Genomic DNA, 56,795 nt, shown 5'->3' on the forward strand with positions numbered 1-56,795 from the left:
TGCATCACTTACTGAAAATGTACGAAGAAGATGAAGACTTGCTGGAAGATGTTATTATTGAAAACAAGCAGGCGATTGAAATGGTAGAAATGTATTCCAATATTCTCATGAACATGTCCGATACGTTTGCTTCCATTATTTCCAACAATTTGAATATTGTCATGAAATTTTTGGCTTCCATTACCATTATTTTAGCCGTCCCGACTATTATCTTCAGTTTTTGGGGAATCAACGTGCCTCTCCCCTTTGCGCACAGTCCGCTCGGCTATCTGTATGTGATCGGCATTGCCTGTGTATTTGCCGTCTTGGCGTTTCTCATGCTCTGGCGCAAAGATTTATTTTAAAAATCGACTTAACTGTATAAAAAAAGCGACCTCTATAAAGGTCGCTTTTTTGGTATTCCTCGCCCGGATTGCCGCAAGTTGCAGGCAATACCGTCCCTTATGCCTGTAATTTTTCCGCAGTTTTACGAAAACCGTTTTCTTCCAACCAGGAAAAATCCTTTGTTTCCACTGCCGTTTTTAAATCTTTTACGCAAAGATTTTCCATTTGAACCGAAGCCTTGGTAGCCGTTAAATATTTCGTTTCTTCAAAAATATAATCATCCATTTCCTGCTTATCCACTACCGTGGCCAATAAGAAAATAATATCTTCCGATTCTTGTTGTTGGGTCACAATATCCCGCCAATACGAAAATTCCTCTTCAGTCATACAAAAAGCACCGTATTCATCGGTTTCCAAGCGTTCTTGAGCACACACAATTAATTTGGCATACTCTTTTCCCGTCAACCGATCATATACCGCCAACTCTCGCGCTTCACCATTTACATATACCCGCATACAGCCTCTCCTCCCTGTGTATAGAAAAAAAATCCCGCAGAAAAACTCTGCAGGATCCTCTTACGTTCCTATGCTTCCGCTTCCAACGGATATACGCTTACTTTACGATTGCTGCGACCGGCGCGTTCAAACGCAACTTTTCCTGCTACCATGGCAAATAACGTATCATCTTTACCGATGCCTACGTTAGTGCCCGGATGGAAATGCGTGCCGCGCTGGCGAACGAGTATGTTACCCGCTTTTACGATGACACCGTCATGGCGTTTTACACCTAACCGTTTCGATTCGCTGTCGCGACCGTTACGTGTCGAACCTGTCCCTTTTTTATGAGCGAATAACTGCAAATCAAAGTTAAACATTACGTCCACCTCCCGACGTTTCTAATGCAAGTACGACATAATCTCCGTACCGTGTTGTAATCTCCCGTAATCCTAAAATCATCGTATCCATGATAACTTGTGTCCGTTCATCGGTTTTCTGCAGAGACACGGATAACGCGCCCGCTTTCACCGTATACGTCACTTGCTTCGCCGCATATTTCAACAGCCCCAATAAAGCGGTCTGTCCCAATGCCGATACGGCGGCACATACAATGTCCTGCCCCGCCTCGCCGTATTCGGCGTGTCCGGCAATAGAAAAAGCGGTATAGTTTCCGTTTACGTCCGCCTTTACATGAATCGTAATCATCAGCCTTCAATCTTTTCAATAACAACCTTGGTAAACGGTTGACGATGACCTTGACGACGACGATAATTGGATTTCGCCTTATACTTGAACACCAGGATTTTCTTTTCTTTTCCTTGTTTCAGTACCTTGGCGGTAACTTTGGCACCTTCTACAACAGGCGTACCGATCTTGACATCACCGTCTTTTACAACGGCCAGCACTTGGTCAAAAACGACTTGAGAGTCTACTTCTCCGGCAACTTTTTCAATAAAAATATTATCGCCTTCCTGCACACGATACTGTTTGCCGCCGGTTTTAATAATAGCGTACATGAGTGACACCTCCTCTTAATATACTCGCTGAATACGGCGCCTTACGGACTTATGAGCCTCTTCATGCGGCTTATCACAGCCACTTATGCTACGACTATTTCAGTTTAACAAAATTTCCGCATAATAGCAAGAAAAAATTTAAATTATTTACCCCGCCTTTTCCCGGCTTCTCCGGTCAGCGTAAAGCAGGACTTTTCAACTTCTTTTCACTCCATTGTTCCACATAACTGTATAGTAAATCTTCCAAAAATTGCAGCCCTTTTTCCTGCAAATGAATAATCTGCCGTTGTCCCCACCGATATGTCAACAGTGTTTGCCACATCTGTCGTACCGACTCCGGTACGTCGACTTCCGCCTGTTCCGCAGACAACGTTTCGCCGACATAATACAGCCCGCGATTTTCCCGTCTGCCCGTGCAAGTAACCCGAAGTCGCTGCGTATCCGGATAAAACCCGGCCAGACCGACCAATTGCCAACCGGCAATAATCGTAACAATGCGCGGATCTTTATAAGCAAAGGCCGCCGTATATTGCAATAACAACCGATACACGGCGCGGTCCGCTACCGTCGGCGGCACTAATACCGACAGCATTTCCAAAAATATTTGCGAGTAAATAAATCGTTCCCACGTCAACTCCCGTATAGCGGCATTCGAGCGACACTCAAATTCTCCCATAAGCAAAATATCCCCCTGCGCCGCCGCCGAAAAAGAAATTTTCCCCAACGGCGTAATCGCCGCCGTCGTCTGTTTGTGCCGACGATACAGCACCCGCACCAATCCCTTTTCCACGGTATAAATCGTCACCACCTGCGATTGTCCCGTACGCCGCAGTTTAATAACAATCCCTTCATAATTTTCACTTTTTTGTGTCCACCGCTTGTATGCTTTCATTCTCTTCGGCCCGCTTTTCCTGTTCCTTCTTTTTATCCGGTACGGCCTGCAACCGTGCAATGCGGAAACGCCGTACTTCCGATACGGAAAATCGATACTCGCCGATCCGTACCCGATCGCCTACCGACGGCGTATGCCCCAACAAATTAAATACATAGCCGCCTATGGTATCCGTATCTACATCTTCTTCCACCGGAATATGCAATAATTCCGCCACATCTTCCAATAAGACGGTACCGTCAAATTCATAGGCGCCGTCGGCTAACGGCTGAATTTCTTCTTTTTCCGCCGTATGTTCATTCCGAATGTTACCGACCAATTCTTCCAAAATATCTTCCAGCCCGATAAGCCCCACCGTACTGCCGTATTCATCTACGACAATCGCCAAATACGTGCGCCTTGTACGCATGAGCTGTAACAACTTGGATACGGGCATAATTTCGGGAATCATCAAAATCGGTCGTTTAATTAACCGCAAATTGCTGCGTTTATGAATATATACTTCCATGACATCTTTAATATGAACCAAGCCTAAAATGTGATCCTTATCTTCCGCACACAACGGATACCGCGTATGCCGCGATTGCCGAATAATCTCCAAATGTCGCGCCATTGTATCTTCCGTATACAGGCATACCATATCTTGCCGCGGCACCATAATTTCTTTGGCCAGCCGATCGGCAAAATCGAACACATTATCAATTAATTCGCTTTCCACTTGATCAATTTTTCCCTCTTTATGACTGGCCGTCACTAAGAGTCGAATCTCGTCTTCCGAATGTGCCATATCCGTTTCATTCGTCATCCGTAAATGCCACCGCCGAAAAATACCGTGACTCACGGCCAGCCCTGTATACAACAAAGGGTATAGCAGCCATTGCAACCCTGTAATAAACGGACTGACCATTTTCAGCGTAGCCGCCGCCCGTTCCAGGCCGACGGATTTGGGCATCAATTCGCCGAATACCCATAAAAACGAAACGGCAACCACCAACACGGCACACACCCCGAAAACGCCGATTGCCGGACTCGGACCATACGCACACAGCGGGCCGTACATCTGTCGCAACACTTGCACCAACAACGCGCCGGCCGCCAGTATGCTGCCGACCATCCCGAACTGTGCCGCCCCTAAAAATAATTCCGGCTTTTCATACAACGCCATCATCCGCGCGGCCTTTTCGTCCCCTTCTCGTGCCGCGTCTTCCCAGTATTCCCGCCGTAATTGCACAAAAGAAAATTTTCCCATCACGCACCAGGCACTGACCGATACACACAACAAAAAGCCGAGCACGTACGGCCATACGATTTGTCCTTCCATGTACGCGTACTCCTATTCCTCGTGATAGCCGAATTCCCGCAGAGCCGACGCTTTATTCCGCCAGTCGGCCTTGATTTTTACCCAAATATCCAAAAATACGGACGAGCCCAACAAATTTTCAATTTCCTGTCGCGCCGCCTGTCCCACCTCTTTTAAAACACTGCCGTTTTTACCGATAACAATCCGTTTTTGCGAATTTCGTTCCACATACACGGTGGCCCGAATATAGACCTTATTTTTTCCCGTTTTTTCATTTCGTCTACATACACGGCAATAGCATGCGGAATTTCCTCCCGTAACGACAGCAGTAATTTTTCTCGAATAATTTCCGCCGCCAACACCCGTTCCGGCTGATCCGTAACCATGTCTTCCGGAAAATATTGCGGTCCCGGCGGCAATATCTTTTTCAATTCGCCCATCACGGTCGCCACATTATCACCCGTACGTGCAGAAACGGGAATAATCCCGGCAAACGGATACACCGAACGGTACTCCGTTATTTTTTGTAAAATCTCCGCTTTCGTCAACAAATCCACTTTATTAATGAGTAAAAAAACCGGCACCTTACAAGCGTTTAATTTTTCCGCCACAAACAGATCGCCGGGCCCTTTTTTCTCATTTCCCGCCACTAAAAACAAGACGGCATCAATATCCCGCAACGATTGATACGCCGCCGCATCCATATATTCGCCCAATTTGTGTTTCGGCTTGTGGATCCCCGGCGTATCCAAAAAAACAATTTGACCGGCCGCATCCGTATAAATACAAAGAATCCGATTGCGTGTGGTTTGTGCCTTGTCCGATACAATCGACACTTTTTGTCGCACTATATAATTAATTAACGTAGATTTTCCTACATTCGGGCGCCCTACAACCGCCACAAACCCGGACAAAAACTGATTTTCTTCCATGCCTGCTCCTCTTCCTTACAACAAATTAAACCCGAACGGCAATAATTCCGCCAAAGGCACAATCGTATACGCCGTCTCATTTTTTCCCAAAATCACCAGCGGCACATTAAACTCCGCCAATACTTGCCGACACGCGCCGCACGGCGGCGTATAGTGCTCTTCATTGCCCACAATCGCCACGGCCGTAAATTCCCGACAACCGGCCGCCACGGCATGCGTCATCGCGTTGCGTTCCGCACAAATCGTAAGACCGTAAGACGCATTTTCCACATTGCACCCCGTATATACCATGCCGTCCGTTCCCAATACGGCCGCTCCGACAGAAAAGCGGGAATACGGAGCGTACGAACGAACGCGTACGGCGCGGGCGGCCGCCAACAAACGCCGACAAATCACATCATCAATCATAACGTTTCTCCTTCGCGCACATAGCCCAAGCGGCGCAAAATAAACTCTTCTTCGCCGCGCATTTCCGCCTTATCTTCTGGTTCCATATGATCATATCCTAAAATATGCAGCATGCCGTGAATCGTTAAATACGCCAACTCCCGTTCAAAAGAATGACCGTATTCCGCCGCCTGCTCCGCCACCTTTTCCAAGGAAATAATAATATCTCCCAACAACGCCGTATCCGGTCCGTCGTAGCCGTCGTCCTCCCCCTCATTTAACGCAAAAGACAACACATCCGTCGGCCGATCGATATGCCGATATTGTTTATTCAACGCATGAATATATTCATTATGACACAATAAAATACTGATTTCCGCCTTCGGTCCCAGCCCGTATACCAACGCCGCTTCACTGCAAACCCGTGTAATAATTTTTTCATAAGCGTCCTGCTGAAAAGACGCTTCTTCATAAGTAATCGTAATATTCATCCTCTGCGTTCCTCCTCGCGATTTTCATTAAACGTTTCATAGGCCCGAATAATGCGGGAAACCATATCATGGCGCACAACATCTGCGGCGGAAAAATGAACCATCCCGATGCCCGCGACTTGTGCCAACACCCGTTCCGCCTCGACCAATCCCGACTTGCCGGCGTCCGGCAAGTCAATTTGCGACGTATCGCCGTTAATAACAAAACGGGAATGATTGCCCATACGCGTTAAAAACATTTTCATCTGTTCCCGGGTCGTATTCTGCGCTTCATCCAAAATCACAAAGGCATGTTCCAAGGTTCGCCCGCGCATATACGCCAACGGCGCTACTTCTATAATCGTCCGGGAGGCTAATTTCCGATACTGCTCCGCACCGAACACATCCGTCAGCGCATCGTACAGCGGTCGTAAATACGGATCTATCTTTTCTTGTAAATCTCCCGGCAAAAATCCCAGTTTTTCTCCCGCTTCCACGGCCGGACGGGTCAGTACAATACGCTCGACCTCATGATTTTTTAAATAAAAGGCGCCCAGCGCCACTGCCAAATACGTTTTTCCCGTACCTGCCGGCCCGATGCCGAAAGTCACGGCATGCCGACGAACGGCATCGGCATACGCCTTTTGCCCCAGGGTCTTCGGCTTAATCCGCCGCCCCCGCGCCGAAATACTGATCGTATCACTATACAGCGCCTGCAACTGCGCGCCCGCGCCGCGCCGCAACATCGACACGATATACCGCACATGTTGCCCCGTAATATACGTATGTTCCCGATACAAATACTGCAACATCGCCAACGTTTCCGCCGCTAACGCCGTCTCCGCCGCCTCGCCCTGCAGCAGAATGTCCATCCCCCGCACGACCATATGACAAGCCGGCAACAAGTGCTGCAACAGCCGCAAAAACTCGTCGTTTCGGCCCAAAATCTCCCGTAATTCCTCTACTTCCGCACAGTTAATCCGGTTCTCCATCCTTTTTACTCGACTCCTCTTCTGTCGCTACCCATTTGCGCACCGCTTTTCCATGTAAATACGTGCATAACTTCCCCTGCCACGTGTGTCGCTGTACCAGCGCTTCGTCAATCATATCGCGCACCTTCCACCAACCCATGCCCCAATTCGCCGTTTCCGCCGCTTCCTTGGGAACGCGGCCGACCAACCGCTGAAACACGATATCCGGGCGCGTATATTCTAAAAAAGACACGGCGCGTCGCACATATTCCTCGCAGGGCCACAAGCGAATCCGCCCTTCTTTGTACCACGTCGCCATGGGCGTCCCCTTGACAATATACAAGGCGTGCAACTTTACTTCCTGATTCGGCAACGCGGAAATAATTTTGGCCGTCTCTATCGTATCCGCCTCCGTGTCCCACGGCAAATCCAAAATCACATGCGTACACACCCGAAAGCCATAAGGGCGCACCATAAGCAGCGCATCAATATATTCCGCTACCGTATGCCCCCTATTGATGCGCTCCAACGTCTTATAATTCGCCGTTTGCAACCCGAATTCCAAACAAATATCCACCCCGTATTGCTGTTGAATCTCCGCCAAAATATCCAAATACGCCGGATGAATACAATCCGGCCGGGTCGCAACGGCCAGGCCCACAATAGAATCCGTACACGCCGCCTGCAAAAACGTGCGAAACGCCGCCGGAGAAAGATAGGTATTCGTAAAATTCTGAAAATACGCAATAAACTTCTTCGCCTTATACTTCGGCTGAATATGGGCAATGTTCGCCGCAATTTGTCGGGCCACCGAAACCGATGCCGGTAAATTTTCATAGCCCGCCCCGATGGAGCCGCAAAATACACACCCCTTATACCCTAACGTACCGTCCCGATTCGGACAAGTGTCGGGAATACTGATCGGCAATTTATATACCTTTTCCCCATATTTTTCTTTTAAATACGTGGAATACACTCTATATCGTTCGTTCATACCGCTCCTGAAACTATTACGCCCTCTACTGCCGAGTGCGTAAAAATTAATTTTTTTACTTCATTATACTACATCACGCCTACTGTAGCCAACGTATAAAAAAACAGGAGCCGCCGGCCGGGCCGCAGCTCCTGAAAAAACGCTCTTTTTTTTACAACTTTCCTACACGTACACGGGTAATCGCCGCTTCACCGTTCTCCTTACGGGAAATAACCGCCACATGAACCCGTTCCAATTCCGGCGCAAACGTCCGCAACAAGGTGCCGTCTATTTCCTTGCCCTGTTGTACGGCCGCATATAACATCGTCGCAATTTCATACCGGGTTTTCACCTTATTACCTTGCGCATACGCCGGTAATACGCCTTTGGCCACCAACGCTTGTACCGCCTGATAGGCCGCATGGTTTTCCGGCGTATCTAAAAATAACGCCGACGCCAACGGCGACACATCATGCCCTTCATGCAAAGAAATGACCGCTTGTCGCAAAGCTTCCACTTCCGCCCGCAAATCCTGAATTTCTTTTGCCATGGCCACACGTGACGTGCTGATATGATTCAAATTGCCCTTACCGACTTTAAAACTCAGCCCTACATTCATCGCATCGGCACCGGAACCGATCGTGCCGCCGACACTGACCATGGAACTTTCACTCGGACGATAATACGCTCCCAACGCATACGCCTGATAATGCCCGTACGTGCCGTACGAAGCGGCTACATTCCATTTCGTATCGGGGTCAAAATCCAGCGGATGCAAAGCTGCCAAAGCGGCCGAACCTGCTGCCGCCGCTCCGACTTTTCCATCCGTTGCGGCCGCCGCTTCCTGCATCATCCGATACACTTGCCCGCCGTTAACCGCATCCCGACTTTGGGCGGCAATACGTCCGTCAGCCACACCTAAAATCTTATGATCACCATTATGCAAGCCGTCATTTTTCAAGGATACCGTATTTTCGCCCGCAGTAATCGTGATGCCGGCAGCTGTGGTGACGGTCTTATTGCCGTCTTTGTCCGTAACCGTCGTTCCCGAATCATTGATGACAGTGCTTGTGGTTTCTTCTTTATTACCATTTTTAACGGTTTTAGTAAACGTAGCACTTTCCAAACCGGTGAGATTCTTGTCCAACGCAACCGTATAGTCTTTGCCGCCGGCCGTATTCGGTCCTTCTGTAACGACTATATTCGTTCCTTTTGTCACCGTCGTTTGTTTCGCCGATCCGCTTACTACCTTTTCCACAGCTGCTTTCAACTGGTCTTCCGTAGCGGCACGACCGCTGACAATGTTCGCGCCGTCCCATGTCGTATTGGAAAGTCCCGTAATCGTACTCTTGCCGTCTTTACCATTATCGGCGGACGCCTCTCCATTGATGGTTACATTTCCGGCTTTTATTGTATTTCCCAATCCCACCGTATACGTAGTAACACCTGTTTTGTTATCCTTCTCCGATTTTACCGTAATACCTGTATCACCACCTTTAATATCTACTTTCGAGCCGGCATTGTCGGCAACATCCTTAATTTTTGCCGCCACACGCTTCAATTGCGCCACGTTCACCGCATCTGTATCTTCCGTACCGGCGGCAACTCCCGTAATTTGGCGAGTTATCCCCTTTTCCGCATCGCCGACCGATACGGCGGCAGCTGTCGATTTCCAGGGATACAGGCTGTTATTAATAGCGGTTTGTGATTCTTCGTATGTCTTTTGTTTCTCCGTTAAAGTTGCTTTTAATTTATTTAATTCGTGTTTCAACTTACTCTTCTTATCCGCATTTTCACCGGCAATACACATCTTACCGCATACGTTTTCGATAGCCGTAACCTCTTGCTGTTTAGCGTCAACGGCTTGCTTCGCTTGCTCATAAGCGGTTTTAGCGGCAATATATTTTTCTGCCAACGGTTTAAGTGCCGCACTGTTGCCAAGGGCTGCCGCCGCGCCCGCTTCGTCAAGGACTTTGCCCGTTGCCACATCGTAACCGAAGGCGCCTTTATCCCGTTTAGCAATAGAACCGCTGCCCAAGGCAACGCCGCCTGCTTGTTCCACATGCGCATTATGACCGATAGCGACGACATCGGCTACGTTCGTTTCGGTTTCCTTATCTTGCGAACCCAGCAATACGCCGTGTTTAACCTTGGTCACTTTTTGCTTGTCACCCATGACCACGGTGGATTCGCTGTCGGTGGCCGTATTTTCAGAACCGATCATGGTCACATGCTTACCGTTCGTTACCGTATTTTTATAGCCGTCTACCATATTAAATTCGCTGACTTTATTTTCCGTACCGGTCACGGTATTGTTGACACCGACCAATTGTGAATGACGTACATAATCCGCTACGTTTCCGCCGCCGATAGCCAGGACGGCACCGCCGGAATCATTCTCTTTAATCGACTTTTGTAATGCCGTTACCGTATCTTCCCAAGTATTCAATGTCGTAAAACCACCGGGAGCACTGATATATTTATTCGAATTAGTAATCTTATTCCCGGCACCGTACACCAACGTGCCGTTGGCGTTTTCTACCGTATTGGCCACCCCCACAATGCTGTTTGCCACACCGGATGATCCGTTATGCCCTTTAGAACGAATGCTGTTCAACGAACCGACCACATTGGCGCCGAAATTTTGCGGTCCGTAGTCCCAACTATTCGTGCCGCCCTCACCGGTAAAATCTCCTGTAATAATAGAATAGGCACCGTACATATTAGCAAGAGCGCCTTTATTGTATGTATTCGTACCGATGGTCGTCATGCCGACAATATTGGCTTGCTCGTTCGTATCCTTAGTACTTTCCGTCATACTCTCCGTAATGTCGATACCGCCCATTTGATGGCCTTCAAAGGTATGATGTCCCAACTGAATACTTCCCGAACGGGCAAACGTATTCGTACCGATGGCGATACCGCCGGGCACTTTATCCGCATTTTTCGGCAACGTATCTCCGCTTCCAAACCATCCCGGTTTATCAAAATTATCCGGCGTAAAGCTCAAGCCACGTTCCTGTTTACCGCTGCCGTTCAAGACCTTCGCATGTTTACCGATAGCGATACTCGCCAAATCCAGCCCGTTCGTCGTAATTAAGGTATTATCACCGATGGCGACACTGCCTTCACCGTTCGCATTACCGCCGTTACCTTCGATATGTGCATTTCTGCCGATAGACACGGTACCGCCTTTAGACGCCAATGCTTTTTCGCCGATGGCTACGGCACCTTTACCCTGGGCACCGTTATTGTTGTAATTGGAATCGTTGTCTTGGCTCTCGCCTTTTACCGAAATATAGTGAACACCGTTTTTTGCCAACTCCTGCAAAACCGCATTATATACAGCTCGTTGATCCTGCGTCAAGGTCGTTGCTGCCGGCGGTTCGGCCGCATACACGCCGCTCCCCAGTGAAACCAGCGCCGCCAACACCAAAGCCGTCAACTGCCCTTTACCGGCGTGGCGGGATGATTTCCCGTCCCGTTTCGCAAGCTCCGACACCACAATATAGCAATGTTTTACGTGACTCCAAATAACGCGATACCAATGATTCATGTGTCCTCTTCCTTTCTATGTATAACAACCCTGTCCATTAATGAATGTTTACTACTTCAGTAAATATTATATCATTTTTTTGTATTTTATCAACTATTATAAAATATCTAAAAAGCACTTATTATTATTATTATTATTATTATTATTATATGTAAACCATAAAAGCAATAAAACTATATGCCGTATCCTTATGTATCTATGAATAGATGCTGCGACAACCGTTTGCAGTCGCTACCAAGTGCCGTACGCAATACGACGGAAAATCGCTGCTCGCTGCCGACAAAAAAAGGGTCTGAATCCAATGATTCAGCCCCTTTTTCTCGGCGCCCGCGTCTTCCGTATACCCGAAACGACGCCTTTGCGCTCGGCATTGCGACTTTTTATTCCCCAATCCACTATGCAGATATACGTATGCAATTTGTATAGTCCGGCATATATACCGCCGTATAATCTCCGTATCTTTCACCGGGTGTAAATTGTCTTTGTCTGAAAAAAGATTTATTTTGCGTCCGATTCCCAATGACAGAGCTATATCTTTTCCTTGTACATTTGCTTTCCGGCTGCCGTAAACACCGTCATGGACCGTATGAATATGACGATTGAACAAAGCATATTGGCACAGTGCCTCACCGTACCAACCGCTATCAAATGTTTTAATCTTATGAACACCCCATCCGAACCTATCGGTATTCCCGTCAGCTACATGCAGTCCGGAGTTATTTGAAACGATATTAGCTTTTTCATCTATAATTTTCCGTCTGAAATACGGTGTGCTTTCTTGCCCGTAAAAGAAATAGATACTGTTTATACTCTCATCTCGTCCTTTTCTACTTCGTCCTATAGTCAAGACATGAGCATCGGCATTTTTTTGAAAAAAAACTTAGCTTTTTTTGTTTTCCATTTCCCGTCTTTTCCCGGGGGAGCTCGTAATACTTCTCTTTCCCTCCCATACCACTTATTTGTATTTTGTACCGTATAATCAGTCCACCATGACGGATCTTTCTTATCAACCGTTATTGCCATCCGGCAATCTTTGCCACCTATTGTTTTTCTATATACTTCGGTGTAAGCTTTATCGTTTATTACAGCAATCTTTCCATCATTTTCTACAACTCTGTACTCGTGCAAGTATTGTTTGTAAGTTGTTGCTTTTGCTTACAAGAACACGCTTTCGGAGCAATACAAAACGCTTTCACCTTTATTGATGAAAGCGTTTTATATATGAATATCAATTTACTCTTATTCTTTCAATTGTCGGATTTTCGTTTTTGTCTTTTTCGATGCCGTCCATTTGGCAGCGTTCGAATACCCTTCAATCCGTCCGTTTTTTATGCTTTATGTTGCAATTTGACAATCATTTCAGTCAATTTGCGTATTTGTTCGTCACGTTGTGCGTCTTTTTCTTTCAGCGCTTTGATTTCTTTTGCCATTGCAACTCGTGAGGCATATACTTTACCGTCTGTACCTTGTCCGGCTTTCATGGAAAGTCCGATATTTATCATATGTTCTTTTCCGCCGAGTGTTCCGCCCAATGAAATCATTGTACGTACGTTCGGTCGATAGAATGCACCGAGTGCAAAAGCGTTCGCTCCGTTGTAGTTGCCCATGGATGCGGAAAAGTCCCATTTGTCCTCTTCGTCATATTCCAACGGGTGAAGTCCTGCGAGTGCCGCATTGCTTGCACCTATGCCGTTCATGTGCAGATTGATGTCGGTCATGCAATTTTGCATTCCTTGCGTTGCCGCCTTCAATTGATCTTCCGTTGCCGCACGTCCCGACTCGATGTGATTCGGATCCCATGTCTTGTTGGAAAGTCCGGTAATTGTACCTTTGCCTTTTTCTCCGTTTATCTTCACCTCGCCGACAGCAACATTTTCTTTATCTTTCGTTCCGTCAATCAGTACTTCGCCTGCTTTGATTTTTGTGTTGAACCCGATAGTATACGTCTTTTTACCCGCATTGTCCGTAGTAGGTTTCACACTTACGCCGCTTTCGGTATCGACGTTTATGTCGATGTCCGCACCTGTTCCGTCTTTACCGTCTTTTCCTTTCAGGCTGTCGAGGAAATCTTGCTTCGTTTTTGTTTTATCGGTCTGTGTTTCCAACCATATTTCATAAGCGGATTTGCCGTTTGTTCCGTCTTTCCCCGCTTGTCCGCTTTCTCCTTTATCGCCTTTATCGCCTTTGAAAGCGGGATCTCCTTTAAGGCTTTCTTTATCAAGGGTGACAAGAGTATATTTTTTTCCGTCTTTATCGGTCACTTTTATTGCCTTCAAGCCGTCACCGAAATCCATGCAGAATTCGTTAAGCGGCATACTCCACTTTGCTTGCCCCGGTGTGTAAGTATTATTTTCCACTTTTCCGCCGGAGTACATATTCATGGGCAACATAGCCAACGCTTTCAGTTGTGCCACGTTCACCGCATCATGATCCAAGATACCGCCTGCCACATTGACAATACGACGGTAATTGGCTTTTACCTTTTTATCTCCTACTGTATAATCCGGATGCCCTACCGATACAATACCGGCCGCCGCTTTTACGTCTTCATTCGTATACAATGCCTTTCCGTCCACCGCTTCTTTGGCAATGGAATTGGCGCCGATAGCTACACTGTTTTCATCATATGCCCGGGCATTACTGCCTAACGCGGTTGCACCCTTTTTATAGGCAATACTATTTGCACCCAATGCCGTAGCAAATTCATCACGTGTATCCGCCCAATGACCGACAGATGTCGTTTCCTGTCCGTATGTACGAGCTTGTTTTCCTAAAGCGGTACTGTAATGACCTTTCGCCACTGCCGCTACACCCACTACTGTACTGTTCGTATCATGTGCTTCCGCCGCCGCACCGATGGCTATATTTTGGTAACCGAATGCACTTGCACGCATACCGATAGCCAATGAATTTTCTTGCGGTGTCTTATTGCTCGTTTCCGGTTTGGTATCATCATCTGTCGGTTGGAACGGCATGGAAGGAGTCCAACTATCTCCCGGTTTAGGCATAGCCGTTCCCTTATGTTTATCATTAACAGCCCCTACATACGCCCCGTCACCGATTGCAATGCCACGTGCAGCCGTAGCCGCCACACTACTTTCCTTACCGACAGCTATCCCGCGCATGGCTGAAGAACTCGCACTCGTACCGATACTGATGGCATCTTGTCCGGCTGCTTTCGTCTGACTCCCGAAAGATATACCGTCGTCACCGGATACATTCGCATTCGTACCGATACCGATTCCTCTCACCTTCGTTACTTTTGCCTGCACACCCAGAGCCAAACCCTGTGCAGCCTCCACCTTTGTAGCATAGCCGATAGCCATACCCAATTGTGCCTTATTTTGGGCATCTACGCCGATTGCCATACCCCAATCGCCCGATGATTCCGCCTTTTCCGCTATCGCAATAGCACGAGAGCCGGTACTTTTAGCTTCTCCGCCAATGGCAATACCCGTTTGTCCGGATACATTCGTATTCGCACCTAAGGCAATACCGCGATCACCGGAAACAGAAGCCTGATAGCCGATAGCGGTTCCCAACTGCTTACCGGTCGATTTGGCCTGTTTTCCGATAACTATATCCCAACCGCCGGCAGAATTTGCCTCACTACCGATAGCAATGGCACTCCAACCCTCACTTTTGGCATTTTCGCCGATGGCAATGCCTTCGGGTTTCTTGGCGCCGTCATTGTCGAAATTGGTGTCGTGAGAATATTTGCTCGTGCCTCTCACTGAAATATAGTGAATCCCGTAAATATTGTTAACCTCGTTTTTTGCCAACTCCTGCAAAACCGCATTATATACCGCTTGTTGATCCGCCGTCAATATCGTTGCCGCCGGCGGTTCAGCCGCATACACGCCGCTCCCCAGTGAAACCAGCGCCGCCAACACCAAAGCCGTCAACCGCCCTTTACCGACGTGGCGGGATGATTTCCCGTCCCGTTTCGCAAGCTCCGACACCACAATATAGCAATGTTTTACGTGACTCCAAATAACGCGATACCAATGATTCATATATCCTCTTCCTTTCTATATATACCAACCCTTTTTGCTAATAAAAGTTTACTGATTTAATAAACATTATATCAAATGGTTGCATTTTGTCAACCAATATAATGATACTTTAAAAGCTATTATTATTATTATTATTATTATTATATGTAAACCATAAAAAGCAATGAAATTATATACAGTATCCTTATGTATCTATATTATACTATAGCATTTTTTCCATAAAAAAACGGACCGTTTGAGAACCTCTCAAACGGTCCGGTAAGATACCGCGTTTATTTCGACGGGTCGTCGCCGGGCAGTTGTTTTTGCAATACGCTGTGCCGATAGCCATATACGGCATATAAGATAAAGCCGATAAGCGACCAAACCACAAACAGCACCATAGTATGCACGGAAAGTTGTGAAAAAATAAAGGCGCAAAAAATAAATCCTAACGGAGCAATAATTTTTACTGCCGGGCAGCGAAAACCGCGCGGTTTATCCGGATATTGTTTCCGCAACAACAAGATACCCACGCAGGCACATAAGAAAGCAAAGATCGTACCGGCACTGCACGTTTCCGCCACAATGTGAATGGGCGTAAACCCGGTAATGCAGGCGACCAGGACCCCTACAATAAGTTGAATAATATAGGGAGAGCGAAACCGCGGATGCACGTGGTATAAGCGCATGGGAATTAAACCGTCACGGCTCATGGAGTACAATGCCCGACTTTGTGCAAACAGCATGCCCAAAATAACCGTTGATAACCCGCATAAGGCGCCGGTTCCTACCAGAGCGGAGCCGAAGCGCATGCCGATATATTCCAACACGAAGGAAGCGGGCGCCGCCGTATCCAATTGTTTATACGGAACAACACCGGTCATAACGGCACACACGGCAATATATAAAATGGTACATAAAGCCAAGGCGGCAATAATGCCGATGGGCATATCGCGTTTGGGATTTTTAGCTTCTTCCGCCGTTGTCGCCAAGGCGTCCACTCCCAAATACGCAAAAAACAGAACGGCCGTGCCGGCGGCCACCCCTTTTATCCCATACGGTAAAAACGGCGTCCAATGGGAAGGTTGAATGTGCGGACCGGCCAAAAATAAAAAGATAAAAATCGTACCGATTTTAATAAATACCAATAAGCGATTAACTTTGGCACTGGCCTGCACGCCGACAACCAATAAAAACGTGGCGAATAATACAATCAATACGGCCGGTAAATTGATCCAGCCGCCTTCGGCGGGAACGGCGGTTAACACCTTCGGCAAGTCTATTCCGGCGGCATGTAAAATACCGCAAAAATATGCCGACCAACCGCCGGCAACGGCACTGGCGCCGACGGAATATTCCAAGATTAAACTCCATCCGACCCACCAGCCGAAAAATTCGCCTAACGAAGCATAGGCATACGTATACGTACTGCCGGCGACCGGTAAAAAGGACGCCAATTCCGCATAGGCCAAGCAAATAAAGGCACATGTAACGGCCGCCAGAACAAAGGAAAGCATCAATCCGGGGCCGGCATATTCCGCCGCCCCGATACCGGTTAGGACAAAAATACCCGTACCGATAATAATGCCCAGTCCCAACAGCGTAATATCCGTAGCTCCCAATACTTTTAACAGGCTTTTATCCTGCGCTTCCGTCATTAAGTCTTCATACGACTTTCTTCGAAATAAATTCATGCATACTCCTCACTTCCCTAAATATAACACTCCCGCTCAACATGAACGGGAGTGCGGGTACCTCGTATTTAAGCCGATTTTTTTGCGGCTACGGCCCCCTTCCATACTAACCCTATAATAAAGCCGATAACGGCGAAACAAATCCATCCCATACCGATCGAATGGAAAGGAACCATCGTGTTAAAGAAGGTATCGACAGGCCCTAAGGAAATTTTTGCCGTCTGTGTTCCGTTTATTAACGCCGTAATCAGCGTCAGCCCGATCGTCCAGGCATACACACATTGACGCCCGTCAAAAAGTTTATGCAGGAACGTTAAAATAACCAGGACCACGACAATAGGATAAATAAACATTAATACGGGAATAGCGGCAGTAATAATCGTTTTTAAACCGAACAGCGCGACTAAGAAGGATACGACGGAAAAAATCGTTACCCACGCCCGATAGCCGATACTGCCGTTTAATTCATGAAAATATGCGGCACACGAAGTGATCAGGCCGATACTGGTCGATAAGCAGGCCAGCAACACAATAACCGCCAAGATTAAGGCGCCCACATTACCGAAAAGAATCATGGCGCTCAGGGACAATACGGGAGCCCCTGTCGACTGTAAACCGAAAGCGGCAACGCTGTCGGCGCCGATCTTCGCTACGAACACATACACCACCGCCAGGCAGGCAACGGCGACAAAGCCGGCTTTAAATACATATTTGGTAATTTCCCGCGGCACGGTAACGCCGTCTTCCATGATAAATTCAATAACCAAAATAGCGAACACTAAGGACGCAATGGCATCCATCGTGTTGTACCCGTCCAAAAATCCCTGGAGAGCGGCCACCGTCGGCGTACCGTATTCGGGAGTCGGCAAGGTAGGAACGCCTAACGGCGATATAAACGATTTGACGATTAACACAATAATCACCACTAATAAAGCCGGCGTTAAAATTTTACCGATCCGATCCACCAACTTTTGCGGCGATGCGGATAACCAAAACGATACTAAAAAGAATAACACCAAAAAACCGATCATCGTCGCATGGCTGCCGCCGTTCGCTAAAAAGGGACGAACGGCAATTTCATACGACACACTGCCGGTCCGCGGCGTCGCAAAAGCGGGGCCGATAGTAATAAACGATAATACCGTAAAGAACAGCCCGAATTTCGGATGTACGCGACCGGCCAATTCCTGCAAATTCTTACAGCCCGAATACCCCATGGCCAAAACGCCGAGCAACGGCAAGCCGACGCCGGTAACGATAAATCCCAGTACGGCCCACCAGACATTGATGCCGGCATGTTGTCCCATAGCCGCCGGAAAAATCAAATTGCCGGCACCGAAAAACAGTGCAAACAGCATGAGTCCGATAGAAATTGTTCTTACATTTTTTTTCTCACCCATCTTCTCTTCCTCCTATCCTCTTCTACAAAAAACGACCGGTATGTTTTTTCGTAGATAAGAAATTATTTTATGAGTATTATAGCATATAAGTTTTTAAAATGAAAGTTTTATTTATGTATTCATGACCATTTTATGTGATTTTTAAATCATGCTTTATTTATTTCATTTCTCCATACATGCCTTTCGGGGGAAGAAAATCGGGTTGCTGTCGTTATATAACGCTTTCTAACGCCTGCACCAGCCGTTCATTTTCACTGCGAAGTTTTACGGCCACACGACAAGTAAACGGATCCAGCCCTGCAAAATTACTGCCGTCGCGAATTAAAATTCCCCGTTCTCGCAACCCGGCCGCCAATTCCGCCGCCGTTTTTCCGGTACCTGAGGTGTGCAATAAAATAAAATTCACTGTCGGCTTCACGGTTTCCAACCCGGGTAACGCCTGCAACTGTCGCCGGAGCCACTGCTTTTCTTGCGCCACAACCCGCCGTGTTTCCTCGGCATATGCTGTTTCCTGCAAGGCCGCAATGCCCGCATGTTGCGCCAAAATATTGACATTCCAACAATACATATGCTGCTGCATAGCGGCGGCACGCCGCTTCGATACAACCGCAAAGCCGAGACGTAAGCCGGGCAACGCATAAAAATGGGTTAATGACCGAAATACAATAACGTGTTCAAACCGCTGCGGCAAATCGAGCACGGTATATTGTTCCGCCGTCGGCAGGAAATCCAAAAACGACTCGTCAATCAACACGTCCGTATGCCATTTTTGTGCCTGCTGAATGACATACATCAACTGCTCCCGCTCAATTAACGTCCCCGTAGGATTGGCGGGATTGCCGATGATCACACATTCCGCCCGCTCACACGCCTTACAAACCTCCGCCAACGGAAAAGCAAAGGAGCGGCGCCGCCGACTGTATACATAGACGGGCGTTCCCCCGACAGCGCGGACGGCCCGTTCGTATTCGGAAAAAGACGGTACGGGTAATACCGTCTTGCGACACGGATACGTATGAAAATACGTATATAACAATTCGGTAGAGCCGTTTCCTACCAAAATCGCCGCACCGGGAATCTCATAATGGGCGGCCAACGCCTGTTTCACTCGTTCGCCGCAAGGTTCCGGATATACGGCAATATCATCCAACCGATGTTCCAATACTTGCCGTACACCGGGCGCCACCCCCAAGGGATTGATGTTGGCACTGAAATCCAGCCATTTTTTCCCATCTTGCGAACAAGTATATATGTTACCGCCATGCGCAAACTGTTTCAACACCCTCACCTCCGAACTGTCGCTTCTTTTTTTATCATCGCCGGCTCCCGCTTCCGTCCCTGCCGGGGAGCTCCTCACCGGGAAGGCGTGCCCTTGCCTTCACAGCCAACCGCTTGCCCCGACAACAACCGCCGTCAAGACCAACGCTATAAGATAGACGCCATACATCAGGTGTACGGCCCCTGTAATGTGCGCCGGCCGCCAAGACGATACCGAGGCTGCCGCAACAGGGCGAAAACCGCACGTTTCTCCATCCGAAGAATACTCGCCCGACCGACGGTGCAAGGCGCCGGCAATCGTCGCTTCCGCGCCTCCGTCAGACGCTGCGAACGATAAGAAAGCGGTACGTCGTGCCGTATAGCATGCCCCCCGCCAATCATAAGAAGCGAAAAAAGCCGCCAAAATCAAAAAAATACACGTAAGACGAACGGGAATATAGTTTAAAATCGCCTCCAACCGTACGGCCGTGCGACCGAAATACCTATAATACGGTTGCCGCTTATCTCCCCACCGGGAAGCCAACATATGCACAACTCGATATACTACGGCTCCGGGCAGTCCCAACAATACAAAGAAAAACAACGGCGATACAATACTGTCCACCGTATTTTTCGCCACCCTTGTCATCGTTACCCGTACCGGATCCGCTTCTGCCGGCAATGCCGTATCCCCGCCTGCAAGTCGCTCCGCGTAATAGCGGGCCCGTTGCCGTTGCCCGCATTGCACGGCTTGTTGTACCGCCATGGCCGCGCGTGCCGACCGACACGGACCAATGGTAAAAGCCAACACCGCCGCTTCCGCAACATAGCGAATATATACGGGCGTTTCATAATACAGCAATACTTTCGGCCACGTGACGACATTATATACCGCCGCCAAGACCGACACGGCGGCGACGGTGCCGGCCCATACTTGTCGGGAAGCGGGCGCCTGTTCCGCATACAGCTTTTTTTCCGTCCAATCGACGACGCGACGCATAATGGACGCGGGATACGATACGCAACGCAAATCCGCCGCAAAAAATTCTAAAATACCTGCCAATAGTACTACCATGATTATTGTTCCCCCCGCATGATACGCCGCACCGCCTCCATATCCAAATGCGCCCGTACCGTGTCCGCCAGCCGATTATACTCCCGTTCTTTGGCCGCCACATAGCTATACGTTGTACCTAACGGCGACAACCCCTTACGAACACGCAGACCATTCACTACTGCCCGACGAAACGAGTCGTGATCAAAAATTCCGTGTACATACGTTCCCCACACCAACCCGTCGGGACGGGCACAACCGACACAGGCGGATTCTCGTTTCGAGGAACCGCCTACAGCCGTCATGACGGGCACCCCGGAGGATACCTCCGACCGGCCCTGATGAATTTCATAGCCGGTCAGGTCTGCACCTTGCAACATTGCCCCGGCGAACGGAAAGTCCCGACACGCCGCCGTCACTTGTACCGTCTTTTTATGCCCGCAAAAGGTCGTGCAAAGCGGCAAAAAGCCCAACCCGGCACATTCCGTCAAAGCGGCTTCCGTATGTAAAGGATCGGAAATACGGCGTCCCAACATCTGATATCCCCCGCAAATACCGATCAGCGGAATCCCTGCGGCAACCGCTCGTTGTAAAGCCCGATCCAAGCCGTGGCGCCGCAACCACTGCAAATCGGCAACCGTATTTTTACTCCCCGGAATAATCACCGCATCGGCCGTCAGCAAAGAGGCCGCCTCGGTCGTATAAAACAGGGATACATCCGGTTCCGCCGCCAACGCGGAAAAATCCGTAAAATTGGAAAGTTTCGGTAACCGAATCACGGCAATAGAAATCGCCTTTTCCGCTTGCGCCTGTGTCGGCTTATCCTGCAAAGATACGGAATCTTCTTCATCAATGCGCATATTTTCAATAAACGGAATGACCCCCAACACGGGTTTACCCGTTTTTTGTCGCAAAAAATCCAGCGCCGGCGTCAATAGCGATACATCGCCTCGAAATTTATTAATAATCAACCCTCGCACCAGTGCCCGTTCCTCCGGTTCCAATAAATCCAAAGTGCCCACTAAAGCCGCCAAAGCGCCGCCGCGATCAATGTCGGCAACCAACAGTACCGGCGCCTGCAAATGCCTTGCCACTCGCATATTGACAATGTCATGGTCCTTTAAATTAATTTCCGCCGGACTGCCGGCACCCTCAATTACCACCGTATCCGCCTCGCGTTCAATTTCCCGCAAAGCCGCTTTCACTGCGGCAAACGCCTGCAACGCATACCCTTTATGATACGCCCGGGCCGACATGGTTCCCACGGGCGTACCGTTAATAATCACTTGTGAAGAGGCCTGCCCGGTCGGTTTTAATAACACCGGATTCATTCGCACCTGCGGCTCCGTCCCGGCCGCTTCCGCCTGTGCCGCTTGTGCCCGCCCCATTTCCTTGCCGTCCGCCGTTACATATGAATTTAGAGCCATATTCTGAGCTTTAAACGGCGACACCTGCCGTCCTTCCTGAAAAAAAATACGGCATAAGGCCGTCGTGAGAATGCTCTTTCCCACATGCGAACCGGTGCCCTGTATCATAATATATTCCGCCATGTCACCCGCCTCCTGTACTGCTGTGTCGATTGCCGTTCACAATGATTAAAGTATAGCATATGCCGGGCGGAATAAAATAGCTGTTTAGAAAAAATAACAAATATATTTTGCAAATTCTATTTTTTCCTATACAATAAAACCGGGACATGAAATGTCCTCTAAAAAACTAACACCATTAAGGAGGCTGACGCAATGGAAGAACATAACACGACAGAAGAAATTCTCAACGCCGTCACCCACGGTATCGGCGTCCTCCTGTCCATTGCCGGTTTAGTCGCTATGCTGCACTCGGTAAGCGCCCGTCAGGCAGGGCGCGAAGCGTTGGCGGCCGCGTTGCTGTACGGCATTTCGCTAATTGTACTCTACCTCATGAGTACCTTATATCATTGTTTTTTTAAATTGCCGAAAGCGTCGCATCTTTTTAAAATTTTTGATCACGCCGCCATTTATCTTTTAATTGCCGGCACCGATACACCCGTACTGCTGATTTTACTGCACCGCCATCACGGTCCGGAAGGGACTGCCGTCATTTGGCTCCTTGCCCTGATCGGCATCATCTGGCAGTGTTTCAATGTTCACAAATACAAAAAGCTGTCCACTGCCGCCTATATCGTTATGGGCTGGCTGCTCGTCGGCGCCTTACCGCTGATCTGGGTATATGTGGCGCCGGCAGCCGTTTTTTGGCTCTTATTGGGCGGACTGATTTACACGGTCGGTACTTTTTTTTACCTGCGAAAAACCATGCCCTACCACCATCTTATTTGGCATTTTTTTGTTTTAGGAGGAAGTATGGCACATTTTTACAGCATCTATTACTACCTCTTACCGGCGTCTCCCCTGCCGTAGCTTAGCCGCTATGTAGGCAGGGAATAGTCAATTATCAATTTTTGTATCAATTTCTTTCTCATTTAGCCTTGTAAAATTGCGAATGCCGGTATATACTTTATATATAATCATTATTAATTATTTATAACATACCGGGAGGTGTAGGTTATGAAAACAATAACCCGCATGATACGCTATATATTGATTTCCCTACTGACTATGGCCATTTTCTTCATAGCCCTTTTTGTCTGTTGTGTGTCGCTCGAAAATGCGTTGCCGCTCTGTCTTAATTTTTTTCATTTTTTTACCCCCGTACCTACGGCCAATTTGGAATTTACCGTTGTCGTCTCTATCCTGACCGCACTCTACACTGCCGGCTCCTTTATGCACAAAGCGTTGTATAAAGTCGGTGACAGTTGGGGAAAATAACGGCGTGCCGCAAAAAAGCTGTAATCACGTGCTGCCGCACGGATTACAGCTTTTTTAATGCCGACGCTGCCGCCGCTATAACGAAAGAAACTTACGCAAACGTACCGATTAACTTTTCCGCCCGCGCCACTTCTTCCGGAGTCGGCGGTTTAACATGTTCCAACGTATAAGGAAGATTCAATTTTTCCCATTCCGGCACGCCTAATACATGGTACGGCAATACTTCCACCCGATCTACGCCGTGTAAGGTGGCAATAAAGTCATGCAATGCCGTTAAGCCGCTTTCTTCATCCGTCAGTCCCGGCACCAGCACATGACGAATCCACATATGTTTCCCGTGATCCGACAAGTACCGCGCCATGGCCAAAATATTTTTATTGCTGAACCCGGTCAATTGTTTATGTTTTTCTTCGTCCATTTCTTTCAAATCCAGAATAAATAAATCCGTTACTGCACATAATCGTTTAAAAGTTGAAAAAAACGGTTCTTCTTCCGTAAACGGATTGCCGGCCGTATCCAGCGCCGTATGTATTCCTTTCTCTTTGGCCGACGAAAATACGGCCAACACAAAATCCATCTGCAATAATGCTTCGCCGCCGCTGATCGTAATGCCGCCGCCGTTTTTCCAATACGAGCGATACCGCAGGGCTTCTTTCAGCACATCTTCCGCACTGCGCAAAGTATACTCTTCTTCATTGCTCTTCCAGGTTTCCGGATTATGGCAATATCGACAACGCATATGACAACCTTGTAAAAAGATGATAAACCGAACTCCCGGGCCGTCCACGGCGCCGAAAGACTCTGTTGAATGGATCTTTCCCATAATTTCCCGTGTCATCGTATCGTACTCCCTCACACTGATGGTTGTGCCGCCGCCGCAGAGGCCGACAGCGTGGTAAACTTAGTATTCTCGGAAACGGCGGTACCGACTTTCGTATCCGGTACTACCAAATTATTGCGAATGCCCACGATCCGTTCCGCCCGCTTTATTTCTTCATCCGTAGGCGGATTCACATCGTTCAGCGTATACGGAATATGAAGCCGTTCCCATTCCGGTACGCCCATCGCATGGTACGGTAAAATTTCTACCCGATCAACGGTTTTTAATTGCCGCAAAAACTTCCGCATCGCCAGTAATCCCGCTTCATCATCCGTCAATCCCGGTACCAATACATGGCGAATCCACATATGAATCCCCGTATCCGACAAATATTTCGCCAATGCTAAAATGTTCTTATTGCCGAATCCGGTCAATCCCTTATGCTTTTCATTATCCATTTCTTTCAAATCCAAAATAAATAAATCGGTCAAAGAACAAAGCTCGGCAAATGCGGAAAAAAACGGTTCTTTAAACGTAAACGGCTGTCCCGCCGTATCAATCGCCGTATGAATCCCTTCAGCCTTCGCCAAACGGAATAATTCCGTCACAAACTCCATTTGCAGCAGTGCTTCCCCGCCGCTTACGGTAATGCCGCCGCCGTTCTTCCAGTAAGACCGATACCGCAGGGCCTGTTTAAAAACATCTTCCGCAGTGCGCACAGTCCCTCCCGAACAGGCCCAAGTTTCAGGATTGTGACAATACCGGCAACGCATATGACACCCTTGTAAAAAGACGATAAAGCGTACACCCGGACCGTCCACCGCGCCAAACGATTCTGTCGAATGAATTCGTCCCGTAATTTGCTTTGTCATAGCTATTACCTCCTTTTATAAAAACAGCTCCAGCTTTTGCCGGAGCTGTTTTTGTAACTATTACATAGCTTTATGGAATGTCCGTGCAATAACATCCAGCTGTTGTTCTTTAGTCAACGAAATGAACTTAACAGCATAGCCGGATACACGAATCGTGAAGTTTGCATATTCCGGTTTTTCCGGATGTTCCATGGCATCCAATAATTTTTCTTTTCCGAATACATTGACGTTCAAATGATGGGCACCCTGATCGAAGTAGCCGTCCATGACGCGTACAAGGTTTTCCGCCCGTTCATCATCACTGTGTCCCAACGCTTCCGGCGTAATGGATTGCGTATTGGAAATACCGTCCAACGACCATTCATACGGCATCTTCGCTACCGAGTTCAACGAAGCCAACAAGCCGCTTTGTTCCGCACCGTAGCTGGGGTTTGCACCGGGAGCGAACGGCGTCCATGCCCGACGGCCGTCCGGCAAGTTTCCTGTAAATTTGCCGTATACCACATTCGACGTAATCGTAAGAATCGAAGTGGTTGCTTCCGAATCGCGATAGGTATGCCGTTTGCAAATATCGGCCAAGAATTCGCGCAATACCCATACACCGATATCATCGGCGCGGTCATCATCATTGCCGTATTTCGGGAATTCGCCTTCAACTTGGAAGTCTTCCGCCAAACCCTTATCGTTGCGGATAACTTTAACTTTCGCATACTTAATAGCCGACAGCGAGTCGATAACATGCGAGAACCCGGCAATCCCGGTGGCAAAGGTACGACGAAGTTTCGTGTCCAACAAAGCCATTTCCGCAGCTTCATAATAATATTTGTCATGCATATAGTGGATGGTATTCAAAACATTGACATACAATCCTGCCAACCAATCCAGCATGAGTTTATATTTATGTACAACTTCATCATAATCCAAGTATTCCGAAGTAATCGGTGCCAGTTCCGGACCTGTCTGCATGCCGAATTTTTCATCCACGCCGCCGTTGATTGCATATAACAAGGCTTTTGCCAAGTTGGCGCGGGCACCGAAGAACTGCATTTCTTTCCCTGTCTGGGTTGCCGATACGCAGCAGCAAATAGAATAGTCATCGCCCCAAACGGGTTTCATGACATCATCGTTTTCATACTGAATGGAGCTCGTCGTATCCGAAATATGAGCCGCATATTTCTTAAACGGATGCGGCAACTGCGACGAATACAGTACCGTCAAGTTCGGTTCCGGAGCCGGTCCCATATTTTCCAGCGTATGGAGGAAGCGGAAGTCCGTCTTCGTTACCATGGAACGACCGTCCATGCCGATGCCGGCCATTTCCAAAGTAGCCCAAACCGGGTCGCCGGAGAACAATTCATTGTACGAACGAATACGCGCGAATTTGACAATCCGGAATTTCAGCGTCAAGTGGTCAATCAATTCTTGTGCTTCCTGTTCCGTAATTTTGCCTGCCGCCAAGTCACGTTCAATATAAATGTCCAGGAACGTCGAAATACGACCTACCGACATAGCCGCGCCGTTTTGCGTCTTAATTGCCGCCAAATACCCGAAGTATAACCACTGTACGGCTTCCCGCGCATTGGTTGCCGGTTTGGAAATATCATAGCCGTAAATGTTGGCCAATTCTTTCATTTGCTTCAGTGCCTTAATCTGTTCGGCGATTTCTTCCCGCAAACGAATAACATTATCCGTCATAACGCCGTCATCGTTATATTTTTTATCTTCTTCTTTCCAAGCGATTAACTGATCAATCCCGTATAAGGCAACCCGACGATAATCACCGACAATACGACCGCGACCGTAGGCATCGGGAAGACCTGTAACAATGTGCGTATGACGTGCCCGGATCATTTCGTCCGTGTACGCATCAAAAACAGCTTCATTGTGCGTTTTATGATATTCCGTGAACACCTTGTGCAGTTCCGGATTCAATTTATAATTGTACATTTCCAAGGCTTCTTCCGCCATTTTAATGCCGCCGTACGGCATAAATGCACGTTTTAACGGTTCATCCGTCTGCAAGCCGACTACCTTTTCCAGGTCTTTCATTTTCGGATCAATGTAGCCCGGACCATACGCCGTAATGGTGGAAACGACTTCCGTTTCTTCTTTTAACACGCCGCCGTGTTCCCGTTCCGCTTTTTGATATTCCTGAACCTTGCCCCACAATTTATTGGTGGCTTCTGTCGGTCCTTGCAAAAACTTTTCATCGCCATCATAAGGATGGTAGTTCTTTTGAATGAAATCCCGAACGTTACATTCTTCTTTCCAAAGACGTCCGTCAAATCCTTCCCAAGCTTTATTTTCCAACACTTTAAAACACCTTCCTTTATAAATAAGCAACAACATTGTTATAAAAAGAACTAGCATGATTTACTTTTTATGTCAGTTCTTTTATCGCTTATATTGTATACACGTTTTCTATAAAAAGCAACACATTTTGTCCACTTTTACTTTGAAATTTATTATCAAATCGCTATATTTTATATGCTTTTATGTCATAGAACTGCGTCAAATTGCTTTCACTGCATGATATTTTATTTCTTTTTACTATTAAACATGCAAGATAATTGTAAATATTCTCTGCCATACAATTCGCATGTTTACAAAAAAAGCCGTTGTCCACTCCCTTTCGCTTCGCTACAATGAAAACCTATGCATTCTTTGTAATTAGCGGAATACAGGATAACGGATACCGATAAATAATATTTTATCATGAATTTACATCTATATTTTTCATCATTTTTTTAAGCGGTCTCCCGACAGACACGGCCGACGGCCATTCTTTTCATACGCCGTTTTAATAAAATAAATATACAATTTGAAAATCAACAACGATTTTCTTTTATATTTTTCCTCCTGCCAATGATTTTTCATAAAATTTAACAAACATTCTTAAACTTACACCTACTACATAGTAGTATACGGCTCTATTTATTTTGGCGTTTATAATTATTTCATTTCCTAAAATACACTCGTAAACCATGATTTTATCTTTATTTTTCTTATATTTGTGAAATAAATAACATTGTTATATAAAAAAGCGGACTGTCGCCGGCTTATATCCCCGCCGAACAGCCCGTCCGTTCTTCTTTCTAATCCGCTAAATTAAACCGCAACGTCATTTTATGACTGCCGGTGCAAACAAACTGCCCCAGCAACTCTTTCGTGGCCGCCATTACTTTTTGAGCCATTTCTTCATTCGCCTGTGTCAAAAACTCAACAGCTTCTGTCGGACTGAACGTATTACGTTTAAATTCTTCGTCGTACGTTTGTTGCATATGACGCAAAACGGCATTCATATGTTTTTCATACTCATAATGTAACGTACCGAACAACGTATAATTACGATCGCCGATAACCGCCAGCGTCTGCGTTAACCAATACAAATAATTCGGGTCGTATGTTACGGGCGTATCGCGATAGCAAGCCGGCGTATCCGCAACCGTTGTATAAAACGGCACCATACAATTATACGGATTCGAAGCCATGCCGAGCCAATGAATTCCGCTGATGGCAGCCGGTACATGCGGCCGAATTTGTAAAATATGCACTTCCATATTGCGATTCAGACCGATAGCGCGATACCGTTTTTTTTCCGCTTCCGTACCGCTGCCGTACGCATCATAAGGAGTGCCTTCATAGTGAGAAGAAAGCGCCCATTTTATATCTTCAACGGAAAGCTTGCGTTTGGGATAACATAAAAAGGGTAAATCGGGGCACGCCGGATCATCTACAAAGGGATATTTTTCATCATACGGTCTGTCTATTTGCGAAAAATATTTTTGTACATACCAGGCCCGCGGATTATTATATTGCACATCTTTATAATCGGCGCTTCCCAAAGTATGCCGCAGATTCAATTCTCCCCTGTCCGGATTTAAATGATGCCGAGAAATAAAATCGGGTAAATCTTCACTGTACAAAACATGAGGACTGTTAAAATCAAACGTATCAATATTTAATCGATTGGGAGCCACTACATAACAATCATCGGGAATCCGTATGGCCGCCCAATGATGCCCGCCAAACGTTTCCATATACCAAATTTCATCTTTATCGCTAAATACCATCCCGTTCGGTTCATACGTTCCGTACTCTTCCAAAAGCTTCCCCATCCGCAACACGCCTTCTCGCGGCGTTTTAATGTACGGCAATACTAAGGTTACCATATCGGCTTCTCCGATGGAAGCTTCTACATAAGGATCGGCGCCCAATACACGCGCATTGGTAGTAATGGTTTCGGTTGCCGACATTGCCACCTGTGCACTGTTAATGCCGGAAGCCCCGAATATGCCGTGAGCCGTATTGGCATTCGGCGTTGCCGTATACCGCAATGCCTGCTCCGGCAAAGGAATTTCCACCTGTCCTTTAAACGTATGATAAACACGCGGTTGCTCGTTCGGATCGACCACCACAAATTGTTGCGGTTCCGGTTCATCATGCCCGTCTTCGTTACGTGCGACCAACGTCGATCGGTCAAGCGATGCGTTTTTACCGACTAATATAGTTGTACAACTGGAATATTCAGACATACACTCATCTCCTTTTGGTTGTTTTCTCTATCATAAAATATTCCGCCGTATCTGTCATCTATTTATTGAAAAATATTTTCATATTTTCCATAAAAACCTTTTTAGCCAAAAAATGCCGTTTCCTTAAAGGAAACGGCATTTTCACTACCCGCCTTACCGAATTCGCTCACAACGAAACGGACCGTATCTTGCCGTCCCGCCGCAAATCCTCCGCAGTCAACCGATATACAACATCAAACAAGGCGGCGTGCAAACTTCCCGGACCCGCCTGCGCCGCTTGTTTCCGGGCTTTTTCACCGGCTAAAGACATGGTAGTAATGGCCGCCACCGCCGCCGTCAACGGCGTTGTAACAGCGCTGTACGCAGCCGCCAAAGCGCCCGTCATGCACCCTGTACCGGTAATGCGGGTCAACATGGAGCACCCATTTTGCAACATGTACGTTTGTTTACCGTCCGAAACCATATCGATCGCTCCCGTCACGGCCACCGTCGTGCCCAATTTCACCGCCATATGTTGTACATCCCTTGCCGGCAGTACTTTCCGCAAACTGTCCACCCCGCCGTATACGCCGCTTTCTTCCCTTGCCAGGCATTGTATTTCACTGCCGTTTCCTTTAATAATCGTAAACTTGTAAGCTTTGACAAGGGCTATCGCCGCTTGCGTACGCCAGGCCGTCGTCCCGACCCCGACCGGATCCAGCACTAACGGAATGCCCTCCTGTACCGCTACCCTTGCCGCCCGATGTAAAGATGCCAACATCGTCGGCTGCAACATGCCTAAATTAATAAGCAGAGCGGAAGATTTTTTCGTTACTTCTCCTACTTCCGGCAACGCCTGCGCCATGACCGGAGAAGCCCCCAACGCTAACGTTATGTTGGCACAATCATTGGCCGTTACACTGCCGGTCAATTCGTGGATCAACGGTCGCCGTGTCCGCACGGCATGCCGTGCCGCCCCTATGGCCGCTACTATTTCCATAACGCCTCCTATATATGCACGTTCCTCACAGTCTTGCCCATCATTTCCCGGTTTCCCGGAAACCTAACCGCCGGTATAAAAATCACCGACCTATCGTCTACTTGCCGGCGGTTTCTTCCGCACCGGTTTTCGCATCAAATAAAGCGGCGGCAAAGTCGACGGCGGAAAAGGGCTGTAAATCCTCTATGCCTTCACCTACGCCGACCCAACGCACGGGAACGCCGAGCGTGCGCTTAACCGACAAAATAATACCGCCCTTGGCCGTACCGTCCAACTTCGTCAACACCACGCCCGTCAACGGTACCGTTTCCCCGAATAATTTCGCTTGGCTCACCGCATTCTGTCCCGTAGTCGCGTCTAATACCAAAAGGGTTTCATGCGGTGCCCCTGCAATATTCCGTCCGGCCACACGCGCCATTTTTCGTAATTCTTCCATTAAATTCGCTTTCGTATGCAAACGTCCCGCCGTATCGACCAATACAATATCTATCCCCCGCGCCTTGGCCGATGCCGTCGCATCAAAAATGACCGCCGCCGCATCGGCGCCTTCCTGATGCTTGATAATCGGCACGCCTATACGATCCGCCCAAATTGTCAACTGTTCCGAAGCGGCCGCGCGGAACGTATCACCGGCAGCGACCAACACCGATTTTCCCTGTTGCCGATAATAATTGGCCAATTTTCCGATCGTCGTCGTTTTGCCCACGCCGTTAACGCCGACAATAAAAATTACTTCCGTTCCTTCCCGCGTCGGTACCGGCGTATCATTTTCTTCCAGCAATTTCGTAATACACCGCTGCACATACGGTACGACATCCTTCCCCTCTTGAATTTCCTTCGTTTTCACTCCCGTACGAATCTGCTGCAATATATACTCCGTAGTTTCCAGTCCTACATCACCGGTAAGCAGCACCGCTTCCAAATCTTCGTACATATCGTCATCAATTTTGGCATACCCGCATACTACAGTTTCAATATTTTGAATTAATGAGGTCTTCGTTTTCTCCAACCCTTTTTTCAATTTTGCAAAAAATCCCATATTTACGTCCCTTCTTCCATGATTTCCGCCACTTTTACAGTTACTAAACGCGATACGCCCTTTTCTTCCATCGTAACGCCTTGCAAGACCGTTGCCGCTTCCATAGTTTTCCGTCGATGCGTAATAACAATAAACTGCGTTTGCCCGCTGTAATTTTTTAAATACTTCGCTATCCGTTCCACATTGGCTTCATCCAAAGCCGCATCTACTTCATCGAATACACAAAACGGTGCCGGACGATATGCCGAAAACGCCAACAATAAGGCAATAACCGTCAACGAGCGTTCCCCGCCGGACAACAGTGTTAAAGGTTGTTGTTTTTTCCCCGGCGGACAAATAAAAATTTCCACCCCCGCTTGCAGCACCTGTTTCTTGTCCGTCAGCACTAATTCGGCTGTGCCGCCGCCGAACAAGCGGGCAAAAATAGTTTGAAAATGTTGCCGCACTGCCGTAAACGCTTGGGTAAATTGTTTTGCCATAGCCGTATCAATGTCTTGTACGACCGTTTGCAAATTCCCCTGTGCCTCTCGTAAATCCGCACATTGTTGTTCATAAAACACGTGTTGTTTTTGTGCCGCCTCATACGCCTCCGCCGCCGCCGGATTAATCGTTCCCAAAGCGGCAATCCGCTGTTGATACGACTCGACATGTTGTTGCAATTCTTTCAACGAACCGGCACGCCGTTCGGCCATCGCCTCTTGCCGGGTCAACCCCTGTAAGGCCAACCGTTCTTCATAATGCCGACATTCGGTACTGTATTTTTCCACCTGCATCTCGTTGCGGTGCCGCCGTTCTTCACTGCTTTGCAAGCGTTCGCGCAATGCTGTCGACTGTCGCTCCCATTCCCGGCTGCGTTGAAATAGTTCCTTGCGACTGCTGTAAAACGCTTCTTTTTCCGCATCTTTTTGTTTCACTTCTGCTTCTTTGGCCGCCACCCCGGCCGTACATTCCCGATACAGTGTCGCCGTTTCCTCCTTTTTTTTCGGAGCTGTGCTTCTTTTTCCCGTAACGCCGCCACGGTCGCCTCATGCTCCTGTACCTGTTGTCGCCACTGTTGTACTTGCAATTGCGCCTGCCGGACCTGCTCCTGCAGGGTAGCTGTCGCCACCTGACCTTCCGTCAGCAGACGCCTGCAACGCTCCGCTTCCGCCGCCGCTTCTTGCCGTTTTTTTAAAAGCGCCGGTTCTTCTTCCGGCGACAATGCGGTCAGGCTTGCCGACCGCTCCTGTTTCTGTACAAGCGCGGCTTGTAACGAAACCCGTTCTTGTTGCTGTGCTTTTTGTCGGGTCGCTAAAGTTTCCGCCTGTTGTTGCCGCCGGCTTTCTTCTTCCCGCCAGCGTTCCGCCTGCCAACAAGCTTGTTGTCGTTGTACTTCTCCTTCCTGCAACCGCTGTTTTTGCGTTTCCCATTGCGCTTGCAGCTCTTTTTCCTGTCGCTGCAGCCGCTCCCATAACGCCTGCTGTGCGGCCGCCTCCGTCTCCGCCTGTTGCACTTGCGCTTGTAATTCCCGCAACAAAACACGTCGTCCCATAAATGAGGCTTCTTTACCGGTCAAACTGCCTCCGGTTAAAGAGCCTCCGGGATTAAATAAGGTACCGTCCAAACATACAATCCGTACACGATGCCCGAAAGTATGTGCCGCAGCCGAAGCCGCATCTACCGTTTTCGCCACCAATGTACGCCCTAAAAGCGCCCGGAAAATCGGCGTATACTTCGCTTCATATTGAATCAAATCAGACGCAAAGCCCAATATTCCCGCCGCTTCGGCAGCTTGCAGTTCTTCCGGGGTACGCGGTCGTATTTTTACCGTAGATAACGGTAAAAAAGTGGTCCTCCCCGCCTGCTTCTTGCGTAAATACGCAATCGCCGACTTGGCGGCCTCTTCCTCTTCCACAACAATATATTTTGCCGCACCGCCTAACGCCGCTTCCACGGCCGCCGCATACGCTGCCGGAAAAGAGCACAACTCGCCCGCCATACCGCACACCGCCGCCCGCCACGGAACTTGCGTCGCCGTCAGAATCGTTTTAGCCGCCCGTCCGACCCCTTCATGCGCCTGTATCATTGCCTGCACTACCCGCAGTCGCTGTTTTGCCGTCGTTTCGATTTCTTGCCGCCGTTGCCGGTCCTGCCGGACACGCTGACAAGCTTGTCGCTGTTTTTCCAGTGCCGCTTCTTGCCGGTCATACTGCATACGAGCTTCCTGTTGCCTATGTTCCCATGCCTGCAAACGGTGTTCCGCCTCTTTCTTCTCGGTGCCGGCCTCCTGCAGGCGCCGCCGCGCCTGTTCATAGTCTTGTTGCAATTGACAGCCGCTTTTTTCATTCTCGCTTAAACGGCGTTGCCACTCCTGTATATCCCGTTCCGCCAACAGCCGTGCCTGTTCTTGTTGCTGCCGATCGGCAAGCACCTCGGCTAAGGCGGCGGCCGTCTGTTGCGCTTTTTCTTCCGCTTTGCCGAATAACGCCTGCGTAAGTGCCAGCCGCTGCCGAGCGGCATCCAATTCTTTTTGCCGCTGTGCCGCCTGCCGTTCTTGTGCCGCCTGTAATGCCGTCAGGCGGTCTTTTTTTTGTCGCCACAAATGTTGCTCTTCTTCCAGACTTTGTAACGACGACGCCAATTCTTCCTGCCGCTGTATACAAGCTTGTCGCCGCTGCACCAAACGGTCCCTTTCATTATGTACGCGCAATACGGCTTCATCCAATTGTTGCGCCTGTTGTTCGGCACCGGCCATTTGTTGCAAAGCGGCTTGCCGTTTCTCTTCCAACAATGCGACAGCCTGCCGGGTTTCCCGCACTTCCGTCACGACCTCCTGCAGGCTATATTCGAACTTGGCCAACAACCGTTCACTGTTTCGTAACGCTTGTAACGTAAGGGTGCCTTCATACGCTCGCCGTTCCGCATCCAAGCTGCGAAATTGTTGTAACGTAGCCGCGTCTTTCGCCAACGGCACCAATCGCTCCGCCAACACGGACATCAGATCGCCTACACGCTCCAAATTTCGTTCCGTTTCCGCCAACTTGCGCAACCCGTCTTGTTTCCTGCCTTTAAACCGACTGATCCCGGCCACTTCTTCAAAAATAATCCGTCGTTCATCCGGTTTACTGTTTAAAATGCGATCGACGCGATTTTGTTCAATCACCGCCATCGAATCCTGTCCCATGCCCGTATCGGCAAACAAACGATGAATATCCTTAAGACGACAAGGTCTTTTGTTGATATAAAATTCACTTTCTCCCGAACGAAATAAGCGTCGTGTAATCACCACTTCAGAAAAAGCGATATCCAATGTATTATCTTGATTATCAAAATACAGCGATACTTCCGCCACCCCTTGCGAACGTCGTTGCGCCGTGCCCGAAAAAATAACGTCTTCCGCCTTTTGGCCGCGCAATTGCCGCACATTCTGCTCGCCCAGAACCCAACGCACGGCATCGGAAATATTACTTTTTCCGCTGCCGTTCGGTCCCACAATCGCCGTAATACCGCGATCAAACGTAAGTACTGTTTTGTCCGCAAAAGATTTAAATCCTCGCAGCTCCATTTTTACTACTTGCACTGTTCGTCCTCTTTCCGGCAGACGTTACTCCGTCAGTCTGCTACGGTACTTATTATAACAAATACCCGTCTATACGAAAAGTAACCTTGCCGTTCGCTACAGCGACAAAAAAACGGATGATTTCCATAATGTCCGGAAATCATCCGTTTTTGTTCGCCCGGTTATACCGCCGTTCCCTATTTTTCTTTTTGCTCGGCATCCTTAGGCAGTTTCACGCCCACAGCCTTCGCTTCTTGTGCGGCCAAATCATAAAAGTTGATGGACTTTAATTTCATTGCCAAATCCCGCTGAATATCGGCAAACGCCGTATATATGGAACACATACCGCTGCAACTGCGTGTACACGATCCCATATCGTGCAGACATCGCTGCAATTCCGTCTGCCCTTCTACGGCTTCAATGATATCAAACAACGTAATTTCCTTAGCACTGCGATTTAAGGAAAAGCCCCCTTCGACACCGCGATACGATTTCATAATGCCGGCAGCCGTCAAGCTGCGCATAATTTTCAGTAAAAATCGTTCGGGTATATTTTGTTTATCAGCCAAAGCGGCTCCCGTCACCTTCGTTCCCTCCGGGAAAGACGCCAAATATAAAACCATGCGAAATGCATAATCGGTTGCCTGATTTAATTTCATAAAGTCACATCTCCTCTCTTTGTAAATTATACAATAAAGCACAATAAAAGTATAGTTTCCACCTTTTCCTTCCTGTCATTATCACGTTTCCAGCAATGAGCGACCGGTCATTTCCGCCGGTATCGGCAGTTGCATCAACTGCAACACGGTAGGTGCGACATCCGCTAAAATACCGTTTCGCAACCGGTCATGCGCATGCGTTTCACTCACTAAAATACACGGAATAGGGTTGGTCGTATGAGCCGTATACGGACTGTCGGTAGCTTCATCCCGCATTTTTTCCGCATTTCCATGATCGGCAATAATCATCACTTGTCCCTGCGCTTCCCGCATGGCCGTTACAATCCTGCCGATACACCGATCTACCGTTTCTACAGCGCGAATTGCGGCCTGCAAGTCACCTGTATGCCCGACCATATCGGCATTGGCAAAATTCAATACCAACAGATCATACTTGTCTTTTCCTATTTGTTCGATTACTTTATCCGTAATTTCAGGTGCACTCATGGCCGGCTGTAAATCATATGTCGCCACCTTGGGAGAAGGCACTAAAATCCGATCTTCGCCGGCATTCGGTTCTTCTTGACCGCCATTAAAAAAGTATGTCACATGGGCATATTTTTCCGTTTCCGCAATCCGCAACTGCCGTTTTCCCGCTGCCGCCACTACTTCTCCCAACGTATGCGGAATCCTTTCTTTATCATAAATAACATGAACCGGAAAGTCCTCTTCATACCGAGTCATGGTAGCAAAATACACCTGCGGCATACGGTTTCTGACAAAGCCGTCAAAATCGGCCTGCACAAAAGCCGCCGTTAATTGTCGCGCCCGATCGGGACGAAAATTAAAGAAAACCACGGCATCGCCGTCTGCTACAGGATGTGCCTGCAACACCGTAGGCACCACAAATTCATCGCCTATATCCTGCGCATACGAACGGGCCAAACACGTTTTATAATCCGGTGCGGTCTCGCCTTGTCCCTCCGCAATGGCCCGATACGCTTTTTCTACCCGTTCCCAACGATGATCCCGATCCATGGCATAATACCGTCCGCTAATCGTCGCCAATTCTCCCACTCCCAGCTGTCGGCAACAAGCTTCCAATTCGGCTAAAAACGGGCCGGCACTGCGGGGCAATACATCCCGACCGTCTAAAAACGCATGAATATATACTTTTTCCAAACCATATTGCCGGGCCATTTTCAAAATACCGAACAAATGCTGTTCACTGCTGTGCACGCCTCCCGGTGAAACCAACCCTAAAATATGCAAAGCCGTATGCTTTTCCGCGACTTGCCGCATGGCTTCCTGCAATACGGGTTTTGTAAAGAAAGTCCCCGTTTGAATATCTTGGGTAATCCGCGTTAAAGCCTGATACACAATGCGACCGGCGCCGATATTCAAATGCCCGACTTCGGAATTACCGATTTGTCCCGGCGGCAATCCCACCGCTTCTCCTGCCGCGCCCAATTCGGTATGGGCATACTGTCGCCATAAGTTCCGTAACACCGGTAAGGCAGCTTGCTGTACTGCATTATCTTTTTTGCTCTTACGGCAACCGAAACCATCCATAATAATCAACATAACCGGTTTCTTTTTTTTCATTTCTCTGTCCCCCGTCTCCCGTTTCGTCAAAAAGGCAGGGAACGTTCCCTGCCTTTTGCAACCGTACATATGTATATTGTAATCATCGTGTCCCTGCTCGTCAAGCATTCAACAATGCTTACTATGATACGCATGCATATAAGAAATTAAATTCAATACTTGCTGCGAATATCCTATTTCATTATCATACCATGCCACCACTTTAACAAACGTATCAGTTAAGGCAATACCCGCTGTAGCATCAAAAACAGCCGGTACGGGGCACCCGAGAAAATCGGACGAAACCACCGCTTCTTCCGTATATGCCAAAATTCCCTTCATCTCTTCTTCCGAGGCTTGTTTCATGACCTTACAAATCGTCTCATATGACGTAGGCTGAAGTAAATTGACCGTCAAATCCACGACGGATACATCTAAGGTGGGCACGCGCATGGCCATCCCCGTTAATTTGCCGTTTAACGACGGAATAACTCTCCCTACGGCTTTTGCCGCACCGGTAGTAGACGGAATAATGTTACCGCCGGCCGCACGTCCGCCACGCCAATCTTTAAGCGACGGACCGTCTACCGTATTCTGTGTAGCCGTAGTGGCATGTACCGTCGTCATTAACCCTTCCCGAATACCGAAATTCTCATGTAATACCTTAGCCAGAGGCGCTAAGCAATTCGTCGTACACGAAGCATTGGAAACGACGGACTGCCCTGCATATTGATCCGTATTGACGCCGTAAACAAACATATCCGCCTGCGTACCGTCCTTCCCGGGTTTGGACGGGGCCGACAAAACCACATACTTTGCACCGGCCTGCAAATGTTTACTCGCCAATTCCGGAGTCAAAAATCGTCCGGTCGCTTCGACGACATAATCGACACCCACTGCATCCCACTGTAACGCCGCCGGATCTTTTTCCGCCGTTACGCGAACGGGCTTGCCGTTTACCACTAAACAATGCTGTGCCGTATCGACTTCCACCGTTCCTGAAAACGGGCCGTGTACGGAATCGTATTTAAGCATATACGCCATATAATCTACCGGCAATACGTCATTAATGCCCGTAATTTCCATATCATCCCGCTCTTGTGCGGCCCGAAATACAAAGCGGCCGATGCGGCCGAAACCGTTAATTCCTATTTTTATCATTCAGATACACTCCTTTGTCTGTCTACATTCTCTATGGCTAGTATGTCACATGCTGTACATTTTTACAACCTTCCGTGAAAAATTTATGCCGCACCTGCGTTCTCTCCCCCTTCCCTCTTGGCAAACCTTCTGTTTCTATGCTATACTGAAAATAATCATCATGGGGATGTAAAGGTTTCGACGTGGATGGTTGTATCATAAGCAGCGAGTCGGGGTTTCATCTGCCCGTAAATCGGTGAACCTTTAAATTAAACGCAAAAGAAGAAAATTTTGCTTTAGCTGCCTAAGGGCGGCTAACGTCTCTTAGAGCGGTTCCTGCCCGTTCTATGCAGGCGACACGTTGCAGGATACTGTGCCGTTTTTGTCTGGCAACGGTACAGGAAATATACAGACCGGAGTCGTCCAGTTTGTTCGTGTACGACCGCGACTTGAGATAACAAACACGAACTGCGCTCGGAGAAGCTTATGGGGCGGCATGTACGGACAGGAGTTCGACTCTCCTCATCTCCACCATATAAAAAAGAGTTTTCATACAGGTGTATGAAAACTCTTTTTTTGTACCTTAATGCTATTTTTTCCGATGTATAAAATACTCGGCCACCCCTTCGGCAATACTTGCCGCCAACTGTTGTTGCCGCTCTTCCGTATTTAATATTTTTTCATCCTGCTCATTGGAAATAAATCCCAACTCCATCAATACGGCCGGCATATCCGTATGTAACAGCATATAAAAATCGCCGCTATGAACGCCGCGATCCGGGAAAACTCCGGTTCGCAAAACCCGGGTATGAATATATTTTGCCAAACTGTAATCATACGGTGTTTTTCCGTTGTAAAACGTTTCCACCCCGCGTATGGCCGTATTTTCCGAGGAATTAATATGAATACATACCATAATCTCCGCCCCATACGCATTGGCAATCGTACACCGTGCCTGTAATTCTTCCACGGCACCGTCATGCGGCGCAAACACATCAACATCGCGCGAACGCGTTAATACCGCCTTCGCGCCGGCCGCCATTAAAATAGCCGCGGTTCGTCGGGCAATGGCCAAGGTCAAATTTTTTTCTTGCGACATCCTGCCCGCCGCTCCGACATCACTGCCGCCATGACCGGGGTCCAAACAAATACGTTTTCCCTTTACGCCCTGTCGTAACCGTTGCCACTGTCTGGCATCGAGAAAATCACTGCCGACCGGAGCGACAACCGGTACGGACGGCGGCAAACGTCGACTCTGCTCGGTCCAAGACACGGTTTCGCCGGGAGCCGCCTCTTGCGGGCGGTTGTCCAAATCCATCACCAACCGCATCCCCTTTTTCTGCGGAGCAATCGGCGGCAATGAAAAAAATCGCACATCATCCCTGCCTATCGCTTGTGCCAAATACATGGCAACCGTTGTGCGGGTTCCTTGTTGCGTAAGCCTAATCTTTTGTATGGGCTCATTATCCTTCGCCTGCAGCGAGGTTTGCAACAAAGGAGACAATACCGTTTGCGGCAACGTCAGTTTTACAACGCTCCCTTTACCGGTAATAACCAGCCGCGGTATAACCGGTTGATCTACCGTCACAACCGTACGAGAAAAGGCAGGCTGTACATCGGTTCTAAACACGGAGCGGACTGCCGTCACCCGCGCCGGCGTCGCCGCCTGTATGCCGCCGACGCCGATGACGCCGAAAAAAACTGCCGCCGCTATACACCATTTTTTAATCATCATTCGCCGCCTCCTTGGTCTTCGAAATGCGACGACGGCACCATCTCCCTATAACGGTCCGCCGCCTGTCGTTCCAATTCCCGTATCGCTTGCGGAACCGCCTTGGCCAATTCTTCCGGCGTGTATCCATAGGACCCGATCGTCCGGACACACCGATCTCCGGCCGCGCCGTGCAAATATGCCGCCATAAACGCCGCCTCTGCCGGGGCGGGATGCGTTTCTCGTACCCACATAGCGGCGACTATCCCGGTCAATACATCTCCCATACCGCCGCAAGACATGCCGGCATTGCCCGTTTCATTGACATAAACCGTCTGTCCCGTAGGAGAGACAATATACGTCGGCGTTCCTTTCAACAACACATACACGCCCCGAGAGCGGGCAAAGGCTTGTACCGTTCCTACGGAATCCGCCTGTATAGCGGCTACACTACAACCGGTCAACCGACTGAATTCTCCCAAATGCGGCGTTAAAATAACCGGATAAGCGCGTTGTTGAAAAATATCTTGCGCCGCCTGTACATGATACAGCCCGTCCGCATCCAACACCACCGGTAATGCCGCTCGTTGTAATACCTGCCGCACAAACGCCTGCGTTTCCGCATATCGCCCCAACCCCGGGCCGAGTGCCAACACCGACCAATTGCGGGCTTCCTCACAAACGGTCTGCACATCAGCTTCCGTAAAGTGACCGCCCGTTCCCGCACCGGCCGCCATCACTTCCGTATATTTGCCCATGCAGGCCGGCGCCACCTTCGCCGGTACGCGCAGGCACACTTTTCCGGCACCGCTGCGTACGGCCCCGCAAGCGGCCAATAACGCCGCACCGCTCATACTTTCACTGCCGCCGACAATACCGACCGTACCGTGCATGCCTTTATGTCCGTTCGGACTGCGCAATGATAATCTTGCCGCGACATCCGCCGCTTCCACCATATACGTGACGGTCCCCGCCGTACGTTGCAAAACAGGAAACGGCATGCCGATAGGATCCCGCAAAACCTCTCCGGCACAGATTTTCCCCGGATATTGAAACAGACCGCGTTTATACGCCCCGAAAGTAATCGTTGCCGTTGCCGTAATCGCTCCCGTTTCCGGATCATCGCCGCTGACGGCTCCCGTATCGGCATCTACGCCGCTGGGCATATCCACGGCCAATACGACGGGAGAGGCGGTAGTACGTATACACTTTCCGACTAAGCGCACGACAGTCGCCGTCGGCTCGCGCAAAGCACCGTGAAATCCCGTACCTACCAAGGCATCCACCACCACCTGACTACTTTCTATATGTCGACGTAACATCGCAAGATCCGGCAAAGCGCCGGGCGTTTCCGCCAACACACAGGTCTTACCGTCCGCCATAGCACGCAAGGTCTGTAAATGTTCCCGACTTTCCGGGCTGTAGGTCGTTTCATCTCCCCATATATATACATACACCTGCGCCCCTGCCGCCAACGCATGACGAGCCGCAACCAAACCGTCCCCGCCGTTATTTCCCTTACCGCAAAGAATCGTTACGCGTTTACGGTTCCAGCCGCCGACATAGGCGGCACCCTTGGCGATCACCGCCGCGCCCGCATTTTCCATCAATACGGTCGGCGACAATCCGTATGGCGCCGCCATAGCCTCCCGGTCCATCTGTCGCATTTGCGCGGCTGTATACAATGTTTTCATTTTGTCTCCCCCTCTTTTACCGACGGCACATTCCACACGACTTGCGCAATCGCATACGCCCCGTCATGACTGATCGACAACGCGGGCGGCTCCGCATATTGGGAAACCAACGATACATATAGCCCGTGAAAAATAAAATACGGTGCACCCAAGTCCGTATGGGCCACTTCCGTATCCGTCCACTTTCCCTGCCGAAAACCCGTTCCCAAGGCCTTATAAAACGCTTCCTTGGCGGCAAATATGCCGGCCAGTGTAGCCGCTCGGGTCTTTACATGTCGGGCACTATACGCCAGCTCTTGTGCCGTAAAAAACCGCCCCAATGCCCTTTCTCGGGTTTCTATCCATGCCGCAATGCGACAAACTTCCACAATATCAATGCCACAAACCATATGCCCTCCAAAAAAAATACCGCCATTCCCTCGGGAACCGCGGTATATCTTATATTACCATTTCTGCATTCGAATACATACGGCCAAACCTTCCAAAATCACACGAAACGTAGTAAACGGCAAGACCGTATCCGCATAAATCGAAGGAACCACTTTATACACCAATCGTACTTCCCGGCGCACATAATCATATTGCAATCCGTGCAAATTGGACGCAAATGTATACGGCGGCGCCGGAATTTCAAAACGCGGCGGGCGCTGCACGGTAAGCGCATGAATCAACTTCTCAATAAACGCCGTTTTCGGCATTTCCGGCTGCAACATTTCTTCAATAAAGCTGTCCAATACAGTCATGGTTCCGCCTCACTCTTCCGCAAAAAAATGTGCGTGAATGGCCTGCACCGCTTTATTTACCGATTCTTCCGCAATAAGACAGGAAATACTGATTTCCGAAGTGGAAATAATTTCAATATTGATTCCGTTGTCACTGAGAATGCCGAACATTCCCGCCGCAATCCCCGGATGACCGGCCATCCCGGCACCGACCAGGGAAACTTTTGCCATACCGTCATCCACTAAAATGTCTTCCACATTCATTTCCGCACGAATGTGATGCAATACTTCTTGTGCCGCCGACAGTTCCGTACGCGCAATAGTAAATGTAATATCCGTCACGCCTTCTTTGGCAATGCGGACACTCTGTACAATCATATCGACATCTACATTTTTATCCGCCAATTCAGAAAAAATCTTATACGCAAATCCCGGACGATTAGGAATACCCAACACCGTTATTTTGGCGACATTGTTATCTTGTGCGACACCGCGAATTAAATATTGTTTAATTTTCATTGCGTACTCCTCCTGTATCATCGTACCTTTCGCTTCGGAAAATGTAGAGCGCACATGAATGGGTACATTAAAGCGACTCCCCATTTCTACGGCTCGCGGTTGCATTACACCGGCGCCTAATTTAGCCATTTCCAACATTTCCCCATACGTGATCGTATCCATCTTGCGGGCCTCCGGCACCACCCGCGGATCGGAGGTGTATATACCGTCTACATCCGTAAAGATTTCACATACATCCGCATGAATCGCTCCGGCAATAGCAACCGCCGTAGTATCCGAACCGCCTCTCCCTAACGTGGTAATATCACCGTCCGCCGTCATCCCTTGAAAACCGGCCACAATAACAATATTTCCCGCCTCTAAGGCCTGATGAACACGTTGCGGCTGCAAATCCAATATTCGTCCTTTATTAAAAGCATTACTCGTTGTAATTCCCGCCTGTCCGCCGGTAAACGAGATTGCCGGTTGCCCGGCGGCCTGAAACGCCATTGCCATGAGAGCAATCGAAACCTGTTCTCCCGTTGCCAATAACATATCCATTTCCCGCCCATAGGTTTTAGACGTAAGCCGCTTTGCCAAGGTCACCAACTCATCCGTAGTATCTCCCATGGCCGATACGACAATCACAATTTTATCCTCTGTTTTTTTCTCCTTCAATACTCGCTGTACAACAGCCCGTATTTTCTCCGGCGTGGCCACGGAACTGCCACCAAATTTTTTAACGATTAAGGCCAACTGAACTCCCTCTCTTTATCTCTGAAGTCTATCCTATGGTAAACCTGCGTATAACCATATATTGAATAATATCATGTACCTTATAAATTGTAAAGCAAAAAAGGATTTCCGCCATAAAGGCGAAAACCCTTCTCCTATACGAAAAAATGAGTACTCAATAAGCCGAGTTTTGTACTGCCTGTGCAGTGACAATCATCTATCTGGCCGTGCCATTGCTGACACGATCAAGCGACACAACCCGGAAGATCAGCGGGCCGCTTCATCCCTTCCCTATTCGGTCTTGCTCCGGATGGGGTTTACCTAGCCGATATGTTACCATATCGCTGGTGCGCTCTTACCGCACCGTTCCACCCTTACCACGTTCGTGGCGGTACACATTTCTGTGGCACTGTCCCTAAAGTCACCTTCGCCGGACGTTATCCGGCATCCTGCCCTGCGGAGCTCGGACTTTCCTCTGATGCCTGCGCACCAGCGATTGCCTTTCCTACTCATCGTTTCGTATTATACCGTACAACCGGCACTTAGTCAACAGCTACTGCCTGTCGCAACGCCTGTACGGCAGCCGCGATTTGCACCTGTCCGACAACTGCGCTGATCATGGCAAAAGAACGGAATCCCTCGGCATACAAGGCCCCGATATTCGCTTTTCCGATGCCGCCGATGGCGACCACGGGAATCGATAATTGCAGGGCAAACTGCCGCACCTTCGGCGTAACAGGCGCATGGACGTCCCGCTTGGATTGCGTCGGATAAAACGGGCCCAAGCCGACATAATCCGCGCCGTCCCGTACGGCTTCCGTCATTTCTTCCTCCGTATGCGTCGATACGCCGATGAGCATTTGCGGACCCGCCCATTGCCGTACAAAGGAAACCGGCGCATCATCCTGTCCGACATGAATCCCGTCCGCCTTGCACGCCACGGCCAAATCAACGGCATCATTCATAATAAACGTAGCGTCATACTTTCGACATAAACGACGAATTTCCTTCGCTTCCGCATACTTTTCCCGCCAGGTTTTATGCTTTTCTCTATACTGAATAATGCGTACCCCGGCAGCCAACACGTCGGCGGCCGTTTGTACATTCGTACGTCCGCAAGACAGGGCTTCTCCTAAAATTACATACAGCGGATCGTCCCGCAATCGTTGCAGATGTTGTTCTTTTGTCATCCGTGTCCTCCTTACCGAAGATGTTGAATCATATCACGGCTCGTCGGATCGATCAAACATTCCAACTGCCACCCGCGTTCCTTTGCCGCTTGTTCCAACTGCCGGCATAATACCGGCACTACCGGCGACTCCGTACCGTAATGGCCGCCGTCCGCCAGCAAAATCCCGGCTTTAATCGCCTCTTGCGCCACATGATATTTCACATCTCCCGTTACATATAATTGTGCGCCCGCCGCTTTCGCCTGCGAAATAAAATCGGCGCCGCTGCCGCCGAGTACGGCAACCTTGCGCACCATGACCTCTGTATTGCCGGCAAAAGCCAGCGTCTGTACGCCCAACGCTTCTTTCACCCGGTGCAGCGCTTCCGTTCCCGACAACGGTTTCGGCAACATTCCCACGCGTCCCAAACCGAGCTTTTCCCCTTCATTTTTTAAAGGATATATATCATACGCCGGTTCTTCATAGGGATGTGCCGCCACCATTGTTTCAATTACCGCCGACAGACGTGATCCGGGAACAATCGTTTCAATGCGTTCTTCCGCTACCGTTTCCGCTTTCCCCGGCATACCGATAAAGGGATGTGTACCGTCTTGCGGCGTAAACCGCCCCTGTCCGGAAACCGAAAAAGAACAATCGCGATACTTCCCGATATATCCGGCGCCGGCTTTGCCCAATACGGAACGCAGCTGTGCGGCATGCGTGTGCGGTACATACACGACAATTTTATATAAGGCATCTTCCCAACCGGGTATAAACACGGCTGTATGCTGTAATTGCAACCGTTCCGCCAACACATCGTTTACCCCGCCTCGCGCGCTGTCCAAATTCGTATGCGCACAGTATACGGCAATATGATGAGATAACAATTGTTGATACAATTGTCCGTCATAAGTATCCGTTCGCAACGCTTTTACACCTTTCATAATAATCGGATGATGACTGACAATGAGCTGCACACCTTGTGCGACGGCATACGCCACACCTTCCTTCATAACATCCAACGTCGTCATGACTTTTTGTACCGGTTCCTCGGGATTTCCCACTAACAACCCGGGATTATCCCATGATTCTTTTAACGATAACGGTGCCAATTCCTTTAAATATGCTACAATATCTCCTACAGTAACCGACATTTTCGAGCCTCCAATTGTGCCAACTCTTTTTGCAGAACACGAATCCGTTCCGCCTGGTCTTTGCGACTTTGTAACAAGCCGTTTAAAATTTTTTTCTTTCTTGCTATTACCAAGGTTAATCGTCGTGCCAATAACGCGTCTTGTTGCCGCCAATTCACCGGGCCTATATCCCATAACCAAAAAGGCAGCATGGCTTTTCTTCCCGGCACGGCACGCATTACTTCGTACAAACGATGTTCCTCCGTCACCAGCGTTTCCGCTTCTATATGCCAACCGGCCTCATACAAAAATCGTCGCACTGTGCCGGAATACCACATGGGCTGCAATACCAAAAAAGAAAACCGCCGCCACACGTGCGGCGAAGCGCGAAGAATTTCCGTCATGAGCCGGCCGCCCATGCCGCATATTACGCCTCCTTCCACTTCACCGGGTGTGAGACAGGTCAAACCGTTTCCCAATCGACACGTAATTTTTTCCTGTAAACCGGCGCCGACAATATGGGTCCGCGCCGCTTGTAAAGGACCGGCACCGATATCGGCGGCAACGGCTCGCGGCGTTTTTCCTGTATGACACATGTACACCGGAATATACCCGTGATCCGTACCGATGTCGGCAAACGACCTTCCTTCCGGAATCAACGCGGCGGCAGCGGCCAACCGACCTGTCAACTTCATAGCAACACATCCTTTGCAAAGCTTATAATGCTCTTATTATACCACATTCATCGCCGCATACTGCGGTGAAACCTATGTAAATTTTGAGGGCCTATGCCCCTATAGAATATATAACAAACACGGAGCGAAAAATCTTCGCTCCGTGTTTGTTCCTGCTCTCTGCCGATATCCGCAGCCCGTTAAAACTCCGGTTCAATAACGCCGTATTTGCCGTGTTTTCTACGATATACTACATTAACCGTATCCGTCTGTGCATTTAAAAAGACAAAAAAATCATGTCCCACAAGATTCATTTGCAAAATAGCTTCTTCCACATCCATCGGACGGGCGGCAAATTTTTTCGTGCGAACAACCTCAAATTTTTCTTCGCCTTCCTCTTTCCCTTCTACTAAAGACGCATGGAAGGAACTGTTTTTAAGACGACGTGCCAACCGGGTTTTATACTTATGAATTTGTCGCACCAGTTTATCGAATGCCAAATCGATAGCGGCATACATATCCGTATTGCTTTCCACACTGCGAAGAACTACCCCGTCTATACGCAATGTAATTTCCGCAATTTGTCTTTCTTTTTCTACACTCAACATAGCTTGTGATTGCATGTCGTTGTCAAAATATTTAATCAATTTTTTTTCATTTTTTAAAACATAGTCTTTTAAAGCCGGTGTAATTTCCAAATTTTTCCCACGTACGATCATTGCCATACTCCATCCCTTCCTTTCCTTCAAAAAAAGCCGGTGTCGAAAGATGACCTTTGACACCGGTTTTCTTTCTTATGTATAGTATTCGCTATACGCAAGAAAAGTCCTTTTTTCTTTTACAAACTGACGAAGTACAGTATGACTCCTTTATCGTTTAACATCCAGTTTTTCCATCACACCCATCCGCGCCGCTTTGTGTCCATATCCGAAATGATAAATAACAAAGCAGGCAATCGCAATGACGGCGGAAACGATATATAACTGCGGGAAGGCCAGAATACCGTGCAGCGATCCTAAAATATACGGACCGACGCCGATCCCCAAATCCAAGGCCACAAAATAAGTCGATAAGGCGACACTTACGCGCTGCGTCGGCGTAATCTTGATACAAACCGCCTGGCCGTTGGACATAAACGTACCATAGCCCAACCCCACAAATACGCCGGAAATCAATAACTGCCACGACAAGGTCGTTTTAGCTAAAATCACCATGCCGATAGCCAACATGATATAGCAAGGATACAGTACCCAATTTTCTCCCTTGCGGTCAAAAATAACCCCGGTCATCGGTCGTGTAACGGTAATAACTACCGCATACACAACAAAGAAAAACGTGCTGGCACCTACCAAATTAATCGTCCGTGCATATGCGGCCAAAAAGGTTAATACGCTGGAATACGAAAAGCCCATGAGAAAGGCTACGAAAGAAATCAGAATAACGCGAGGTTCCACATAATTTTCCAACGATACCCGTTTCATACGAGCTTTTTCTTCTTCCGTCAAGGAAATTTCTTCTACGTGTAAAAAGAAGTTTCCAATTAAACAGATCAGCACCAGCACACAACAAATACCGACAATAATCCGGAAATTGGCAACCAACATCAACAACATGCCCAAGAACGGCCCGATAGCTGCAGCCAAGCTGGTACTCAATCCGTAATAATTGATTCCCTGTCCCCGCTTGGAAACCGGAATACAGTTGGCCACAATCGTATTCGTTGCCGTAGACACAATGCCGTACGCCAACCCGTTTAAAAAACGCACCAAAAACATAAAACCCAACGACGGCATATAAAAATATAAGAGCGTTGTAATGAGATAAAAAATTGTCCCGCCATAGAGCGTTCTTTTTCGACCGTACAATTCAATTTCTTTCCCGAATTGCAACCGTGCCACTAATGTGCCGACAATAAAAATACCGGAGGCCAGTCCTGCCTGCCCCAGCGTTGCATGTAATTGTTCTTTAGCAACTACTGCAATAATAACCATCAATAAATAATAAATCAAAAAGACAATAAAGTTAATTCCTGTATCTAAGAGGAAGTCTTTATTCCAAAGTGACTTTTCCGCCATGATTTCATTTGCATCTCCTTTAATTTGATACCATAGATTGTATACCCAAAGTTTTTGTTTGTATAACAAAAATATATGATACCTGTCATAAAGAAATGCGATACAATAGCCGGTTAGCTACTTCTGCCGCTCATATACATGATACGTTTCCTGTATATACGAAACGAAAAGACGAATAGCGCTGTAGTTGGGGTTCGTCTTTTTATACAGCAAATAGCACGGCAGCGTAATCGGCGGAATCACATCGTAATAGCCCCGTTCAACCCCCATAGCCTGTAAAAACCGTTTAGGCAATAATGAACCCATTCTATTTTGCTGACAATAATTCATAATCGCATAAGGCGTTGAAAACCAAGCCTGCGTCATCGGGCGAACACTGCTGTACACTGAAAAATAATGATCCAAATAATCATGCATCACGTACTGCGGCGAATACTGTGCCAACGGATTGGAAGCCGCAATATCGGCCGTAATCGGACCTTGTAAATCCTCAATATGCGGCGCATAATACACTAAATTTTCATTGCAAAAAAAGGCCTTTTCATAGGCACTGATATCTAATGACGGTAAATCAAACAATGAAATGACGTCCAGCTTATCTTCACTTAACCACCGCAATAATTCACGCGCTTCCTTATTATAGACACGCAATGCCGCCCCGCGATGATTTTTTTGAAAATACGCTAAATGACGATTCATTTGCACATCCCCTAAAGAAGACATGGTTCCTACCGCCAACGTCTGCATTTCGCCGTTTAAGGCGCGCATATCACAAAGACATGTTTCTAAATCACTGACCAGCGGCGCAATACGTTCATAAAACATTTCCCCGTCTTTGGTCAAATGACTGCCGCGATTGGAACGTTCAATTAATTGGATTCCCACCAATTCTTCCAACCGCTTCATTTGGAAACTGAATGCCGATTGCGTAATATTTGCCGCCCGTGCGGCGGATGTAAAATTTTGATATTTTCCGTACGTAATAAAATTTTTTAATTGTTGGATGCTTGGTAATTCTGCCATTGTTTATCCTCCACACCTTGATCGTAACCAACTAAAAAAACCGGCACTGACCTATGCCGGCATTTCAGCAAGTGTATATAATTCTTTTCCCGCAGGATGCTTAACAAAACGAGTCGCTTTCTTCCGTTTCGTCCATCGTTTCCAGAAGCGCCGTAACGCCTATATATTCCGCTTCCGTAGGCGGTAAAAATACATCTTCTCCCTGTTCTTTTTCTACTCGCACTACTACCGCGTCGTCTTCTTCCTTCACGACCCCGTCTTCTGTAATGGGCACCAAAACAGAAAATGCTTTGCCGTCATATTCCACCTGTACTTCTTCTGTAAAATACGCTTCGTTACCGTCTTCATCGACCATCACAATGACCGGTACTTCTTCCCATTCTTCCGTCATCTTACCTGTATGACAAGCCAAAATACTCATCATGCTCCTTTCTTATTAGTATATATATTTTAATCGGTATTCCTTCCTTATGCAAGAAAAAATTTATAAAAAAAGATAAATTTTTTCTATCACTCTTGCCATACGTTTGTTTCATATTTTTATAACAACGTATTCCCCTGTGCATCCAAATAATTTTGTAAAATTAAAATAGCCGCCATCTTATCCACGAACTGTTTACGCTTCTCCCGCCGCACTCCGCCGGCCATTAATACTTGTCGGGCCATCATTGTCGTCAGGCGTTCGTCCCAATACACAAATTCCATAGCAGGCATTTGCCGTTTTAAATACGTGATAAATGCTTCAATTTGCTTGACATTTTCACTGTCCTCACCGTTCATATGTCGCGGCCTGCCTACCACCATTCGCGTTACCCAGCGTTCCGTCGCCAATGCCTGCAACCGTTGCCAATCATCTTTTGCCGTCTTCCGCTGTATAGTGGTAATGCCCTGAGCGGTAATTCCCAGGGCATCACTGCACGCTACGCCGATAGTTTTAGATCCTATATCCAAACCTAAGATGCGCATCCTCACAATCCTTTCTGTTTCACATAGGATTGAATCAACTCTTCCAGTAATTCATCCCTATTTAACCGCCGTATATTACTGCGGGCATTATGATGACTCGTAATATATGCAGGATCTCCGGAAAGCAAATACCCGGCAATTTGATCCACCGGATTATATCCTTTTTCCACTAATGCATGATACACATCCTCCAATATCATGGAAGCTACGGACTGTTCTTCATTTCGTGTCCGTACAATCATGGTTTCATCTTTTACTGCCATAGAATCACATCCCTTTTCCTTACGAATCCCTTCCGGTTATGACAACAATTGTGTAACAACTTCACAACCGGCACGTAACGCCGCTTCCAATTTCTCCGGTTCCTTACCGCCGGCCTGCGCCATATCCGGACGACCGCCGCCGTTACCGCCTGCCGCCTGCGCGGCCGCTTTAATAATCTTGCCGGCATGCAGCCCTTTTTTTGTATCCGCTTTGGCCACTTTGCAAACAAAATTAACTTTCCCGTCATGTACCATCCCCAGCAAGACCACTCCGCCGCCTTGTTTATCCAAGAGTAAATCGGCGAAGGTCCGTAACCCGTCCATATCATCCGCAGGAGCAACGGCCGCCGACACCGCCACGGACCCGTAGTGCTGCGTAGTTGCCGCCAGCCGATCGACCGCTGCCGCCGCCGCATCTTTTTTTAACCGCTGTACTTCCCGTTCCGTTATCTTCAGCTCTTCTGCCAACTGTGTCAATTTTGTTACCAGCGACTCCGGTTTAACTTTCAAAACAGCCGCCGCCTGCGCCAGAATCTGTGCCTCCGCTTGTGCTTTCGACAAAGCCGCAGCCCCGGTAATCGCTTCAATGCGACGTACGCCCGTACCCGTACCGGACTCACTGATAATACGAAATGTCCCCACTTCCGCCGTGCTCTTCACATGCGAACCGCCACAAAGTTCACAACTGAAATCACCGATCGAAACGACCCGTACTACATCGCCGTATTTTTCCCCGAATAACGCCGTCGCCCCTTTTTGCTTGGCTTCTTCCCGGTTCATTTCCGTCACCGTAACGGGAGTATTCTTTAAAATTTCACGATTAACCAGCTGTTCCGCTTCTCGCAATTCTGCGGCCGTAACCGGTGAAAAATGGGTAAAATCAAAACGCAAATGATCGGGCGTCACCAACGAACCGGCCTGATTCACATGATTGCCCAATACCTGTCGCAATGCCGTATGCAGCAAATGCGTAGCCGTGTGATTTCGGGCCAACGCCGCATGACGTTCCGTATCAACGGCTACCGTCACCGTTTCGCCTTTTTTCAAGCTCCCTTCCATTACGCCGGCAATCATATATATAATCCCGTTGGGCAAAGCCTTCGTATCCGTCACTACCGCCTTACCGCCATGTGCCGTCAAAACTCCGGTGTCCCCCAATTGACCGCCGCCTTCCGCATGAAACGGCGTACGATCCAAAATTACCGTAATCGTTTCCCCGTCATGTACGGCTTCCGCTTCCTGCCCGTCTTTTCCGAGCATGACAATCGTCGCTGTCGTAACACCTTCCGCATATTGCAGCGTCTGTCTGTCCAACGACGTCGTATCCGGCGTCAACACTTTGGCGGCCACATCCGCACGCGCCGCACGGGCCCGTTCCTGTTGCTCCTTCATTGCGGCGGCAAACCCGTTCATATCAATGGTTACCCCTTGTTCGGCGGCAATTTCTTCCGTTAATTCCACCGGAAACCCATACGTATCATATAACTTAAATACTTCCTGTCCCGACAAAGTTTTCGCAGTTCCCGCTTTCGCCAATAACGAATCCAATAACTCCATTCCTTGTACCAAGGTCTCACTGAATTGCTTTTCTTCCGTATTAATGACTTTTTTAATTAACGCTTCATGTTCCCGCAGTTCCGGATATTCTTCCCCCATAATAGCTAACACGGTATCCACCAAACCGCTCAGGAACAACTGCCGTATCCCCAATAAGCGCCCAAACCGCACTGCACGTCGCAATACGCGCCGCAACACGTACCCGCGCCCTTCATTGGACGGAAGAATGCCGTCACTGATCATCACTGTAATAGCGCGAATATGATCAGCAATAACCTTCATGGCCACTTTTTGCTGCGGATCCGTGTAATCGCCATGACACAACGTAATAACCTCTTCAATAATCGGAAAAATCAAATCCGTTTCAAAATTGGATTCTTTTTGCTGAATCACCGACGCTAACCGTTCCAACCCGGCACCCGTATCAATATTCTTTTTCGCCAAAGGTTCATATTTCCCCTCTGCCGTCCGATTATATTGTGAAAATACAAGATTCCATATTTCCAAATACCGATCACAGTCACAGCCTACGGTGCATTCCGGTTTCCCGCAACCGCGTTCCGGTCCCAAATCATAAAAAATTTCACTGTCCGGGCCGCACGGACCTTCGCCGATTTCCCAAAAATTATCTTCACATTTGAAAATCCGTTCTTCCGGTAAGCCGATGACAGTATGCCAATACCCATATGCCTCCGTATCATCCGGATATACCGTAACATACAGCTTGTCCGTATCCAGCTCCAAAACTTCCGTTAAAAATTCCCAAGCCCAAGATATGGCTTCTTTTTTAAAATAATCACCGAAAGAAAAATTTCCCAGCATTTCAAAAAAAGTATGATGACGGGCAGTACGTCCCACATTATCAATATCTCCCGTACGAATACATTTTTGACTGGTAGTCACACGCGGGGACGGCGGTACCAATTTTCCCGTGAAATACGGTTTCAACGGTGCCATACCCGCACCAATCAGCAACAAGCTCGGATCGTTTTCGGGAATTAAAGAAAAACTGTGCAATTGCAAATGACGTTTCCGTTTAAAAAATTCTAAATACGCCTTGCGAATTTCATTACCTGTCATATACTTCATACTAACACTCCTCTATTTCTTTCTGTGGCAAATGCCCGCCCCTACCCGTCAAGATGGGGACGTATTTCGTCTATTCCGCAGCCTTACGATCTTACGAAATATCCTGCCCATATATTCTTTTGGCACCCACATAACGGGCCGCCCAATACGCGCTGTCCAATCGATCCACACGAATACCGCTACTCGTAGTGGCACTGATAAATTGATTATTTCCCACATAAATGCCGGCATGAGAAATACCCTCGGCATAGGTGGAGAAAAACACCAAATCACCGGGACTCAAGCGCTCCCGCGCCACCTCCATCCCCACCTGAAACTGTGCATCCGCCTGTCGCGGTAGGGAAATCCCGCAATGAGAAAACACATACTTCGTAAAGCCCGAACAATCAAACCCGTTCGGACTGCTGCCGCCGGGTACATACGGCACCCCCAAATATTGATATGCCGAAGTAAGCAACTGTCGACACCACGCCGCATATGCCGGCGACAACGATACAGATTCCGTAGCAAACACCGCCCCCCGAGAGCCGTTGCCGCTATGCGCCGTAAATTTATAACCGCCGATATTTCGTCTCTCCGGTTCGGGCACCACGTCCCCGGCTGCCGATACGGTCCGCTTTCCGGTCAATACATAATACGTCTGTGCGCCGACAATGCCGCTGACGGCAAACTGTCGTTTTCGCTGAAAATCCGCAACAGCGGCTGCCGTTTGCGGCGAATACCGCCCGTCATCGCGAATATTATAGCCGATTTTCCGTAACTGCCGTTGAATCATCAATACATCCCTACCGCTACTGCCGACGGTCAACGGCGTCACGGCACTCACGGAAATCCCGATTGTCCACCACACCGCCATTCCCGCTATACCGATCCTGCGCCACATTTTCGTTTCCTTTCCCGTCTTCCGTCCCGTTTTTCCGGAGCGTACCGCTGCCCAACTCGGCTCGCAACCAATATAACGGACGACGTTTCACTTCTTGAAAAATTCGACCGATATATTCGCCGATAATTCCCAAAAAAATTAATTGCAATCCGCCCACCAAACATACTACCACCATGCTCGTGGCCCAGCCGGGAATGGCTTCTCCCGCCACCTTGCAATAAAGCACATGAAAAATAATCAACACGCTGATTAACCCGCTGATGACACCCGTATATAACGCCAGGCGCAAAGGAATTTTAGAATATGCCGTAATGCCGTCCAAAGCAAAATGTACCATCTTGCGTAAAGAAAACTTGGAAGTACCTGCAAAGCGCTTAGGTGCCACAAAAGAAAGCTTGGTTTGTCGATAACCGATATCCCCGATCATGCCCCGAATAAACCGATCATGTTCCCGAAACAGCAAAAACGTTTGCAACACGCGGCGATCTATTAAGCGAAAATCAGAGCCGCCGGGCGTAATATGTACCGGCGATAAGGCATTCAACAACACATAATACCACTTCGACGTAAGCCGCTTAAACCGCCCGGCATCCGCCGTCGCTTCCCGTACGGTTTGTACTACATCATACCCTTCCCGCCATTGCTGTACCAAGGCCGGAATCATGGCCGGCGGATGCTGCAAATCGCCGTCCATGGTAATAATCGCCTCGCCTTTCGCATGATCCATACCGCAGGTAATCGCCAACTGATGGCCGAAATTACGAGCCAATATTAAGGCACGTACGTGTCCGTCTTGTTGTGCCAACCGACTTAATAAAAGCGGGGTCGTATCCTGCGACCCGTCATCGACAAAAATAAGTTCATAATCCATGTGCAACGTCTGAACAACCGTGTGCACTTCTTCATAAAACTTTTCAATATTCAGCTGTTCATTATACACAGGCACTACAATTGATAATAACTGTTTGTTCTCTCTTGTAAAAGCGTCCATTATTTATTATACCATCCCACTAAAATTACTGTCAAAATCTTGTCTTATTCGTCCCTGTTTCCCTGAAAGGAAAAGAAAATTATTTCATCATATTATACCAAAAGACCCGCACATTTTCCAGCATGCCCCTTTTGTTCGCCACGCACTTTTTTCCGATTGTCCAATATAGAAACGAAAAAAGAGAACAAAGTGACCGGTCGACTTCATCCGCTTATTACGTCCCGAATTATCGACGGTTACGAATATCGCCACGGTAACGGGGATGGTTTACCTTTCCCGAATATGCTGACTGTCGTCGCCACTCTTGACAGTTATCCGGCATTCCGCAGCGGGAACCTGCCGATATTTTACAGAAAACTTGAATAAAAAAAAGCGACAATCTGAAAAAAATTTAATCCAAAAAAATACGCCTTTTTCACACTAATGATATGTGCTGAAAAAGAATAAACAGCTGTCTGCCGCTCGCTTTTACTGCGTAAGAAAACGCTCGGATAATAAGAGAACTACACAACTATGTCTATTTTTTAAAAGAAACTCGGCATAAGTAATAACGACAATTTACCTGTCATTAAAAACTGCGGCCGGACACAAGAAGTCCCGTAGCGTACTCCTAAGCAAAACCTGTTCAAAATCCGATATGCCTACAAAACGATATGCCTACAAAAGAAACGACCTTCCCATTTTACAGAATGTTGTAAAATGGGAAGGTCGTTTCTTACTCAAATGGTGACCCGGTAGGGATTCGAACCCTAGACCTACTGATTCGTAGTCAGTCACTCTATCCAGCTGAGCTACCGAGTCATGTAAGGGATATAAGACACCTCATATCCCTACATATGGCAGGGGCAGAAGGAATCGAACCCTCAACCAACGGTTTTGGAGACCGCTACTCTACCAGTTGAGCTATACCCCTATAAAAA

The 56,795-nt window shown here is 48.3% G+C and carries 49 protein-coding genes, 2 tRNA genes, 2 other RNA genes and 1 pseudogene (1 of these 54 only partly in view); 4 read left to right on the forward strand and 50 right to left on the reverse strand.

Annotated features, from left to right (window positions below; translation table 11 throughout):
* On the forward strand, window positions 1–344 hold the 3' end of the coding sequence (locus HMPREF1039_RS07360; protein WP_007391841.1) for a magnesium transporter CorA family protein. Its footprint begins 610 nt before the window's first position; only the last 344 of its 954 coding nucleotides appear in the window; the start codon falls outside the window, past its left edge; it ends in the stop codon at window positions 342–344.
* A gap of 97 nt (window positions 345–441) precedes the next feature.
* On the opposite strand, the gene HMPREF1039_RS07365 is transcribed toward HMPREF1039_RS07360, so the two are convergent.
* The 19 genes and pseudogenes from HMPREF1039_RS07365 to HMPREF1039_RS07460 form a co-directional block, all read right to left on the reverse strand.
* Window positions 442–840 (reverse strand): hypothetical protein, encoded by a 399-nt coding sequence (locus HMPREF1039_RS07365; RefSeq protein WP_007391799.1) that lies wholly within the window; start codon window positions 838–840, stop codon window positions 442–444.
* A 68-nt stretch (window positions 841–908) separates the two neighbouring features.
* Window positions 909–1,199, reverse strand: coding sequence for a 50S ribosomal protein L27 (rpmA, locus tag HMPREF1039_RS07370; protein WP_007391853.1), 291 nt, complete (start codon window positions 1,197–1,199; stop codon window positions 909–911).
* Window positions 1,192–1,527: a ribosomal-processing cysteine protease Prp gene (locus tag HMPREF1039_RS07375; RefSeq protein WP_007391850.1), complete on the reverse strand. Its 336-nt coding sequence runs from the start codon at window positions 1,525–1,527 to the stop codon at window positions 1,192–1,194. The genes rpmA and HMPREF1039_RS07375 overlap by 8 nt, the downstream gene beginning before the upstream one ends.
* A complete protein-coding gene (gene rplU / locus HMPREF1039_RS07380; RefSeq protein WP_007391803.1) occupies window positions 1,527–1,838 on the reverse strand; it encodes a 50S ribosomal protein L21 in 312 nt (103 codons plus the stop codon). The genes HMPREF1039_RS07375 and rplU overlap by 1 nt, the downstream gene beginning before the upstream one ends.
* 175 nt (window positions 1,839–2,013) lie before the next feature.
* Entirely contained in the window at window positions 2,014–2,730 is a 717-nt protein-coding gene (gene recO / locus HMPREF1039_RS07385; RefSeq protein WP_007391852.1) for a DNA repair protein RecO, read from the reverse strand.
* Window positions 2,696–4,051 (reverse strand): hemolysin family protein, encoded by a 1,356-nt coding sequence (locus tag HMPREF1039_RS07390; protein WP_007391800.1) that lies wholly within the window; start codon window positions 4,049–4,051, stop codon window positions 2,696–2,698. The genes recO and HMPREF1039_RS07390 overlap by 35 nt, the downstream gene beginning before the upstream one ends.
* 12 nt (window positions 4,052–4,063) lie before the next feature.
* Window positions 4,064–4,962, reverse strand: a pseudogene (gene era / locus HMPREF1039_RS07395) (GTPase Era).
* A 15-nt stretch (window positions 4,963–4,977) separates the two neighbouring features.
* Window positions 4,978–5,370 carry a cytidine deaminase gene (locus HMPREF1039_RS07400; RefSeq protein ID WP_007391815.1) on the reverse strand — a complete coding sequence of 131 codons (393 nt, stop codon included), beginning with the start codon at window positions 5,368–5,370 and terminating at the stop codon, window positions 4,978–4,980.
* A complete protein-coding gene (gene ybeY, locus HMPREF1039_RS07405; protein WP_007391831.1) occupies window positions 5,367–5,840 on the reverse strand; it encodes an rRNA maturation RNase YbeY in 474 nt (157 codons plus the stop codon). Before ybeY ends, HMPREF1039_RS07400 begins: the two co-directional genes overlap by 4 nt.
* Window positions 5,837–6,811: a PhoH family protein gene (locus HMPREF1039_RS07410; RefSeq protein ID WP_007391835.1), complete on the reverse strand. Its 975-nt coding sequence runs from the start codon at window positions 6,809–6,811 to the stop codon at window positions 5,837–5,839. Before HMPREF1039_RS07410 ends, ybeY begins: the two co-directional genes overlap by 4 nt.
* A complete protein-coding gene (locus HMPREF1039_RS07415; protein ID WP_007391817.1) occupies window positions 6,795–7,784 on the reverse strand; it encodes a TIGR01212 family radical SAM protein in 990 nt (329 codons plus the stop codon). The genes HMPREF1039_RS07410 and HMPREF1039_RS07415 overlap by 17 nt, the downstream gene beginning before the upstream one ends.
* Window positions 7,785–7,935: 151 nt before the next feature.
* Complete coding sequence (locus tag HMPREF1039_RS07420) at window positions 7,936–11,319, reverse strand: ESPR-type extended signal peptide-containing protein (RefSeq protein WP_007391823.1); 3,384 nt, start codon at window positions 11,317–11,319, stop codon at window positions 7,936–7,938.
* A gap of 843 nt (window positions 11,320–12,162) precedes the next feature.
* Window positions 12,163–12,447: a hypothetical protein gene (locus HMPREF1039_RS08055; RefSeq protein ID WP_141557582.1), complete on the reverse strand. Its 285-nt coding sequence runs from the start codon at window positions 12,445–12,447 to the stop codon at window positions 12,163–12,165.
* A gap of 200 nt (window positions 12,448–12,647) precedes the next feature.
* Entirely contained in the window at window positions 12,648–15,335 is a 2,688-nt protein-coding gene (locus HMPREF1039_RS07435) for an ESPR domain-containing protein (RefSeq protein ID WP_007391832.1), read from the reverse strand.
* 272 nt (window positions 15,336–15,607) lie between these two features.
* Window positions 15,608–17,011 carry an amino acid permease gene (locus HMPREF1039_RS07440; RefSeq protein WP_007391824.1) on the reverse strand — a complete coding sequence of 468 codons (1,404 nt, stop codon included), beginning with the start codon at window positions 17,009–17,011 and terminating at the stop codon, window positions 15,608–15,610.
* A gap of 68 nt (window positions 17,012–17,079) precedes the next feature.
* Window positions 17,080–18,411: a branched-chain amino acid transport system II carrier protein gene (gene brnQ, locus HMPREF1039_RS07445; RefSeq protein WP_007391826.1), complete on the reverse strand. Its 1,332-nt coding sequence runs from the start codon at window positions 18,409–18,411 to the stop codon at window positions 17,080–17,082.
* 211 nt (window positions 18,412–18,622) lie between these two features.
* Window positions 18,623–19,693 carry a threonine-phosphate decarboxylase CobD gene (cobD, locus tag HMPREF1039_RS07450; RefSeq protein ID WP_235720048.1) on the reverse strand — a complete coding sequence of 357 codons (1,071 nt, stop codon included), beginning with the start codon at window positions 19,691–19,693 and terminating at the stop codon, window positions 18,623–18,625.
* A gap of 96 nt (window positions 19,694–19,789) precedes the next feature.
* Window positions 19,790–20,743 carry a cobalamin biosynthesis protein CobD/CbiB gene (locus HMPREF1039_RS07455; protein WP_007391808.1) on the reverse strand — a complete coding sequence of 318 codons (954 nt, stop codon included), beginning with the start codon at window positions 20,741–20,743 and terminating at the stop codon, window positions 19,790–19,792.
* A gap of 2 nt (window positions 20,744–20,745) precedes the next feature.
* Window positions 20,746–22,272: a cobyric acid synthase gene (locus HMPREF1039_RS07460; protein ID WP_007391782.1), complete on the reverse strand. Its 1,527-nt coding sequence runs from the start codon at window positions 22,270–22,272 to the stop codon at window positions 20,746–20,748.
* Window positions 22,273–22,464: 192 nt separating this feature from the next.
* On the opposite strand from HMPREF1039_RS07460, the gene trhA reads away from it, so the two are divergent.
* Together trhA and HMPREF1039_RS07470 are read left to right on the forward strand one after the other, a co-directional pair.
* On the forward strand, window positions 22,465–23,118 hold the full coding sequence (gene trhA / locus HMPREF1039_RS07465) for a PAQR family membrane homeostasis protein TrhA (protein ID WP_007391789.1): 654 nt from the start codon (window positions 22,465–22,467) through the stop codon (window positions 23,116–23,118).
* 147 nt (window positions 23,119–23,265) lie between these two features.
* Window positions 23,266–23,526 (forward strand): hypothetical protein, encoded by a 261-nt coding sequence (locus HMPREF1039_RS07470; protein WP_007391833.1) that lies wholly within the window; start codon window positions 23,266–23,268, stop codon window positions 23,524–23,526.
* 91 nt (window positions 23,527–23,617) lie between these two features.
* Here the strand turns inward: HMPREF1039_RS07470 and pflA (HMPREF1039_RS07475) are convergent, their stop codons facing one another.
* The 11 genes from pflA (HMPREF1039_RS07475) to gap all read right to left on the reverse strand — a co-directional run bounded on the left by pflA (HMPREF1039_RS07475) (window position 23,618) and on the right by gap (window position 38,713).
* Entirely contained in the window at window positions 23,618–24,364 is a 747-nt protein-coding gene (gene pflA / locus HMPREF1039_RS07475) for a pyruvate formate-lyase-activating protein (protein WP_007391816.1), read from the reverse strand.
* 14 nt (window positions 24,365–24,378) lie between these two features.
* A complete protein-coding gene (gene pflA, locus HMPREF1039_RS07480; protein ID WP_007391814.1) occupies window positions 24,379–25,218 on the reverse strand; it encodes a pyruvate formate-lyase-activating protein in 840 nt (279 codons plus the stop codon).
* A gap of 60 nt (window positions 25,219–25,278) precedes the next feature.
* A complete protein-coding gene (gene pflB / locus HMPREF1039_RS07485) occupies window positions 25,279–27,528 on the reverse strand; it encodes a formate C-acetyltransferase (RefSeq protein WP_235720050.1) in 2,250 nt (749 codons plus the stop codon).
* 785 nt (window positions 27,529–28,313) lie between these two features.
* Window positions 28,314–29,753 (reverse strand): C69 family dipeptidase, encoded by a 1,440-nt coding sequence (locus HMPREF1039_RS07490; RefSeq protein ID WP_007391779.1) that lies wholly within the window; start codon window positions 29,751–29,753, stop codon window positions 28,314–28,316.
* A gap of 166 nt (window positions 29,754–29,919) precedes the next feature.
* Window positions 29,920–30,732 carry a hydroxyethylthiazole kinase gene (gene thiM / locus HMPREF1039_RS07495; protein ID WP_007391854.1) on the reverse strand — a complete coding sequence of 271 codons (813 nt, stop codon included), beginning with the start codon at window positions 30,730–30,732 and terminating at the stop codon, window positions 29,920–29,922.
* Between the two features lie 97 nt (window positions 30,733–30,829).
* On the reverse strand, window positions 30,830–31,771 hold the full coding sequence (ftsY, locus tag HMPREF1039_RS07500; RefSeq protein WP_007391785.1) for a signal recognition particle-docking protein FtsY: 942 nt from the start codon (window positions 31,769–31,771) through the stop codon (window positions 30,830–30,832).
* 2 nt (window positions 31,772–31,773) lie between these two features.
* Window positions 31,774–32,706, reverse strand: a complete 933-nt coding sequence (locus HMPREF1039_RS08465) for a coiled-coil domain-containing protein (protein WP_007391809.1) — start codon at window positions 32,704–32,706, stop codon at window positions 31,774–31,776.
* A complete protein-coding gene (gene smc / locus HMPREF1039_RS07505) occupies window positions 32,682–35,330 on the reverse strand; it encodes a chromosome segregation protein SMC (protein WP_007391773.1) in 2,649 nt (882 codons plus the stop codon). The genes HMPREF1039_RS08465 and smc overlap by 25 nt, the downstream gene beginning before the upstream one ends.
* Before the next feature lie 176 nt (window positions 35,331–35,506).
* On the reverse strand, window positions 35,507–35,968 hold the full coding sequence (locus HMPREF1039_RS07510; RefSeq protein ID WP_007391822.1) for an RrF2 family transcriptional regulator: 462 nt from the start codon (window positions 35,966–35,968) through the stop codon (window positions 35,507–35,509).
* A gap of 81 nt (window positions 35,969–36,049) precedes the next feature.
* On the reverse strand, window positions 36,050–37,573 hold the full coding sequence (gpmI, locus tag HMPREF1039_RS07515) for a 2,3-bisphosphoglycerate-independent phosphoglycerate mutase (RefSeq protein WP_039891957.1): 1,524 nt from the start codon (window positions 37,571–37,573) through the stop codon (window positions 36,050–36,052).
* A 108-nt stretch (window positions 37,574–37,681) separates the two neighbouring features.
* The gene (gap, locus tag HMPREF1039_RS07520; RefSeq protein WP_007391787.1) at window positions 37,682–38,713 is read right to left on the reverse strand and encodes a type I glyceraldehyde-3-phosphate dehydrogenase; all 1,032 of its coding nucleotides are present in this window, start codon (window positions 38,711–38,713) and stop codon (window positions 37,682–37,684) included.
* A 162-nt stretch (window positions 38,714–38,875) separates the two neighbouring features.
* Between gap and ssrA the strand changes: the two genes are divergently transcribed.
* Window positions 38,876–39,226: a transfer-messenger RNA gene (gene ssrA, locus HMPREF1039_RS07875) on the forward strand.
* 55 nt (window positions 39,227–39,281) lie between these two features.
* On the opposite strand, the gene HMPREF1039_RS07525 is transcribed toward ssrA, so the two are convergent.
* The 20 genes from HMPREF1039_RS07525 to HMPREF1039_RS07615 form a co-directional block, all read right to left on the reverse strand.
* Window positions 39,282–40,427 carry an N-acetylmuramoyl-L-alanine amidase family protein gene (locus tag HMPREF1039_RS07525; RefSeq protein ID WP_007391857.1) on the reverse strand — a complete coding sequence of 382 codons (1,146 nt, stop codon included), beginning with the start codon at window positions 40,425–40,427 and terminating at the stop codon, window positions 39,282–39,284.
* Window positions 40,424–42,097: a bifunctional ADP-dependent NAD(P)H-hydrate dehydratase/NAD(P)H-hydrate epimerase gene (locus tag HMPREF1039_RS07530; RefSeq protein WP_007391796.1), complete on the reverse strand. Its 1,674-nt coding sequence runs from the start codon at window positions 42,095–42,097 to the stop codon at window positions 40,424–40,426. Before HMPREF1039_RS07530 ends, HMPREF1039_RS07525 begins: the two co-directional genes overlap by 4 nt.
* Window positions 42,094–42,486, reverse strand: coding sequence for a holo-ACP synthase (gene acpS, locus HMPREF1039_RS07535; protein WP_007391798.1), 393 nt, complete (start codon window positions 42,484–42,486; stop codon window positions 42,094–42,096). Before acpS ends, HMPREF1039_RS07530 begins: the two co-directional genes overlap by 4 nt.
* 54 nt (window positions 42,487–42,540) lie before the next feature.
* Window positions 42,541–42,840: a hypothetical protein gene (locus HMPREF1039_RS07540; RefSeq protein WP_007391837.1), complete on the reverse strand. Its 300-nt coding sequence runs from the start codon at window positions 42,838–42,840 to the stop codon at window positions 42,541–42,543.
* Window positions 42,841–42,849: 9 nt separating this feature from the next.
* Window positions 42,850–44,073: an aspartate kinase gene (locus HMPREF1039_RS07545; RefSeq protein WP_007391842.1), complete on the reverse strand. Its 1,224-nt coding sequence runs from the start codon at window positions 44,071–44,073 to the stop codon at window positions 42,850–42,852.
* A 143-nt stretch (window positions 44,074–44,216) separates the two neighbouring features.
* Window positions 44,217–44,564: RNase P RNA component class A (gene rnpB, locus HMPREF1039_RS07690), an RNA gene on the reverse strand.
* Between the two features lie 30 nt (window positions 44,565–44,594).
* Entirely contained in the window at window positions 44,595–45,242 is a 648-nt protein-coding gene (gene thiE, locus HMPREF1039_RS07550) for a thiamine phosphate synthase (RefSeq protein ID WP_007391788.1), read from the reverse strand.
* Window positions 45,243–45,253: 11 nt separating this feature from the next.
* Window positions 45,254–46,375: a Nif3-like dinuclear metal center hexameric protein gene (locus HMPREF1039_RS07555; protein ID WP_007391813.1), complete on the reverse strand. Its 1,122-nt coding sequence runs from the start codon at window positions 46,373–46,375 to the stop codon at window positions 45,254–45,256.
* Window positions 46,360–47,049: a tRNA (adenine(22)-N(1))-methyltransferase gene (locus tag HMPREF1039_RS07560; protein WP_007391834.1), complete on the reverse strand. Its 690-nt coding sequence runs from the start codon at window positions 47,047–47,049 to the stop codon at window positions 46,360–46,362. The genes HMPREF1039_RS07555 and HMPREF1039_RS07560 overlap by 16 nt, the downstream gene beginning before the upstream one ends.
* Before the next feature lie 179 nt (window positions 47,050–47,228).
* Window positions 47,229–47,753 carry a ribosome hibernation-promoting factor, HPF/YfiA family gene (gene hpf / locus HMPREF1039_RS07565; protein ID WP_007391845.1) on the reverse strand — a complete coding sequence of 175 codons (525 nt, stop codon included), beginning with the start codon at window positions 47,751–47,753 and terminating at the stop codon, window positions 47,229–47,231.
* A 144-nt stretch (window positions 47,754–47,897) separates the two neighbouring features.
* A complete protein-coding gene (locus HMPREF1039_RS07570) occupies window positions 47,898–49,103 on the reverse strand; it encodes an MFS transporter (protein ID WP_007391777.1) in 1,206 nt (401 codons plus the stop codon).
* Between the two features lie 117 nt (window positions 49,104–49,220).
* Window positions 49,221–50,126 carry a LysR family transcriptional regulator gene (locus tag HMPREF1039_RS07575; RefSeq protein WP_007391843.1) on the reverse strand — a complete coding sequence of 302 codons (906 nt, stop codon included), beginning with the start codon at window positions 50,124–50,126 and terminating at the stop codon, window positions 49,221–49,223.
* A gap of 100 nt (window positions 50,127–50,226) precedes the next feature.
* On the reverse strand, window positions 50,227–50,550 hold the full coding sequence (locus tag HMPREF1039_RS07580) for a DUF1292 domain-containing protein (protein WP_232217183.1): 324 nt from the start codon (window positions 50,548–50,550) through the stop codon (window positions 50,227–50,229).
* 116 nt (window positions 50,551–50,666) lie between these two features.
* Window positions 50,667–51,092, reverse strand: coding sequence for a Holliday junction resolvase RuvX (gene ruvX, locus HMPREF1039_RS07585; RefSeq protein ID WP_039891951.1), 426 nt, complete (start codon window positions 51,090–51,092; stop codon window positions 50,667–50,669).
* A gap of 2 nt (window positions 51,093–51,094) precedes the next feature.
* Window positions 51,095–51,355 carry an IreB family regulatory phosphoprotein gene (locus HMPREF1039_RS07590; RefSeq protein ID WP_007391844.1) on the reverse strand — a complete coding sequence of 87 codons (261 nt, stop codon included), beginning with the start codon at window positions 51,353–51,355 and terminating at the stop codon, window positions 51,095–51,097.
* Window positions 51,356–51,391: 36 nt separating this feature from the next.
* Window positions 51,392–53,992 carry an alanine--tRNA ligase gene (alaS, locus tag HMPREF1039_RS07595; RefSeq protein WP_176603356.1) on the reverse strand — a complete coding sequence of 867 codons (2,601 nt, stop codon included), beginning with the start codon at window positions 53,990–53,992 and terminating at the stop codon, window positions 51,392–51,394.
* Window positions 53,993–54,092: 100 nt separating this feature from the next.
* On the reverse strand, window positions 54,093–54,857 hold the full coding sequence (locus HMPREF1039_RS07600; RefSeq protein WP_232217182.1) for a C40 family peptidase: 765 nt from the start codon (window positions 54,855–54,857) through the stop codon (window positions 54,093–54,095).
* Window positions 54,793–55,875 carry a glycosyltransferase family 2 protein gene (locus HMPREF1039_RS07605; RefSeq protein WP_007391791.1) on the reverse strand — a complete coding sequence of 361 codons (1,083 nt, stop codon included), beginning with the start codon at window positions 55,873–55,875 and terminating at the stop codon, window positions 54,793–54,795. Before HMPREF1039_RS07605 ends, HMPREF1039_RS07600 begins: the two co-directional genes overlap by 65 nt.
* A 724-nt stretch (window positions 55,876–56,599) precedes the next feature.
* Window positions 56,600–56,676 (reverse strand) — tRNA-Arg (locus HMPREF1039_RS07610).
* Window positions 56,677–56,712: 36 nt separating this feature from the next.
* A tRNA-Trp gene (locus HMPREF1039_RS07615) sits at window positions 56,713–56,788 on the reverse strand.
* Window positions 56,789–56,795: the final 7 nt, after the last annotated feature.

The sequence above is a fragment of the Megasphaera lornae genome (assembly GCF_000214495.1).
Taxonomy (GTDB): Bacteria; Bacillota; Negativicutes; order Veillonellales; family Megasphaeraceae; genus Megasphaera; species Megasphaera lornae.

Excerpts from the sequence above, each read along its gene's own strand:
- gap (WP_007391787.1), bottom strand. The coding sequence starts at position 38,713 with ATGATAAAAATAGGAATTAACGGTTTCGGCCGCATCGGCCGCTTTGTA.
- recO (WP_007391852.1), bottom strand. The coding sequence starts at position 2,730 with ATGAAAGCATACAAGCGGTGGACACAAAAAAGTGAAAATTATGAAGGG.
- HMPREF1039_RS07400 (WP_007391815.1), bottom strand. The coding sequence starts at position 5,370 with ATGATTGATGATGTGATTTGTCGGCGTTTGTTGGCGGCCGCCCGCGCC.
- HMPREF1039_RS07455 (WP_007391808.1), bottom strand. The coding sequence starts at position 20,743 with ATGGTAGTACTATTGGCAGGTATTTTAGAATTTTTTGCGGCGGATTTG.
- HMPREF1039_RS07470 (WP_007391833.1), top strand. The coding sequence starts at position 23,266 with ATGAAAACAATAACCCGCATGATACGCTATATATTGATTTCCCTACTG.
- trhA (WP_007391789.1), top strand. The coding sequence starts at position 22,465 with ATGGAAGAACATAACACGACAGAAGAAATTCTCAACGCCGTCACCCAC.
- HMPREF1039_RS07590 (WP_007391844.1), bottom strand. The coding sequence starts at position 51,355 with ATGGCAGTAAAAGATGAAACCATGATTGTACGGACACGAAATGAAGAA.
- HMPREF1039_RS07540 (WP_007391837.1), bottom strand. The coding sequence starts at position 42,840 with ATGACTGTATTGGACAGCTTTATTGAAGAAATGTTGCAGCCGGAAATG.
- HMPREF1039_RS07420 (WP_007391823.1), bottom strand. The coding sequence starts at position 11,319 with ATGAATCATTGGTATCGCGTTATTTGGAGTCACGTAAAACATTGCTAT.
- brnQ (WP_007391826.1), bottom strand. The coding sequence starts at position 18,411 with ATGGGTGAGAAAAAAAATGTAAGAACAATTTCTATCGGACTCATGCTG.
- HMPREF1039_RS07560 (WP_007391834.1), bottom strand. The coding sequence starts at position 47,049 with ATGAAGTTGACAGGTCGGTTGGCCGCTGCCGCCGCGTTGATTCCGGAA.
- HMPREF1039_RS07600 (WP_232217182.1), bottom strand. The coding sequence starts at position 54,857 with ATGGCGGTGTGGTGGACAATCGGGATTTCCGTGAGTGCCGTGACGCCG.
- HMPREF1039_RS07575 (WP_007391843.1), bottom strand. The coding sequence starts at position 50,126 with ATGGCAGAATTACCAAGCATCCAACAATTAAAAAATTTTATTACGTAC.
- ruvX (WP_039891951.1), bottom strand. The coding sequence starts at position 51,092 with ATGCGCATCTTAGGTTTGGATATAGGATCTAAAACTATCGGCGTAGCG.
- HMPREF1039_RS07365 (WP_007391799.1), bottom strand. The coding sequence starts at position 840 with ATGCGGGTATATGTAAATGGTGAAGCGCGAGAGTTGGCGGTATATGAT.
- HMPREF1039_RS07525 (WP_007391857.1), bottom strand. The coding sequence starts at position 40,427 with ATGATGATTAAAAAATGGTGTATAGCGGCGGCAGTTTTTTTCGGCGTC.
- gpmI (WP_039891957.1), bottom strand. The coding sequence starts at position 37,573 with ATGAAAAAAAAGAAACCGGTTATGTTGATTATTATGGATGGTTTCGGT.
- HMPREF1039_RS07410 (WP_007391835.1), bottom strand. The coding sequence starts at position 6,811 with ATGGAGAACCGGATTAACTGTGCGGAAGTAGAGGAATTACGGGAGATT.
- thiM (WP_007391854.1), bottom strand. The coding sequence starts at position 30,732 with ATGGAAATAGTAGCGGCCATAGGGGCGGCACGGCATGCCGTGCGGACA.
- HMPREF1039_RS07530 (WP_007391796.1), bottom strand. The coding sequence starts at position 42,097 with ATGAAAACATTGTATACAGCCGCGCAAATGCGACAGATGGACCGGGAG.
- HMPREF1039_RS07415 (WP_007391817.1), bottom strand. The coding sequence starts at position 7,784 with ATGAACGAACGATATAGAGTGTATTCCACGTATTTAAAAGAAAAATAT.
- rpmA (WP_007391853.1), bottom strand. The coding sequence starts at position 1,199 with ATGTTTAACTTTGATTTGCAGTTATTCGCTCATAAAAAAGGGACAGGT.
- rplU (WP_007391803.1), bottom strand. The coding sequence starts at position 1,838 with ATGTACGCTATTATTAAAACCGGCGGCAAACAGTATCGTGTGCAGGAA.
- HMPREF1039_RS07390 (WP_007391800.1), bottom strand. The coding sequence starts at position 4,051 with ATGGAAGGACAAATCGTATGGCCGTACGTGCTCGGCTTTTTGTTGTGT.
- HMPREF1039_RS07605 (WP_007391791.1), bottom strand. The coding sequence starts at position 55,875 with ATGGACGCTTTTACAAGAGAGAACAAACAGTTATTATCAATTGTAGTG.
- HMPREF1039_RS07580 (WP_232217183.1), bottom strand. The coding sequence starts at position 50,550 with ATGATGAGTATTTTGGCTTGTCATACAGGTAAGATGACGGAAGAATGG.
- HMPREF1039_RS07435 (WP_007391832.1), bottom strand. The coding sequence starts at position 15,335 with ATGAATCATTGGTATCGCGTTATTTGGAGTCACGTAAAACATTGCTAT.
- HMPREF1039_RS07570 (WP_007391777.1), bottom strand. The coding sequence starts at position 49,103 with ATGGCGGAAAAGTCACTTTGGAATAAAGACTTCCTCTTAGATACAGGA.
- HMPREF1039_RS07460 (WP_007391782.1), bottom strand. The coding sequence starts at position 22,272 with ATGGCGGAATATATTATGATACAGGGCACCGGTTCGCATGTGGGAAAG.
- HMPREF1039_RS07440 (WP_007391824.1), bottom strand. The coding sequence starts at position 17,011 with ATGAATTTATTTCGAAGAAAGTCGTATGAAGACTTAATGACGGAAGCG.
- hpf (WP_007391845.1), bottom strand. The coding sequence starts at position 47,753 with ATGGCAATGATCGTACGTGGGAAAAATTTGGAAATTACACCGGCTTTA.
- ybeY (WP_007391831.1), bottom strand. The coding sequence starts at position 5,840 with ATGAATATTACGATTACTTATGAAGAAGCGTCTTTTCAGCAGGACGCT.
- thiE (WP_007391788.1), bottom strand. The coding sequence starts at position 45,242 with ATGACAAAAGAACAACATCTGCAACGATTGCGGGACGATCCGCTGTAT.
- pflA (WP_007391814.1), bottom strand. The coding sequence starts at position 25,218 with ATGACAAAGCAAATTACGGGACGAATTCATTCGACAGAATCGTTTGGC.
- HMPREF1039_RS07375 (WP_007391850.1), bottom strand. The coding sequence starts at position 1,527 with ATGATTACGATTCATGTAAAGGCGGACGTAAACGGAAACTATACCGCT.
- alaS (WP_176603356.1), bottom strand. The coding sequence starts at position 53,992 with ATGACAGGTAATGAAATTCGCAAGGCGTATTTAGAATTTTTTAAACGG.
- acpS (WP_007391798.1), bottom strand. The coding sequence starts at position 42,486 with ATGGTTTGTGGCATTGATATTGTGGAAGTTTGTCGCATTGCGGCATGG.
- pflA (WP_007391816.1), bottom strand. The coding sequence starts at position 24,364 with ATGACACGGGAAATTATGGGAAAGATCCATTCAACAGAGTCTTTCGGC.
- HMPREF1039_RS07490 (WP_007391779.1), bottom strand. The coding sequence starts at position 29,753 with ATGTCTGAATATTCCAGTTGTACAACTATATTAGTCGGTAAAAACGCA.
- ftsY (WP_007391785.1), bottom strand. The coding sequence starts at position 31,771 with ATGGGATTTTTTGCAAAATTGAAAAAAGGGTTGGAGAAAACGAAGACC.
- HMPREF1039_RS07555 (WP_007391813.1), bottom strand. The coding sequence starts at position 46,375 with ATGTCGGTTACTGTAGGAGATATTGTAGCATATTTAAAGGAATTGGCA.
- HMPREF1039_RS07510 (WP_007391822.1), bottom strand. The coding sequence starts at position 35,968 with ATGAAATTAAATCAGGCAACCGATTATGCATTTCGCATGGTTTTATAT.